This window comes from Hymenobacter edaphi (assembly GCF_003258365.1).
Taxonomy (GTDB): domain Bacteria; phylum Bacteroidota; class Bacteroidia; order Cytophagales; family Hymenobacteraceae; genus Solirubrum; species Solirubrum edaphi.
The window spans coordinates 1-56,357 of sequence record NZ_QHKM01000004.1 but is presented as its reverse complement, the minus strand read 5'-3'; the positions used below and the strand labels follow the sequence as shown (position 1 = coordinate 56,357).

At 66.7% G+C, this 56,357-nt stretch carries 50 protein-coding genes and 1 tRNA gene (1 of these 51 running past the window's edge); 26 read left to right on the top strand and 25 right to left on the bottom strand.

The annotated features are described in order from the left end of the window. Together DLM85_RS13420 and DLM85_RS13415 are read right to left on the bottom strand one after the other, a co-directional pair. A protein-coding gene (locus tag DLM85_RS13420) for an RNA polymerase sigma factor (protein ID WP_078013685.1) crosses the window boundary here: on the bottom strand, positions 1–212 show its 5' portion. It extends 412 nt beyond the left edge of the window; the window shows 212 of its 624 coding nt (coding positions 1–212); it begins with the start codon at positions 210–212; its stop codon lies beyond the left edge, outside the window. Beyond that, positions 203–1,342, bottom strand: coding sequence for a glycosyltransferase (locus DLM85_RS13415; RefSeq protein ID WP_165822136.1), 1,140 nt, complete (start codon positions 1,340–1,342; stop codon positions 203–205). The genes DLM85_RS13420 and DLM85_RS13415 overlap by 10 nt, the downstream gene beginning before the upstream one ends. A 368-nt stretch (positions 1,343–1,710) precedes the next feature. Between DLM85_RS13415 and tgt the strand changes: the two genes are divergently transcribed. The 3 genes from tgt to DLM85_RS13400 all read left to right on the top strand — a co-directional run bounded on the left by tgt (position 1,711) and on the right by DLM85_RS13400 (position 5,080). Then, on the top strand, positions 1,711–2,841 hold the full coding sequence (gene tgt / locus DLM85_RS13410) for a tRNA guanosine(34) transglycosylase Tgt (protein WP_111478628.1): 1,131 nt from the start codon (positions 1,711–1,713) through the stop codon (positions 2,839–2,841). A 109-nt stretch (positions 2,842–2,950) separates the two neighbouring features. Then, entirely contained in the window at positions 2,951–4,030 is a 1,080-nt protein-coding gene (locus DLM85_RS13405) for an LptF/LptG family permease (protein WP_111478627.1), read from the top strand. A 114-nt stretch (positions 4,031–4,144) separates the two neighbouring features. Next, a complete protein-coding gene (locus DLM85_RS13400; protein ID WP_111478626.1) occupies positions 4,145–5,080 on the top strand; it encodes a DMT family transporter in 936 nt (311 codons plus the stop codon). 81 nt (positions 5,081–5,161) lie between these two features. On the opposite strand, the gene pulA is transcribed toward DLM85_RS13400, so the two are convergent. Together pulA and ispE are read right to left on the bottom strand one after the other, a co-directional pair. Further along, positions 5,162–7,126: a type I pullulanase gene (gene pulA / locus DLM85_RS13395; RefSeq protein ID WP_207891027.1), complete on the bottom strand. Its 1,965-nt coding sequence runs from the start codon at positions 7,124–7,126 to the stop codon at positions 5,162–5,164. Positions 7,127–7,277: 151 nt separating this feature from the next. Next, on the bottom strand, positions 7,278–8,096 hold the full coding sequence (gene ispE / locus DLM85_RS13390; protein WP_111478624.1) for a 4-(cytidine 5'-diphospho)-2-C-methyl-D-erythritol kinase: 819 nt from the start codon (positions 8,094–8,096) through the stop codon (positions 7,278–7,280). Positions 8,097–8,477: 381 nt separating this feature from the next. On the opposite strand from ispE, the gene DLM85_RS13385 reads away from it, so the two are divergent. From DLM85_RS13385 to DLM85_RS13375, 3 genes are all read left to right on the top strand, one after another. Then, positions 8,478–9,146: a sugar transferase gene (locus tag DLM85_RS13385; protein WP_111478623.1), complete on the top strand. Its 669-nt coding sequence runs from the start codon at positions 8,478–8,480 to the stop codon at positions 9,144–9,146. Positions 9,147–9,151: 5 nt separating this feature from the next. Continuing rightward, on the top strand, positions 9,152–9,844 hold the full coding sequence (locus DLM85_RS13380) for an acetyltransferase (protein WP_111478622.1): 693 nt from the start codon (positions 9,152–9,154) through the stop codon (positions 9,842–9,844). Positions 9,845–9,935: 91 nt separating this feature from the next. Then, complete coding sequence (locus DLM85_RS13375) at positions 9,936–11,075, top strand: aminotransferase class I/II-fold pyridoxal phosphate-dependent enzyme (protein ID WP_111478621.1); 1,140 nt, start codon at positions 9,936–9,938, stop codon at positions 11,073–11,075. 107 nt (positions 11,076–11,182) lie between these two features. Here the strand turns inward: DLM85_RS13375 and DLM85_RS13370 are convergent, their stop codons facing one another. The 5 genes from DLM85_RS13370 to atpD all read right to left on the bottom strand — a co-directional run bounded on the left by DLM85_RS13370 (position 11,183) and on the right by atpD (position 15,932). Further along, positions 11,183–11,575, bottom strand: a complete 393-nt coding sequence (locus tag DLM85_RS13370) for an SdpI family protein (RefSeq protein ID WP_111478620.1) — start codon at positions 11,573–11,575, stop codon at positions 11,183–11,185. Between the two features lie 39 nt (positions 11,576–11,614). Beyond that, the gene (locus DLM85_RS13365) at positions 11,615–12,742 is read right to left on the bottom strand and encodes a trans-sulfuration enzyme family protein (RefSeq protein ID WP_111478619.1); all 1,128 of its coding nucleotides are present in this window, start codon (positions 12,740–12,742) and stop codon (positions 11,615–11,617) included. A gap of 126 nt (positions 12,743–12,868) precedes the next feature. Next, positions 12,869–13,963 (bottom strand): AI-2E family transporter, encoded by a 1,095-nt coding sequence (locus DLM85_RS13360; RefSeq protein ID WP_243635955.1) that lies wholly within the window; start codon positions 13,961–13,963, stop codon positions 12,869–12,871. 124 nt (positions 13,964–14,087) lie between these two features. Then, positions 14,088–14,333: an ATP synthase F1 subunit epsilon gene (atpC, locus tag DLM85_RS13355; RefSeq protein ID WP_111478618.1), complete on the bottom strand. Its 246-nt coding sequence runs from the start codon at positions 14,331–14,333 to the stop codon at positions 14,088–14,090. A 93-nt stretch (positions 14,334–14,426) separates the two neighbouring features. After that, positions 14,427–15,932: a F0F1 ATP synthase subunit beta gene (atpD, locus tag DLM85_RS13350; RefSeq protein ID WP_111478617.1), complete on the bottom strand. Its 1,506-nt coding sequence runs from the start codon at positions 15,930–15,932 to the stop codon at positions 14,427–14,429. A 255-nt stretch (positions 15,933–16,187) separates the two neighbouring features. On the opposite strand from atpD, the gene DLM85_RS13345 reads away from it, so the two are divergent. The 5 genes from DLM85_RS13345 (at position 16,188) to pth (ending at position 19,145) form a co-directional block, all read left to right on the top strand. Then, positions 16,188–16,263: transfer RNA gene (locus tag DLM85_RS13345), tRNA-Gln, on the top strand. A 188-nt stretch (positions 16,264–16,451) separates the two neighbouring features. Beyond that, a complete protein-coding gene (locus tag DLM85_RS13340; RefSeq protein WP_111478616.1) occupies positions 16,452–17,381 on the top strand; it encodes a ribose-phosphate pyrophosphokinase in 930 nt (309 codons plus the stop codon). Between the two features lie 37 nt (positions 17,382–17,418). Beyond that, entirely contained in the window at positions 17,419–17,787 is a 369-nt protein-coding gene (locus DLM85_RS13335) for a hypothetical protein (protein WP_111478615.1), read from the top strand. Continuing rightward, positions 17,784–18,356, top strand: a complete 573-nt coding sequence (locus tag DLM85_RS13330; protein ID WP_111478614.1) for a 50S ribosomal protein L25/general stress protein Ctc — start codon at positions 17,784–17,786, stop codon at positions 18,354–18,356. The genes DLM85_RS13335 and DLM85_RS13330 overlap by 4 nt, the downstream gene beginning before the upstream one ends. A 222-nt stretch (positions 18,357–18,578) precedes the next feature. Further along, positions 18,579–19,145, top strand: a complete 567-nt coding sequence (pth, locus tag DLM85_RS13325) for an aminoacyl-tRNA hydrolase (protein ID WP_111478613.1) — start codon at positions 18,579–18,581, stop codon at positions 19,143–19,145. A gap of 209 nt (positions 19,146–19,354) precedes the next feature. Here pth and metG read toward each other — a convergent pair whose 3' ends face one another. Further along, a complete protein-coding gene (metG, locus tag DLM85_RS13320; RefSeq protein ID WP_111478612.1) occupies positions 19,355–21,400 on the bottom strand; it encodes a methionine--tRNA ligase in 2,046 nt (681 codons plus the stop codon). A 217-nt stretch (positions 21,401–21,617) separates the two neighbouring features. On the opposite strand from metG, the gene DLM85_RS13315 reads away from it, so the two are divergent. Then, positions 21,618–22,304, top strand: a complete 687-nt coding sequence (locus DLM85_RS13315) for a hypothetical protein (protein ID WP_111478611.1) — start codon at positions 21,618–21,620, stop codon at positions 22,302–22,304. 87 nt (positions 22,305–22,391) lie between these two features. Here DLM85_RS13315 and DLM85_RS13310 read toward each other — a convergent pair whose 3' ends face one another. Further along, on the bottom strand, positions 22,392–22,751 hold the full coding sequence (locus DLM85_RS13310) for a hypothetical protein (protein WP_111478610.1): 360 nt from the start codon (positions 22,749–22,751) through the stop codon (positions 22,392–22,394). Positions 22,752–22,826: 75 nt separating this feature from the next. After that, the gene (locus DLM85_RS13305) at positions 22,827–23,612 is read right to left on the bottom strand and encodes a DUF3050 domain-containing protein (RefSeq protein ID WP_111478609.1); all 786 of its coding nucleotides are present in this window, start codon (positions 23,610–23,612) and stop codon (positions 22,827–22,829) included. An 832-nt stretch (positions 23,613–24,444) separates the two neighbouring features. Here DLM85_RS13305 and DLM85_RS13300 point away from each other — a divergent pair. Beyond that, on the top strand, positions 24,445–25,446 hold the full coding sequence (locus DLM85_RS13300) for a hypothetical protein (RefSeq protein WP_111478608.1): 1,002 nt from the start codon (positions 24,445–24,447) through the stop codon (positions 25,444–25,446). A 209-nt stretch (positions 25,447–25,655) separates the two neighbouring features. On the opposite strand, the gene DLM85_RS13295 is transcribed toward DLM85_RS13300, so the two are convergent. The 4 genes from DLM85_RS13295 to msrB form a co-directional block, all read right to left on the bottom strand. After that, entirely contained in the window at positions 25,656–27,317 is a 1,662-nt protein-coding gene (locus DLM85_RS13295; RefSeq protein ID WP_111478607.1) for a tail fiber domain-containing protein, read from the bottom strand. A 120-nt stretch (positions 27,318–27,437) separates the two neighbouring features. Beyond that, complete coding sequence (locus DLM85_RS13290) at positions 27,438–28,070, bottom strand: response regulator transcription factor (protein ID WP_111478606.1); 633 nt, start codon at positions 28,068–28,070, stop codon at positions 27,438–27,440. Between the two features lie 319 nt (positions 28,071–28,389). After that, positions 28,390–30,216, bottom strand: a complete 1,827-nt coding sequence (locus tag DLM85_RS13285; protein ID WP_111478605.1) for a tetratricopeptide repeat-containing sensor histidine kinase — start codon at positions 30,214–30,216, stop codon at positions 28,390–28,392. Between the two features lie 167 nt (positions 30,217–30,383). Beyond that, positions 30,384–30,956: a peptide-methionine (R)-S-oxide reductase MsrB gene (msrB, locus tag DLM85_RS13280; RefSeq protein ID WP_111478604.1), complete on the bottom strand. Its 573-nt coding sequence runs from the start codon at positions 30,954–30,956 to the stop codon at positions 30,384–30,386. Between the two features lie 184 nt (positions 30,957–31,140). On the opposite strand from msrB, the gene typA reads away from it, so the two are divergent. After that, positions 31,141–32,949 carry a translational GTPase TypA gene (typA, locus tag DLM85_RS13275; protein ID WP_111478603.1) on the top strand — a complete coding sequence of 603 codons (1,809 nt, stop codon included), beginning with the start codon at positions 31,141–31,143 and terminating at the stop codon, positions 32,947–32,949. A 732-nt stretch (positions 32,950–33,681) separates the two neighbouring features. Beyond that, positions 33,682–34,050 (top strand): T9SS type A sorting domain-containing protein, encoded by a 369-nt coding sequence (locus DLM85_RS25485; RefSeq protein WP_165822135.1) that lies wholly within the window; start codon positions 33,682–33,684, stop codon positions 34,048–34,050. A 41-nt stretch (positions 34,051–34,091) separates the two neighbouring features. Here the strand turns inward: DLM85_RS25485 and DLM85_RS13265 are convergent, their stop codons facing one another. Together DLM85_RS13265 and DLM85_RS13260 are read right to left on the bottom strand one after the other, a co-directional pair. Next, positions 34,092–35,060 carry a hypothetical protein gene (locus DLM85_RS13265; protein WP_133257048.1) on the bottom strand — a complete coding sequence of 323 codons (969 nt, stop codon included), beginning with the start codon at positions 35,058–35,060 and terminating at the stop codon, positions 34,092–34,094. A gap of 35 nt (positions 35,061–35,095) precedes the next feature. Next, positions 35,096–35,371, bottom strand: a complete 276-nt coding sequence (locus tag DLM85_RS13260; protein WP_111479102.1) for an acylphosphatase — start codon at positions 35,369–35,371, stop codon at positions 35,096–35,098. 142 nt (positions 35,372–35,513) lie between these two features. On the opposite strand from DLM85_RS13260, the gene nagA reads away from it, so the two are divergent. Both nagA and DLM85_RS13250 read left to right on the top strand, forming a co-directional pair. Continuing rightward, on the top strand, positions 35,514–36,650 hold the full coding sequence (nagA, locus tag DLM85_RS13255) for an N-acetylglucosamine-6-phosphate deacetylase (RefSeq protein ID WP_165822134.1): 1,137 nt from the start codon (positions 35,514–35,516) through the stop codon (positions 36,648–36,650). 133 nt (positions 36,651–36,783) lie between these two features. Then, entirely contained in the window at positions 36,784–37,536 is a 753-nt protein-coding gene (locus DLM85_RS13250) for a DoxX family membrane protein (RefSeq protein ID WP_111478599.1), read from the top strand. 50 nt (positions 37,537–37,586) lie between these two features. Here the strand turns inward: DLM85_RS13250 and DLM85_RS13245 are convergent, their stop codons facing one another. After that, the gene (locus DLM85_RS13245; protein WP_111478598.1) at positions 37,587–38,390 is read right to left on the bottom strand and encodes a TrmH family RNA methyltransferase; all 804 of its coding nucleotides are present in this window, start codon (positions 38,388–38,390) and stop codon (positions 37,587–37,589) included. A 155-nt stretch (positions 38,391–38,545) separates the two neighbouring features. On the opposite strand from DLM85_RS13245, the gene DLM85_RS13240 reads away from it, so the two are divergent. The 8 genes from DLM85_RS13240 (at position 38,546) to DLM85_RS13200 (ending at position 49,125) form a co-directional block, all read left to right on the top strand. Further along, on the top strand, positions 38,546–40,048 hold the full coding sequence (locus tag DLM85_RS13240; RefSeq protein ID WP_111478597.1) for a sensor histidine kinase: 1,503 nt from the start codon (positions 38,546–38,548) through the stop codon (positions 40,046–40,048). Between the two features lie 88 nt (positions 40,049–40,136). Beyond that, complete coding sequence (locus DLM85_RS13235) at positions 40,137–40,556, top strand: response regulator (RefSeq protein ID WP_111478596.1); 420 nt, start codon at positions 40,137–40,139, stop codon at positions 40,554–40,556. A gap of 80 nt (positions 40,557–40,636) precedes the next feature. Beyond that, positions 40,637–45,583 (top strand): hypothetical protein, encoded by a 4,947-nt coding sequence (locus tag DLM85_RS13225; protein WP_133257047.1) that lies wholly within the window; start codon positions 40,637–40,639, stop codon positions 45,581–45,583. 188 nt (positions 45,584–45,771) lie between these two features. Further along, positions 45,772–46,635 (top strand): hypothetical protein, encoded by an 864-nt coding sequence (locus DLM85_RS13220; protein WP_111478593.1) that lies wholly within the window; start codon positions 45,772–45,774, stop codon positions 46,633–46,635. A 102-nt stretch (positions 46,636–46,737) separates the two neighbouring features. Then, a complete protein-coding gene (locus tag DLM85_RS13215) occupies positions 46,738–47,502 on the top strand; it encodes an endonuclease III domain-containing protein (RefSeq protein ID WP_243635954.1) in 765 nt (254 codons plus the stop codon). Positions 47,503–47,532: 30 nt separating this feature from the next. Then, a complete protein-coding gene (locus DLM85_RS13210) occupies positions 47,533–47,733 on the top strand; it encodes a hypothetical protein (protein WP_111478592.1) in 201 nt (66 codons plus the stop codon). 179 nt (positions 47,734–47,912) lie between these two features. Further along, the gene (locus DLM85_RS13205) at positions 47,913–48,182 is read left to right on the top strand and encodes a DUF167 domain-containing protein (RefSeq protein WP_111478591.1); all 270 of its coding nucleotides are present in this window, start codon (positions 47,913–47,915) and stop codon (positions 48,180–48,182) included. Between the two features lie 82 nt (positions 48,183–48,264). Then, positions 48,265–49,125 carry a ZIP family metal transporter gene (locus DLM85_RS13200; RefSeq protein WP_207891026.1) on the top strand — a complete coding sequence of 287 codons (861 nt, stop codon included), beginning with the start codon at positions 48,265–48,267 and terminating at the stop codon, positions 49,123–49,125. Here the strand turns inward: DLM85_RS13200 and DLM85_RS13195 are convergent. The 6 genes from DLM85_RS13195 to DLM85_RS13170 all read right to left on the bottom strand — a co-directional run bounded on the left by DLM85_RS13195 (position 49,082) and on the right by DLM85_RS13170 (position 55,989). Continuing rightward, positions 49,082–49,780, bottom strand: coding sequence for a hypothetical protein (locus DLM85_RS13195; protein WP_111478590.1), 699 nt, complete (start codon positions 49,778–49,780; stop codon positions 49,082–49,084). The two genes, DLM85_RS13200 and DLM85_RS13195, sit on opposite strands and share 44 nt — an antisense overlap. Before the next feature lie 194 nt (positions 49,781–49,974). Further along, positions 49,975–51,357, bottom strand: coding sequence for an ammonium transporter (locus DLM85_RS13190; protein WP_111478589.1), 1,383 nt, complete (start codon positions 51,355–51,357; stop codon positions 49,975–49,977). Positions 51,358–51,801: 444 nt separating this feature from the next. Then, a complete protein-coding gene (locus DLM85_RS13185) occupies positions 51,802–53,001 on the bottom strand; it encodes a threonine synthase (protein WP_111478588.1) in 1,200 nt (399 codons plus the stop codon). Positions 53,002–53,110: 109 nt separating this feature from the next. Then, positions 53,111–54,019, bottom strand: a complete 909-nt coding sequence (locus DLM85_RS13180; RefSeq protein ID WP_111479100.1) for a LysR family transcriptional regulator — start codon at positions 54,017–54,019, stop codon at positions 53,111–53,113. Positions 54,020–54,158: 139 nt separating this feature from the next. Further along, on the bottom strand, positions 54,159–55,028 hold the full coding sequence (locus DLM85_RS13175; RefSeq protein WP_111478587.1) for a M28 family peptidase: 870 nt from the start codon (positions 55,026–55,028) through the stop codon (positions 54,159–54,161). Between the two features lie 199 nt (positions 55,029–55,227). Further along, positions 55,228–55,989: a hypothetical protein gene (locus DLM85_RS13170; RefSeq protein WP_133257046.1), complete on the bottom strand. Its 762-nt coding sequence runs from the start codon at positions 55,987–55,989 to the stop codon at positions 55,228–55,230. A 145-nt stretch (positions 55,990–56,134) separates the two neighbouring features. On the opposite strand from DLM85_RS13170, the gene DLM85_RS13165 reads away from it, so the two are divergent. Further along, positions 56,135–56,357 (top strand): transposase (locus tag DLM85_RS13165; RefSeq protein ID WP_133257045.1); only part of this gene is annotated, 223 nt, incomplete at its 3' end.

The following is a 56,357-nucleotide window of genomic DNA, read 5'->3' as shown; positions in this document are numbered from 1 at the left end:
GCCTTGGCGAAGGCCTCGATGGTGAGGTCTTCGGCGTCGTCGGGGTTGCGCACCATCTTCAAGACCACGTGGTACACGGGCTTCTTGTAGATCTGCATCAGCTCAGCGTAGGCCTTTTCGTCGCCTTTTTCGACGGCGGAGCGAATGAGCTTGAAGTCGTGCTTGGCCTTGGCCGAGAACTGCTTCTGGAGGTCCTGATTATTTACTTCCATCGGGAGGGGTTGCGGTAGAGCACTAACGAGGCTGTCAGGAGAGAGTAGGCAAAAAAATACCCCGCGTCCAGCACCGGAATCAGCCACCAGGGCTGCCGGTCGTGGAGGCGGCGGCTGGCCTGCGCGTACGTAGCAACTACGGTCGAGGTTCGGACGCCCCATACGGCCGCCAGTGCTACCCACTCAGGTTCAGGCACTACAAATGCCGCCAGAGTTCCAATATAAAACAAGCCGTTAGCTAAGATAAAGGTTCCAATCCGAACCCGGTCGGAAAACCGGTAGCGCGGGCCGGCCGACATATGCCGGCGCTTCTGCCGCCACCACTGGCCCCAGGTGCCCGGGGCGTGGCTGATGGTCTGGGCCTCGGCCGCGGTAACGACGCTGGTGCGGCGGCCCAGCTGCACCGCGTCCTGCACCAGCAGGTCGTCGTCGCCGCTCAGGCGGCGGATGTGCGAGGCGAAGCCCTTGGTGGCCATAAACGTGGCCTTGGTGTAGGCCAGGTTGCGGCCCACGCCCATGTAGGGCTGCCCGCGCTCGGCGAAGCTAAGGTATTGCAGGCCGGAGAGCAGCGTCTCGAAGCGCACCAGCTTATTCAGCAGGCCCTCGGCTTCGGCGTAGGGGCCGTAGCCGAGCACGATATCGGCGCCGCCGTCGAAGCCGCGGGCCATGTGACGCAGCCACTGGTTGGAGGCGGGCTGGCAGTCGGCGTCGGTGAAGAGCAGGTAGGGGTAGCGGGCGACTTTGATGCCGAGCGTGAGGGCGTATTTCTTGGGCGCAATGCCCTCGGGCGTGCTGGCTATGGTGACCAGGCGCACGTTGGGGTAGTACTGGGTGAGCTGCTGGGTGTAGAGGCCGGTGTCGTCGTCGGAGCGGTCGTCGATGAGCACGACTTCAAACTGGGCGTAGTCCTGCTGCAGCAGCTCGGGCATGAGGTAGCGCAGCTGCTCCAGGGCGTTGCGGGCGGCCACGACGATGGACACCGGGTGCGCCTGCTCGTGGGCGGGGGCCGGCTCGGCGGTTTCGGCCGGGCGGCGCAGGGCGAAGGGCCAGAAGTAATACGCGGCGTACACTAGCTGCACCAGTACGCTGAGCACGAGCAGCCAGGAAACGGGCGAAAGGTGAAAGGGCAAGGCGGGTACAGCTGAATTCGGCCCGCAAAGGTAGCCCGCGGATGGCAGTGATGCGTCGCTGATGCCGTTGATATTAGGCGGACGGGTGACGGTCCACCGCCCATCGTGGCGAGCGAAGCGCGGCAATCGGTCCGGGCCGGAGGGTAAACGGCCCAACTGGCACCACCCGAAAACCGCTCCGCGTGAAACGACAGACGCGAGGCTTCGGGCGGGGCGGTCTGGGTCGGCGGCACCTTGTCCGGGACCGATTGCTTTGCGTTGCCCGCAAGGACGGCCGGTGAACCGTCGCCCGTCCACGATCCGCGCAATGAGCGACGCATCACTGCCATCCGCGGGCTACCTTTGCGGCTTGTTTGGCCCCGCTTCGCATGAAATTCGACCTTCTCGCCCACGACCCGCAGAGCAAAGCCCGCGCGGGCGTGCTCACTACCGACCACGGCACGATTCAGACGCCCATTTTTATGCCCGTGGGCACGGCGGGCTCGGTGAAGGCCGTGCACCAGCGCGAGGTAAAGGATGACGTGCAGGCCCAGATCATCCTCGGCAACACCTACCACCTGTACCTGCGCCCCGGCCTCGACACCTTGCAGAAAGCCGGCGGCCTGCACAAGTTCAACGGCTGGGACCGGCCCATCCTTACTGACTCGGGCGGCTATCAGGTGTACTCTTTGAGCAACACGCGCAAGATCAAGGAGGAGGGCGTCAAGTTCCGCTCCCACATCGACGGCTCGCAGCACCTCTTCACGCCCGAGGGCGTGATGGACATTCAGCGCGTCATCGGGGCCGACATCGTTATGGCCTTCGACGAGTGCACGCCCTGGCCCTGCGAGTACGAGTACGCCCGCAAGTCCCTGGACATGACGCACCGCTGGCTGAAGCGCTGCATCCAGCGCATCGACGAGACGGAGCCGCTCTACGGCTACGAGCAGCAGCTGTTTCCCATCGTGCAGGGCAGCACCTTCAAGGACCTGCGGGTGAAATCGGCGGAGTTTATTGCCGAGCAGGGCCGGGCCGGCAACGCCATCGGGGGGCTGAGCGTGGGCGAGCCGGCCGAGCTGATGTACGAGATGACCGAAATCTGCTGCGACATCCTGCCCCGCGACAAGCCGCGCTACCTGATGGGCGTGGGCACGCCGGCCAACATCCTGGAAAACATTGCCCTGGGCGTGGACATGTTCGACTGCGTGCTGCCCACCCGCAACGCTCGCAACGGCATGCTCTTCACCACGCAGGGCATCATCAACATCAAGAACAAGAAGTGGGAGCAGGACTTTTCGCCCATCGACGCCGAACTCGGCGGCTACGTGAGCACGTTCTACTCCAAGTCGTACGTGCGGCACCTGTTCCACGCCAGCGAGTATTTGGCGGGCATGGCGGCCTCGGTGCACAACCTCACCTTCTACCTTTGGCTGGTGCGCTCGGCCCGGGAGCAAATCCTGGCCGGTACCTTCCGCGAGTGGAAGGAGCGCATGGTGAAGCAGCTGATGGTACGTTTGTAGGTTCGTTTTTCGTTGTTGGTTCTTCGTTTTTCGTTTCCCCAACAACTGCCAACGAAACTGGCCAGTTATCAACTGAGCCGAAAAACGAGAAACGAATAACGAAAAACGAATGCTCCGCCTCCTCGATAAATACGTCCTCGGCAAGCTGCTCACCACCTTCTTTTTCACGGTGGTGGTGCTGGTGATGGTTATCTGCGTGATTGACTTCACGGAGAAAAACGACGACTTCATCAAGCACGACCTGGGCGCGTGGAAGATTATTTCGGAGTACTACCTGAACCTCTTCCCCTACTACGCCAACCTGCTCAGCCCCATTACCGTGTTCATTGCCACGGTGCTGGTGACGGCCCGGCTGGCGGCGCGCACCGAAATTGTGGCCATTCTGGCCAGCGGGGTGAGCTTTCGGCGGTTTCTGCTGCCCTACGTAATGGGCGGCGTGCTCATCGGCGGGGCCATTTTCGGGCTGATCGGCTGGGTGATTCCGCTGGCCAACAAGCCGCGCGTGGCCTTCGAGCGGAAGTACGTGAAGAACCCCTACCACTTTCAGGGGCGCAACGTGCACATCCGCATCGGCCCGAACAACTACGCCTACCTGGAAAGCTACGACAACTCGGCCAACGTGGGCTACCGCTTCGCCATCGAAACCATCGAGGGCACCCTGCTCAAGCGGCGCATGCAGGCCGAGGCCATCAGCTGGGACACCACCAAGAAGGTGTGGCGCCTGACGCAGCAGACGGTGCGCACCATTCGCAACGGCAAGGAAACGCTGCGCACCTACCCCGCCCGCGACACGACGCTGAACCTCTACCCCAAGGATTTCGCCAGCACTTTCAAGCTGCAGGAGACGATGACCACCCCCGAGCTGAACGCGTTCATCCGGGAGAAAATCAACCGCGGCGCCGACGACACCGAAATCTACCTGGTGGAGAAATACGAGCGGTACGCCTACCCCTTCGCCATCGTCATTCTCACCGTCATCGGCGTGATTATGAGTGCCCGCAAGTCGCGCAACGGCGTGGGCGGGCAGATTGCGCTGGGCTTCGTGCTGGCGTTTATCTACATCGGCTTCGTCATCCTGAGCCGCAACCTGGCCCTGGTGGGCGATATGAACCCCATGCTGGCCGCCTGGGTGCCCAATATTGTCTTCAGCACCATCGGGCTGATTTTGTACCGCTTCGTTCCGCGCTAAGTGGTGAGATAGTGAGGTGGTGAACTGGTGAGTGTCGTTCTGAATGCGCGAAATGCGCTGTTCCGGCCTCCCAACCATCAAACTCACCAGTTCACCACCTCACCATCTCACCACATGCTCAAAGACTACCTCCGCCTCCACTTCATTGTGTTTTTGTGGGGCTTCACGGCCATTCTGGGCAAGCTGATTTCGCTGCCGCCGGTGGAGCTGGTGTTTTACCGCACGCTCATTGCCTCGGTGGGGCTGATCGGGCTGCTGGTGCTGCGCGGGCTGCCCTGGCGCGTGCCCACGGGGCAGGCCCTGCGGCTGCTGGGGGTGGGCGCGCTGGTGGCCGCGCACTGGATTACCTTCTTCCTGGCGGCGCGGCTCTCGTCGGTGAGCGTGTGTTTGGCGGGCATGGCCACGCTGGCGCTGTGGACCTCCTTGCTCGAGCCCCTGCTGCTGCGCAAGCGGTTTCAACCCTACGAAATCCTGCTCGGGCTGCTGGCCATGGTGGGGCTGTACCTGGTGTCGCAGGCCGAGTTCGACCAGCTGCTGGGCCTAGGCGTGGCCATTCTGTCGGCGGGGCTGAGCGCCCTCTTCAGCGTGCTCAATGCCCGGCTCATCAAGGACCACCCGCCGCTGCGCCTCACGCTCTACGAAATGGCCGGGGCCTGCCTGAGCATCATGGTGTTTCTGATTGCCCGCCCGGCCTTCGGCGGCCCGCTGCCCAGCCTCGACCCCACCCCCGCCGACTGGCTGTGGCTGCTGCTGCTGGCCGGCGTGTGCACGGTGTACGCCTTCTCGGCCTCGGTGGAGCTGATGAAGCGCCTTTCGGCCTTTGCCGTGAACCTGACCATCAACCTGGAGCCCGTCTACGGCATCGTGCTGGCCGTGCTGATGTACTGGCTGGCGGTGCCCGGCTTCGGGCAGGAGCGCCTGTCGTTGGGCTTCTACGCAGGTACCTTCATTATCCTGCTCAGCGTACTCATTCACCCGCTGCTGAACCAGTGGCAGCTGCGCCGCCGCAAGCCCACGGCGGATGAGGCCGTGAGCCTGGTGGAACGGTAAGCCTACGTCGAAACCCAAAACCGCCGCGCCGGCTCCCGTTTGGAAGCCCGGCGCGGCGGTTTTTCGTAGCAGTAACTGCCTTTACTGCACCAGAATCAGCGCCGAGCTGGCCGGCACCGTTAGCGGCTGCTGCGCCTGATCCAGCTTCTCCAGGCCCTGCTCGTTGACGTCGAGGCCGCGCAAGACCACGGTGTAGCGGCCGGCGGGGACGGGCACGCGGGCGGGGGCGCGGTTGCCGTTGAACACCACCACGATGTTGTCCCACTTGTCGCCGCCGGCGTGGCCGCGCAGGCGGTAGGCAATGGTGCCGGCGGGCACATCGGGCAGAAACTCCAGGTGGCGGGCCACCAGCGCCTGCGTGGGCAGCCGGAAGGCCGGGTGCGCCCGGCGCAGGGCTATCAGGCCCCGGTAGAAGGCGAAGACCGGCGCGTAACGGGCTTTGCGCGCCCAGTCGATTTGATTGATGGAATCGGGCAGGTTGTAGGAGTTGTGCGCGCCGCCCTTGGTGCGCAAAAACTCGTCGCCAACGGGCAGGAAGGGCACGCCCTGCGAAGTGAAGACAATGGCGTTGCTGAGCGCGTCCATGCGCATTAGCTCCTCCTCGCTGGCGCCGGGGTTGGCGGCGCGCAGCTTGTCCCAGAGCACCATGTCGTCGTGGCAGGCCACGTAGTTGATGCTCTGGCTGGGCGCGGCGGCCCAAGGCGCGTGGCTGTAGTTGACCCGGGCGTAGTCGAGCTGGGGGTGGCGGGTGGCGCCCACGATGCCAAATTTCACGCTTTCCTCCAGCCCCGGCCGGCCGCTGGCAAAGCCCGGCTCGGTCTGGCGGGCGTAGTGGCCCTTCACCCCGTCGCGCAGCTCGTCGCCGAACGCGGCCACGCCGGGCACCTGGGCCACGTTGGCCTTCACGGCGCGCTGGGCTTCGGGCAGCGGACTAGCCCCGGCCGTCCACCCCTCGCCGTAGACGAAGATGCTCGGGTCCTGCTGGTCGAGGGCCGCGCGCACTTGGCGCATGGTTTCCAGGTCGAGGATGCCCATCAGGTCGAAGCGGAAGCCGTCGACGTGGTAGTGCCGCGCCCAGTACGCCACCGATTCCACAATGAGCTTGCGCACCATGGGCCGCTCCGAGGCCACTTCGTTGCCGCAGGCGGCGGCGTCGGAGAGGCGGCCGTCGGCGGTGTGGCGGTAGTAGTAGCCGGGCACCAGCTGCTCGAAGCTGGAGCGGCGGGCGTCGGCGGTGTGGTTGTAGACCACGTCGAGCACCACGCGCAGCCGCTGGCGGTGCAGGGCCTGCACCAGCTGCTTTAGCTCCACGATGCGGGCCGCCGGCGCGGCGGCCTCGGTGGCGTAGCTGCCCTCGGGCACGGTGTAGTGCAGCGGGTCGTAGCCCCAGTTGTAGCGCGGGCCGGGCTGGCTCTCGTCGAGCGAGGCGAAGTCGTTGGTCGGCAGCAGGTGTACGTGGGTCAGGCCCAGCTCCGCGAGGTGGTCGAGGCCGGTTTTGACGCCCTGCGGACCGCGCGTGCCCGTTTCGGTGAAGCCCAGAAACTTCCCTTTGTGCCGCACGCCCGCCGTTGGGCTCATCGACAGGTCGCGCACGTGCACTTCCCCGATAACCACGTCGGTGGGCTGGGCCAGGGCCGGGCGCTGGTCCTGCGCCCACCCGGCGGGCGTGGCGGCCGCGGCATCGAGCAGGGCGCCGCGCTGCCCGTTCAGGCCCACGGCGTGCACGTACGGGTCGGCCACTTCGGCCCGCGCCTGCCCGGCTATGGTGGCCTGCACGGTGTAGAAGCCGGTGGCGCCCGCCGGCAGGGTGTAGGTCCAGGTGCCGCCCTCGGCTTTCTGCATGGCGTGCGTGGCCCGGGGCAGGCCGCCGGTGCCCGCCTCGTAGAGGCGCAGGGTGAGCTGCTCGGCCGTGGGCGCCCACACGCGCAGCTTGGCTTGCTTGCCGGCGTAGGTCAGGCCCAAATCAGAGCCGGTGTAAGTGGGGTAGCGGGCGTAGTCGGCCTCGGTTTGGGCCAGGGCGGCAGACGAGGCAACGAATAGCAGCACAAGCAGCGGAAAACGGAAAGGCATAAGAAAAGAATAAACCCCGGGGGCTGTCACCCGGAGGCGTGAAGGGCTGGGTGGTGTCGGATAATGCCTTTTTTGCGCAGGTCATCCGGCTGCGCCGCCGATTAGCCGCCGGGAAGCCCGGCGGCCTTTACAGCTGCCCGTCCCACACCAGGTACTCCGCCGGCAGCGCCATAGTCGGCGGCTGCGCCAGCCCCGGCCACAGCCCGAACACCGCTGAGCCCGAGCCCGAGAGGCTGGCGTAGGCCGCTCCAGCCGCGTACAGCTGCGCCTTCAGCTCGCCCAGCAGCGGATACTTCGGCGCCAGCGAGGCTTCGAAGTCGTTGACCACCGTCTCGCGCCAGCTTTCCACCGGGCCGGCCAGAGCCGCGCGCAGCTCGTGGGCGGGAGCCTTGGGCGTCACGCCGGCATAAGCCTCGGCGGTGCTGATGTGCAGGTTGGGGTAGATGACCTTGCAGGCCGCCCCGCGCAGCTGCGGCAGGGGCAGCGGCTGCAGCTCGTCGCCGCGGCCCCGGGCCAGGGCGGGCTCGTTGCGGATGAAAAAGGCGCAGTCGGAGCCCAGGCGGCGGGCGTAGGCTTCCAGCTGCTCGTCGGTCAGCTGCAGCTGCAGCACGGTGTTGAGGGCCCGCAGGGCGAAGGCGGCATCGGCCGAGCCCCCGCCCAGGCCCGCGCCGATGGGCACCACCTTGTGCAGGTGCAGGTGCACGGGCGGCACCTCGGGAAAATCGGCTTGCAGCAGCTCGTAGGCCCGGCGGCAGAGGTTGGTGGCCGGGTCGCCGGGGATGGGGCGGCCGGTGAGCGTGAGCGTGGTTTCGGCGGCCGGCAGCACTTCCAGCGCGTCGCACCAGGGCAGCGGCAGCATCACGGTTTCGAGGGTGTGGAAGCCGTCGGGGCGGCGCTCCGTGATGTGCAGTCCGAGGTTGAGCTTGGCGTTGGGGAAGACGAGCATGGGCGCAAAGAACGGCACTGCGCGGCCACCGCGCCAGTCCGCAGCGGCGGACCACCCGCGTGCGGTACGCCGCCGCCGCCGCGCGGTTCCGGGCCGCCGCGTGGCTCCGCACCGCACCCTCGCGGCTTCGAAGCGCAACTTCCCGGTTTCGAGCCGCAACCTCGCAGTCTACCAATGCGGGGTTGCGGCTTCTAACCGCAGCCTTGCGCCCTGGAACGGCAACTTCGCGGCCAACAGCCGCAACCTCGCGGTTCAGAAGCGCAACTTTCCGGCCCGGTACCGCAGGGTTGCGCCTTCCGACCGCAGCCTCGCGCTTGTGAGCCGCAAGCTCGCGGCTGTGGACCGCGCGGCCTAACTTGCGGCGCCCTGTGTCGGCCTGCCATGCCCTTCTCCCCTGCCCCGTCTGCCCCGCCCCGCACCTGGTACCTGCGCCGGGGCAAGCGCGCCTTCGACGTGCTGCTGGCGCTGCCGCTGCTGCTGCTGGCGCTACCCGTGCTGGCCGGGGCGGCGCTGTTGCTGTGGCTGCAGCCGGGGCAGCGCGGGGTGCTGTTTCGGCAGCCGCGGCCGGGCCTGCACGGCCGCATTTTCACGCTCTACAAGCTGCAGACCATGACCGAGGCCCGCGACGCCGCCGGCCAGCTGCTGCCCGATGCCCAGCGCCTCACCCGCCTCGGCCGCGGGCTGCGCGCCACCTCCCTCGACGAGCTGCCCCAGCTCTGGAACGTGCTGCGCGGCGACCTGAGCCTGGTCGGGCCCCGGCCCCTGCTGGTCGAGTACCTGCCGCTGTACTCGCCCGCGCAGGCCCGGCGCCACGCGCTGCGGCCCGGCATTACGGGCTGGGCGCAGGTAAACGGGCGCAACGCCATCAGCTGGGAGCAGAAGTTCGACTACGACCTGTGGTACGTGGCGCACGCGTCGTTTGCGCTGGATTTACGTATTCTCGCCTTGACGGCGGCCCGCGTGCTCGGCGCCCGCGGCATCAGCGCCCCCGGCCAGGCCACCACCGAGGCCTTCCGCGGCAGCCCGCCGCCGTCGTCTTCTTCCGAGTAGTCTCCATGACCCAACTTTTCTTCTCCGAGTACGACGACGCTGAGTTCCCCGGCGTGCGGCCCCTGGTTATCGTGGGGGCCGGCGGGCTGGGCCGCGAGGTGCTGATGCTGGTGCGCCAGCTCAACGAAGTGGAGCTGCGCTGGAACGTGCTCGGCTTCTACGACGACCAGCGCCCGCCCCACGACCGGGTGCACGAGCTGTCTTGGCTGGGCACCATCGACGCGCTGAACGCCCACCCCGAGCCGGTGTTCGTGGCCGTAGCCATCGGCAACAGCCGGCAACGCGCCGCCGTGGTGGCCCGCCTCAGCGGTGCGCAGCTGCATTTCGCCACTTTGGTCCATCCCTCGGTGCTGCTGCGGCCCTACCAGTTCGTGCAGCTCGGCGCGGGCTGCATCGTCACGCAGGGCTGCATCTTCACCTGCGACATCCGCCTGGGCCGCCACGTGCTGCTGAACCTGGGCTGCACCATCGGCCACGACGCGGTGCTGGAGGATTTCTGCTCCCTGATGCCCCACGCCAACGTCGGCGGCGAGGCCTACCTGGAAACCGAAGCCTACCTGGGCACCAACGCCACCGTCATCAACCAGGTGCGCGTGGGCGCCCGCTGCATCGTGGGCGCCGGCGCCGTGGCCGTGCGCGACCTGCCCGCCGACTGCACCGCCGTGGGCGTACCCGCCCAGGTAATCAAATATCATTAGCGCCTGGTAAGTGGTGCTTGGGTCGTTCTGACGCAAGCCCGGCCTGAGCCCCAGGCACTAACAACCAAGCACTACGCACCAAGCACCCATAATGCACAGCGACGACCACGACCGACTCTACCTCTCCCCGCCTCACCTCGGCCGCCACGAGCTGAATTACCTGCACAAGGCCATTGAAGACAACTGGGTGGCGCCGGTGGGTCCCAACCTCGACGGCTTCGAGCGCGACCTGTGCCAGTACACCGGCGCCAAATACGCCGTGGCCCTGTCCTCGGGCACGGCGGCCATTCACCTGGGCCTGCTGCTGCTCGGCGTCGGGCCCGGCGACGAGGTTATCGTACCCTCGTTCACCTTCGTGGCCACCGCCAACCCGGTGCGCTACGTAGGCGCCGAGCCGGTTTTCGTCGACTCGGAAGCCAGCACCTGGAACCTCTGCCCCGAGCGTCTGCGCGAAGCCCTCGACGAGCGGCGCCGCCTGGGCAAGCAGGTCAAGGCCATCATCGTGGTGCATCTCTACGGCATGCCGGCCCGGCTGACGGAAATTCTGGCCGTGGCCGCTGAATACGGCGTGCCGGTGCTCGAAGACGCGGCCGAAGCCCTCGGGGCGCGCTACCACGGCCGGCCCCTGGGCGCGTTCGGGGCGCTGAGCGTGCTGTCGTTCAACGGCAACAAAATCATCACCACCAGCGGCGGCGGCGCCCTGCTCACCGACAACGGCGACTGGGCCCGGCAGGCCCGCTTTCTGGCCACCCAGGCCCGCGACGCAGCCCCGTACTACCAGCACTCGGTGCAGGGCTACAACTACCGCCTGAGCAACCTGCTGGCTGGCATCGGCCGCGGGCAGATGGAGCTCATCGAGGACCGCGTGAAGCGCCGCCGCGAGATTTATGCCCAGTACTGCGAGCTGCTCCAGCCGCTGGAAGCCGTGCAGGTCGGGCCCGCTGAGCCGGCGGACACGCGCGCCAACCGCTGGCTTACCACCCTGCTGCTGCGTCCCACGTACACCGAGCGTACGCCCGAAGACCTGCGCCTGCACCTGGAAACGCGCAACATCGAGTCGCGCCCGCTCTGGAAGCCGCTGCACCTGCAGCCGCTCTTCGCCGCCGTGCCCATGTACGGCGGCCCCCTCAGCGCCGACCTTTTTGCCCGCGGCCTCTGCCTGCCTTCCGGCTCCGCCATGACCGATGCCGACGTGCGGCGGGTGGTGCAGGCGCTGCGCGAAATGCTGTAACCTGGCCTAAAAGCTGGCCTAAGCAGCTTATAAAGTTCAATCACCAGTATAAAAATCCCCGCGGGTAGTACAAAAGCACCGACACGGAGTATAAAACCTACCCTCGCCTAAGGCCCTGATTGCGCGTTTGTTTCTGCGCCGCGCAGCTGCCCAGCATCGTCAAAAAGCTGGTTCAGGCGGCGCTCCGTGCGCACCGCCCCCACCACCAGGCCCAGCACCCAGCAGGCCAGCACGACCTGCAGGGCGCGGACGCCGTCGACCAGAAAATAGACGGCAACGGCCAGCACCGGCAGCCCCAGGCTCAGTCGCCAGAAGTAGCGGGCAAAGTAAGTGTTGGCCTCGTGCCAGGCAGCGGGCGTGCGCATAGAGCGCGCCGTGCGGTAGCCGTACAGCCAGTTGATTTGCCTGGGCGGGCGGTATTTGGTTACCCAGCTTATCAGCAGCGCGAGGCCGCACACGACTATCAGGGCAATACCGGTGGCTACGCTTTCCTTGTCCATCAGCGGCAAAATTGACGTGGCAATTACGCTTCCGGCAAGTTAGCTTTCCAGCGCCTGCCGCAGGTCCGCCAGCAGCTCTTCCACCGGCTCGATGCCCACCGACAGCCGCACCAGCCCGGTGGTAATGCCCAAATCCTGCTGCTGCTCCGCGGTCAGCGCCCGGTGCGAAGTGCCCAGCGGGTACGACAGCGACGAATCGACGCCCGCCAGGGAAGGCGCGAAGGGGAACCGCTCGGTGCGGCGCATGAAGTTGCTGACCACTTCCCGGTCGTCGGCCAGCTTGCAGGAGAGCATGCCGCCAAACAGCCCACCGCCCTGCTCGGCCGCTAGTGCGTGCTGGGCGTGTGTAGGCAGACCGGGGTAATACACCTCCCGCACGGCGGGGTGCGCGGCCAGCATGGTGGCCACGGCCAGGGCGTTGTGGCTGTGTTCCCGCATGCGCAGGCGCAGCGTCTTGAGGCCGCGCACGGCCAGCCAGCTTTCCATCGGGCTCAGCGTGAGGCCGTACAGCACCCCGATTTGCTTGAGCCGGGCCGCCACTTCGGCGTCGGCGGCCACGGTTACGCCGGCCGTTACGTCGCTGTGGCCGGCAATGTACTTGGTCACGCTGTGCAGGCTGATGTCGGCGCCGAGCTGCAGGGGCCGGGTCAGCATGGGCGAGGCGAAGGTGTTGTCGACCACCAGCTTCAGGCCCAGCGCGTGGCAGTGCGCGGCGAGACGGCCGAGGTCGGCCACGCGCAGCAGCGGGTTGCTCATGGTTTCGGCCAGCAGCAGGCGGGTAGTGGGCCGGCATAGCGGCGCCAGCTCGTAGAGCTGCTCGAAGGGCACGTAGGTTACCGCAATGCCCATGCGGCTCAGCTCGGTGTTGAGCAGGGCCGCCGAGCCGCCGTAGATGTCGGCCGCGCACAGCACATGGTCGCCGGCCTGGCAGTAGGCCAGAATAGCGGCGAAGATGGTGGCCATGCCCGAGGAGGTAGCCACGGCGCCCGCGCCGCCTTCCAGCTGATTCACGGCGTCGGCCAGCTCGTCGGAGTTGGGGTTGCCGTTGCGCGAGTAGAGGTAGCGGCTGCTGGTGTCGGCGAAGTACGCATCCAGCTCGTTCAGGTCCTCAAACTTGAAAACCGAGCTTTGGTAGATGGGCGTGATTTTGGGGTTGATAAAGGTCATCGGGGCGGGAAGTTGACGGGCAAAGGCACCGGGCCGGCGCGGCGCGTTGCATCGGCGCCTGTCGTGCCGCAAGCTACGGCCGGCGCCGCGCTTTTCCGGCCTCGCCTTCCGCCGCTGGCCCGGCGCTTACCCACTACTGACCGGGGCGCCGCTGCCGTCCGGCGGCGTCTGGTGCTTCTTTTTCTGCGCCGCCCGGTTTTCGCGCCGAAACACCTCCATCAGCACCAGGAAATACGACACCAGCAGCGGCCCCACCACCAGCCCGATGATGCCGAAGATTTCCACCCCGAGCACCAGCCCCACCAGCGTCACCAGCGGGTGAATGTTGCCCATGCGCTTGGCCAGCAGAATGCGCAGCAGGTTGTCGACGTTGATGATGACGATGACGCCCACCAGCAGAATGCCAATGGCCGCGCCCTTGTGCCCCTGCGAAAACTGGTACAGCGCCGCCGGCCCCCACACCAGCGGGGTGCCCAGCACCGGCAAAAACGCCATAAAAAACGCCACCACGCCCCAAAACAGCGGGTCGGGGACCTGAAAAAGCCACAAGGTCAGGCCCGTCAGGATGCCCTGCACCAGGGCCACCAGCGCCTGGCCCAGCACGTTGGCGTTGACGTTGTTCTTGAGCGAATCACCCAGCTCGTTCATCGTTTCGCTGCGGAACGGCAGGTAGCGCCGCAGCCCGATCAGGAAGTACGTTTCCTGCATAAACAGGTAGTACATCGTGAAAAGCATCAGGCCCACCACCACCAGCACGTTCAGGGCGCTGCTGGCCAGCGTGGTCAGCCAGCGGCTCACCACGCTGGTGCCCTGCTGCAGCAGCTGGCGCACGTTCTGCTGCTCGGTTATCTTGATGCCGGTGGCCTGCTCCAGCTTGTGCAGCACCTGCAGAATCTGGTCGGGGTTGCGCACGAAGGCCACCAGCCGGTTGACGAGCAGGGAGCTGAGCGCGTAAAACGGAATGACGAGCACGACCACCGTCAGCACCAGGATGCCGATGGTCACCAGCCGGCGGTTCCAGCGGCGCCGGTGCACCAGCGCCACCCAGATGGGCCGGAACACCACGAACAGAATGCCCGCCGCCAGAAACGCCGTGAGGTACTGCGCCAGCCCGAACACCATCAGCCCGGCCAGCCCGAGGATGGACGCAACCAGCAGCACGTGCCGCTGCCGGGGCGTGTAGATGTTTTCGATGGCGTTGAGCGGGTCGATGGGCGGCATGACAGGGGCGGTTATCCGCCGCAACAATACGACAACGGCGCTGCTTGCTGCGCTTGGGCACAAAAAAAGCCGCTCCTGCGGTGGCAGGAGCGGCTTTTTTCGCTTTGGGCTACGACGGGCCGACCTAAGCCAGCACCGACTCGGCCAGTACCGTCACGTTGTTGCGCAGCACTTCCACCACGCCGCCGCTCACCTGGAACGACTCGCGGCCGGTGGCGCTGGTCACGCGCAGCTCGCCGGCCTGCAGGGCGGCAATCATCGGCGCGTGGTTGTTGAGCACTTCAAACTGGCCGGCAGCGCCCGGAAACACGGCCGAGGAAACTTCCCCCTCGAACACCTTCCGGTCCGGCGTGATGATTTCTAAACGCATGTCAGTTGTCAGTTTTTAGTTGTCAGTTGTCAGTGCCAATCCGATTTTGCATTCGAACTGACAACCGACAACTGTCAACTGTCAACTAAAAAATTAGCGGGCCTCCGCCATCAGACGCTCACCCTTGGCTACGGCATCCTCGATGGTGCCCACCAGGTTGAACGCGGCTTCCGGCAGGTGGTCGTACAGACCGTCAATGATGCCGTTGAAGCCTTTGATGGTGTCCTTGATGTCCACCAGTACGCCTTTCAGGCCGGTGAACTGCTCGGCCACGTGGAAGGGCTGCGACAGGAAGCGCTGCACGCGACGGGCGCGCGACACCACCAGCTTGTCCTCTTCCGAGAGTTCGTCCATCCCCAGGATGGCGATGATGTCCTGCAGTTCCTTGTAGCGCTGCAGAATCTCCTTCACGCGCTGGGCCGTGTTGTAGTGCTCGTCGCCGATGATGCTGGCGTCGAGGATACGCGAGGTCGAGTCGAGCGGGTCAACGGCCGGGTAGATGCCCAGCTCGGCGATTTTACGCGACAGTACCGTGGTGGCGTCCAAGTGAGCGAAGGTCGTCGCCGGAGCCGGGTCAGTCAAGTCATCGGCCGGCACGTACACGGCCTGCACCGAGGTGATGGAGCCGCGCTTGGTGGAGGTGATACGCTCCTGCATGGCGCCCATTTCGGTGGCCAGCGTGGGCTGGTAACCTACGGCCGACGGCATGCGGCCCAGCAGAGCCGATACTTCCGAACCGGCCTGGGTGAAGCGGAAGATGTTGTCGACGAAGAACAGGATGTCGCGGCCGGCACCGGTGCCGTCGCCGTCGCGGAAGTTCTCGGCTACCGTCAGACCCGACAGGGCCACGCGGGCGCGGGCTCCGGGAGGCTCGTTCATCTGGCCGAACACGAAGGTGGCTTTCGACTCCTTCATGCCTTCCAGGTTCACCGCGTCGAGGTTCCACTCGCCTTTTTCCATGCCGTGCATGAACTCTTCGCCGTACTGTACGATGCCGGCTTCGATCATTTCACGCAGCAGGTCATTGCCTTCGCGGGTACGCTCGCCCACGCCGGCAAACACCGACAGACCCGAGTAGGCCTTGGCGATGTTGTTGATCAGCTCCTGAATCAGTACGGTCTTGCCTACGCCGGCACCACCGAACAGACCGATTTTACCGCCTTTCGCGTAGGGCTCGATCAGGTCGATAACCTTGATACCGGTGAACAGTACCTCGGTGCTGGTGGAGAGGTCCTCGAAGCGCGGAGCGGCGCGGTGAATCGGCAGCGAGCCAACGCCCGAAGGCTGGGGCAGGCCGTCGATGGCCTGGCCGACCACGTTGAACAGACGGCCGAGCACGCCGTCGCCGGTCGGCATCTGGATCGGGGTGCCCAGGTCGGTAACCACGGCGCCGCGGGTCAGGCCGTCGGTCGAGTCCATGGCAATGGTGCGGACGCGGTCTTCGCCCAGGTGTTGCTGGCATTCGAGGACTACGCGCGTGCCGTTGTCCTTGATGACTTCGAGGGCGTCGAGAATGTTGGGAAGCTTGGTGCCTTCACCCGCGAAGCTCACGTCCACGACGGGGCCGATAACCTGGGTGATTTTGCCGGTATTCGCCATTGCAGTTCTTTATATGGGAGAATGAGAGCAGTTTCAGGCCGCAAAAGTACGGACCAATCAGCGCCCGAACAAACGGCCCCGCCGCCGAAAAAGTGCAGAAACTTTTCTCGCTGACACTCACCGGAAAAAGGCCCGTTTGGAGCGTCCTGAGGGGGTTTCGTGGAAATTTTTTTTCGGCGGAAATTTGGAGGCAGCAAAAACCTACCTACATTTGCAAACCCAAACGGCACAACCACTGGTAACCGAGCGGGAAATTGTCCGATGGTGTAACTGGCAACACGCTTGATTTTGATTCAAGAAAGTCCAGGTTCGAGCCCTGGTCGGACAACCAAAAAGGCGCTGGCCCCCTCTTCGGAGCGGAGTCGGCGCCTTTTGCTTTTTCCGGTTTCGGCGGGTCGGCCCACGCGCTAGCGGTGGTCCGGGGCCCGAGTGGCCTGCGAACCAAGCCTCTAGCGCGTGCATCCCCTACCTTGCGGCTGCCGGCTTCTTGCTTCGCTCACTCAGTCCCCCTTTCTCATCATGTCCTCGCAGGTCAAAATCTTCTCCGGTACCACGTCGCGCGACGTGGCCGAAAAAATTGCCGCCGCCTACGGCCAGCCCCTCGGCGACCTTACCATCCAGCGCTTCGCCGACTCCGAAATCGGCCCGAGCTTCAACGAGAGCGTGCGTGGCTGCGAGGTGTTTCTGATCCAGAGCACCTTCCCGCCGGCCGACAACCTGATGGAGCTGATGCTGATGGTGGACGCGGCCAAGCGCGCCTCGGCCAAGCACGTGACGGTGGTGATGCCCTACTTCGGCTACGCCCGGCAGGACCGCAAGGACAAGCCCCGCGTGAGCATCGGGGCCAAGGTGGTGGCCGAGTTCATCCAGAGCGTGGGCACCGACCGCCTGATGACCTGCGACCTGCACGCCGGCCAGATTCAGGGCTTCTTCGACATTCCGGTGGACCACCTCGACGGCTCGACCATCACGGCGCCCTACATCCGCTCGCTCAACCTCGACAACCTCATCTTCGCCTCGCCCGACGTGGGCGGCGTGGTGCGCACCCGGGCCTTCGCCAAGAAGTTCGGGGCCGAAATCGTGGTCTGCGACAAAATGCGCCTGCGGGCCAACGAAATTGCCTCCATGCAGGTCATCGGCGACGTGACGGGCATGAACGTGGTCCTGGTCGACGACATCGTGGACACGGCCGGCACCATCTGCAAGGCCGCCGACCTGCTGCTGGAGCGCGGCGCGGCCTCGGTGCGCGCCGTCATCACCCACCCCGTGCTCAGCGGCCCCGCCCACGAGCGAATCCGCAACTCGGCGCTGGAAGAATTGATTACGACCGACACCATTCCGCTGCGCGAGGAAAACGCGAAGATCAAGGTGATTTCCGTGGCCGACCTCTTCGCCCGCGCCATCCATAACGTGGTGTCGCACGAGTCGATCAGCTCGCTCTTTATATAGAGTTAGCGTAGCTATTGTCCCTCCATCGGGCCCCGGCATGACTGAACCGTACATCGTGTTAGCCATTGCCGGGGTCCTGTTTTTGGCGTTATGCGTCGGGCTGAACTGGGTGTTTGCCGCTCGTTCGTTCGGGCAGGGCTTCTTGCGGCTGCTCCTGTCTTTGATTGGCCTTGGCGTTGCCCTTTTCCTACTTCTGGCGCTGCTGATGATACTCTCGTTGGGCGGGCCCGATACGCCTGCCGACGAGGAGCGCCGCCGGGGTGGTGGAGGTGCTTTGTTTGGGCTGCTTTTTAATCCCGATTTCTCCGCGTACCTTTGCGGCCCCTTCGGCCTTACCAGCCGGGTGGAACGATTTCATTTCAAGGTCTTTACCAGAGGCCACACTTTTTCAAACACCAGTTTATGAAAAGCCTGGAGATTGTAGGGTTTAAAAGAGCGAATCTCGGCAAGAAGGAAGCCAAGCGCCTGCGCCTGGAGTCGTATGTACCGTGCGTGATGTACGGTGGCAGCGAGCAAATTCACTTCTACGTGCCCGCCATCCTGTTCCGCGAGCTGCTGTACACCCCGGAGGTGCACATCGTGGACCTGAACGTGGAGGGCGACACCTACCGCGCCATCGTGCAAGACGCGCAGTTCCACCCCGTGAACGAGATGCTGCTGCACGTGGACTTCCTGCAGCTGCAGGAGGGCAAAGAGGTGAAAATGGACATTCCGATTCAGTTCGTGGGCGTTTCGCCGGGCGTACTGGCCGGTGGCAAACTGGTGTCGAAACTGCGCAAGCTGAAGGTGCAGGCGCTGCCCGAGAACCTGCCTGACTACGTGAAGGTGGACATCTCGGACCTGGGCCTGGGCAAGTCGATCAAAGTAAGCAAGGTGGAAACCACCGACTACAAGATCCTGACCAACCAGCTGGCTCCCATTGCTACGGTTGCCATCCCGCGTGCCCTCAAAGGCCAGATGCAAGCCGAGAAATAAGGACTACGGATTCGACGGATTTTTCGGATTCCACGGATTCTGTGAACGATTCGATTTTCCGAACGATTCCCACGTCAGAAAAAGCCGCTCTGTCCGCAGAGCGGCTTTTTTCGTGCTTGTTTGAATAATTTTACCATCCTAAACCAGACGGATGGGCGACGTTGCCTGAGGAATCGGCCACGAAATCCGTGGAATCCGAAAAATCCGTCGAATCCGTGGTCTATGAAGTTTCTGATCCTCTGCCTGGGCAACATCGGGCCGGAGTACGCTGATACGCGGCACAACGTGGGCTTTATGGTGGGCGACTACCTGGCCCGCAAGTTTGAGGCGGCGCCCTGGGCGCTGGGCCGGCATGCTTTCACCACCGAAATCAAGCACAAGGGCAAAACCTTCGTGCTGGTGAAGCCCACCACCTACATGAACCTGAGCGGCAAGGCCGCCGCGCACTGGCTCAGCACCCTGAAGCTGGAAAAGGAGCAGCTGCTGGTGGTAACCGACGATTTGGCCCTGCCCTTCGGCAAGCTGCGGCTGAAAGGGAAAGGCTCGGCCGGCGGGCAAAACGGCCTGAAGCACATCCAGGAAACGCTGGGCAGCGACGAGTACGCCCGCCTGCGCTTCGGCATCGACTCCAGCTTCTCGAAGGGCCGGCAGGTGGATTACGTGCTCAGCCCCTTCTCGGCCGACGAGCTGATTGACCTGCCGCTGCGCCTGGAAAAAGCCGCCGACGCCGTGCTGGCCTTCGGCACGCTGGGCATCGAGCGGGCCATGAACGTGGTGAACGTGAAGTAAGCCGGCTCACCCCGCATTGCGAGCGAAGCGCAGCCGTCGTTCCTCTGGCGGCACGACGGCCCCATTTGCAGTAACCGAAAACGACACCGCCCGAAACCCTGCATCTGAGGTTTCGGGCGGTGTCGTTTTTAGTTGGGAAGTATTCGGTCGGCGTCACATTGTCTAGGACCTATTGCTTCGCTTGCAACAACGGCGGGCCGAATCTTCCTCTACGCGACGAACGAACCGGGGCGTACGGGCTGGCCGGGCTGCATCAGGCTGAGCTTGCCGTCGGCGTTTTCGGCCAGCAGCAGCATGCCCTGGCTTTCGATGCCCTTGATTTCGCGCGGGGCAAGGTTCAGCAGCACCAGCGCCTGCTGGCCTACAAGCTGCTCGGGCGTGAAGTGCTCGGCAATGCCCGACACGATGGTACGCTTGTCGAGGCCGGTATCCACGGTGAGTTTCAGGAGCTTTTTGGTCTTGGCTACTTTCTCGGCCGCGAGGATGGTGCCGATGCGCAGGTCCATGCGGCCGAAGTCCTCGAACGACACGTTGTCCTTGGCGGCCAGCACGGGCGCGTTGGCCAGCTGGTTGGCCAGCTTGGTGTCGAGCAGCTTCTGCACCTGAGCTTCCACCGTCTGGTCCTCGATTTTGTCGAAGAGCAGGAAGGCCTCGCCGAGCTGGTGGCCGGCGGGCAGGGCGCCCGCGTGGCCGGCGGCCGTCCAGGCGGTTTTCTCCACGCTCAGCATCCGGCCCAGGTTGGCGGAGGCGGCGGGCAGGAAGGGCTCCATCAAGGTGACGAGGCTGGCGGCCAGCTGCAGGGCCACGTGCAAGACCGTGCCGGTGCGGGCCTCGTCGGTTTTGATGAGCTTCCAGGGCTCCATGTCGGCCAGGTACTTGTTGCCCAGGCGCGTGAGGTTCATCAGCTCGTTGAGCGCGTCGCGGAAGCGGTAATTCTCGATCAGGTCCCCGACGCGCTGCGGAAACTCAGCCAGCTGGGCGTAAACGTCCTGGTCGGCGGCGGTCAGCTCGGCGGCGGCAGGTACCTGGCCCCCGAAGAACTTGTGGGTCAGCACCACGGCGCGGTTGACGAAGTTGCCGAGGTTGGCGACCAGCTCGTTGTTATTCCGCGCCTGGAAGTCCTTCCAGGTGAAGTCGTTGTCCTTGGTTTCGGGGGCGTTGGCGCAGAGCACGTAGCGCAGCACGTCGGCCTTGCCGGGGAAGTCCTGCAGGTACTCGTGCAGCCACACGGCCCAGTTGCGGGAGGTCGAAATCTTGTCGCCTTCCAGGTTCAGGAATTCGTTGGCGGGCACGTTGTCGGGCAGGATAAAGTCGCCGTGGGCCTTGAGCATCGCGGGGAAGATGATGCAGTGGAACACGATGTTGTCCTTGCCGATGAAGTGCAGCAGCTTGGTGCCCGGGTCCTGCCAGTACTTCTGCCACTCGCCGTCGGGCAAGAGGTCCTTGGTGGCCGAGATGTAGCCGATGGGCGCATCGAACCATACGTAGAGCACCTTGCCGTCGGCGCCCTCGACGGGCACCGGCACGCCCCAGTCCAGGTCGCGGGTCACGGCGCGGGGGTGCAGCCCCTGGTCGATCCAGGATTTGCACTGGCCGTAGACGTTGGTTTTCCAGTCCTGCTTGTGGCCTTCCACAATCCACTCGCGCAGCCAGGGCTCGTACTGGTCGAGCGGAAGGTACCAGTGCTTGGTTTCGCGCAGCACCGGCTGGTTGCCCGAAAGCATGGAGCGCGGCGAAATCAGGTCGGTGGGGCTCAGGGAAGAGCCGCACCGCTCACACTGGTCGCCGTAGGCGTTTTCGTTGCCGCAGGTGGGGCAGGTGCCCACGATGTAGCGGTCGGCCAGGAATTGCTGGGCTTCCTCGTCGTAGTACTGCTGCGACACCTGCTCGGTGAACTGCCCGGCCTCGTACAGCTTGCGAAAGAAGTCGGAGGCCGTCTGGCGGTGCGTTTCGTTGGAAGTGCGCGAGTAGATGTCGAACGACACGCCGAAGTCCCGGAACGAGTCGCGGATGATGGCGTGGTACTTATCAACCACCTGCTGCGGGGTGACGCCTTCCTTCTGGGCGCGGATGGTGATGGGCACGCCGTGCTCGTCGGAGCCGCAGATAAACTTCACGTCGCGGCCCTGGGCGCGCTGGTAGCGCACGTAGATATCGGCGGGCAGGTACACGCCGGCCAAGTGGCCGATGTGGACCGGGCCGTTGGCGTAGGGCAGCGCCGCCGTGACGGTATAACGTTGGGGAACAGTTTGCATCGGGAGAGGAAAACAGCGCGGGCCGCCGCGGGGTTGGGTTGGCAGCCGGGCAAATTCAAATTTGAAAGCGCAAAGAAAGGACGATTGGGCTACAGTTGCGGCGTTCAGCGCGTTAGGAGCGGCGGCCGAAGTGCAAAAAACTTAACATAACGAATTGATAACAATTACCTTGATTTGCGCGTCCAAGTACCCACACCGAGCTAACCCCCGTCCTCCCATGGCCGCCCCTACCCTCTCCGACTCATCCCTTGCTCAATCCGGCGCCGACGCCGCGCCGCTGCAGAAAGACAAGAAAGCCCTCCGCAAAGTGGAGCGCAAGGCCGCCAAAGCCGAAGAAAAAGCCCTGGAAAAGGCTGCCAAGGCCGAGCGCAAAGCCACCAAAGCCCAGGAAAAAGCCGCTTCGCTCTCCGCCCATTCCAGCATCGACCTGCCGGCCTTCGTGGCCCCTGCGGCATCGAAAAAGGAACAGAAAAAGCAGGCCAAAGCCGCCGCCAAGCAGGCGCAGAAGGAACTCAACAAGCGGGTGAAGGAGCTCAGCAAGCGCATCCGCCAGGAAACCAAGGCGCAGATCCAGGAAGTGGTGGCGGCGGCCTCGCTGCGGCTGGAGCAGGAAACCCAGCAGCTGTTTGAGCAGGTGCTGAACGGCGCGGCCCCGGCTGCGCCGGGTGCCCAGCCCGCCCCCACCTCCGCGGCTGCCCCGGCCGCCGAGACGCCCGCCCCGCGCCCGGTACGCCGCCCGGCCCCGCGCCGCACGCCGGCCGCCGCGCCGGTAGCCGCCAAACCCGCCGCGCCAGCCCGCACCAACCGCTCGCGCGCCACCACTGCCCGCCCGGCCGCCAAGCGCCCCGCCGCGCCCGGCCCCAACGGCACCAGCGACACCGCCCCGGCCGTCAACGACATCTAAGCCGCCCCGGCTGGCACCACGAAGCCGCCCCGGCCGCCCCGCACTGCGGGGCCGGCCGGGGCGGCTTCGGCGTTTGGGGGGCCGGGCCTAGGGCCGGCGGTTCAGCAGCGTATCGGTGGTGGTGATGTTAGGGTTGCCCTGGATGCGGCGCATGCGCGTTTCCTGGGAGGTGTTGTTCGGGTCGTTGGTGTTGATGGTTTCGATGCGCTGCCGCCCCCCGGAAGCGGCGGCTTGCTCGCGCACCTGCGGCACGCGGTAGGGCGTAGCGTCGGGCACGGAGCCCCCTGCCCCCACGCCCCGGTTGTAGGCGGCCTGCCGGTCGGCATCGGTGCGGATTTCGGTGGGCGCGCGGTCGGTTTCGACGGCGCTGTCGGAGGCGGTGCAGGCGCCCAGGGCCAGGGCCAGCAGGCCGGCCGCGGCCAGGGGCAGATATCGGGGGGTAGTCATCAGCGGCTAAGCGGCCCGGCCTTAGTGCCCGGCGGCTCTTCTGCTCAACGCAAGCGCGGCGCCGAAGTTGGGGCGCTACGCCCCGGCCGGCACGGGCAGGGCCCCGCGGATGCCGTCCCAGAGCGCCACGCGGGCCTGCATGCAGCGGGCGGCCACGTCGGCGGCCTGCTGCCACTTGTGGGCGTCGTCCTGGCACAGCTTGCGCACCATCTGCTGGGCCAGCGGGGCGTGGGCTTCCTCGTCCAGCTCGATGTGGCGGTCGAGGTAGTAGGTAAAGGTGTCGAGCTGGCCGGGGAAACGCTGGCGCAGGTCGCCGACGAGGTGGCGGAACATGTCGGGAATCACGTCTTCGCGGCCAAAGGTGAAAGCGGCGGCCACGGCGTGGGGCTGGCCGCCGCCCACCACGTCGAAGGTCTGGCGCACGAAGGTGCGCACGCTGGCCGGGGCGTCGGCGGCCTCCAGGGCAGCCTCCAGGTCCTGGCCCTGGGCCAGCGCGTCGAGCAGGCGCTGCACGGGGGCTACGTCGGCGCCGCACTCCTGCATGGCGCGCAGGTACAGCTCGAAGTGGCTGGTGGGACGGCCTTCGGGGTCGACGTCGGTTTCTTCTTCCAGCACGATTTCGTTGATGAGGCGGCGGGTGCGGGGCGAGCCTTTGGGCACCCAGGGCAGGGTCACGCAGGTCAGCTCGCGCTGCAGGGCTTTGAGCAGGGACATAAAATCCCACACGGCAAACACGTGGTGCTGCATGAACACGCGCAGGTCGTCGAGCGTGTGCAAGGACTGGTACACGCTGTGGTCGACGAGCTGTTGGCGGGCCGGGGCCAGGCGGGCCTGCAGGGCGGCAATGGGGTCTTGGGGCATGCGAAAAAGGCGGCGGGTGATGCTGAAGTAACAGCCGAAGCCACAAAGATGCTTTGGCCTGGCCGCATAAACGACACCGGGCCGGGCCGTGGATTGCGCGCCGAACGGGCGGCAGCCGGCGCGGCCGGGCCGCGGCCGGCCGCAAGCCCGGCCCGGATGCGGGAGCCGGCGCGGCCGGCGGTCCGGCGAACGGGTGGCCGCTGTTGCCGGGCAACCGCCTCGGGCGGCGCCCCTGTCACCGCTGCCACCGGGGCCACGGCGGCGAACCACTAAAATCATTACTATAAACAGCCGGCATTATTAACAATTGGTATTGCATTACTCGATTTCATTATAAATATTGCCATCGTCTACTGCACTATATAGTCCGGCCGGGCTGCAGACCGGCACCAGCTGTAGGGTTTACGTCGGACGTTGTTACCTGCCCCTATCCGCTTACCCTCGCCCCGCACACCGGGCGGGCACTTACCTCTCTTTTCTGATGCTCTTGCCACTCCGTCGCGGCGGTTGCGGGTAGCTTCTGTGTCTTGCCGCCATTGACGGCAGCAGGGTCGGACGCTCCGGTAATCTTGCCGCGAACGGCGGCAGCTTCTCCTACAGCTTATTCTATGCTTCCGCCATTGGCGGCAAGGCCTACTACAGGGTAGGACACGCTGCCGCTATTCGCGGCGACAGGGAATACGCGCTAGTAGGCGCTGCCGCGAACGGTGGCCAGGTCTACTAGCGTGTAGGATAAGCCGCCGCCATTTGCGGCACGGCTTCCGCCGTCGGGCACAGTAAAAAGTGAGGCCATTTATCTCACCTTTTTTCAACCCTTCACTTCTACTGCGCCATGCGCGAACTGTTTGCCACTTTCGACGAAGACTACTTCGACGACCGTAACATTACCTCCGAACGGCTGCTCAAATTCGGCCGGACCGTAGAGCAGAACCTCAACGGCGACAACCCAGACGAGCAATTCACGCCTCTCATCAGCCTGCTGCGGCCGCTGCGCAAAAACCTGGAGGCTGACCACCAGCGCACCGACCAGGGTCTCACGCAGCGCGGCGGTTCGGTGGAGCTGCGCGACGCCAAGCTGGCCTTGCTCGGCGACTACATGAAGCAGGACCAGAAGCTCATCGAGTACCGCGCCACCAAGCACCCTGAGCTAACCAGTGTGATGCTGCCCAACGGCCTGAAGGAATACCGCGACGCCAACCTGAAAAACGCTGACACTTTGTTCAACCGCGTTATTAAGGGCGGTACCGACTTTCAGAAGGAGCTGACCGAGGAGTTCGAGGTGCAGCGCTACCGCACCCTGTACGAAGAATTCGACGCGGCCCGGACCAACGCGAGCAGCAAGCAGCAGGCCGTGGACCAGGGCCGCACCGGCGTGCAGAACGTGCGCAAGCAATACACCCTGGCCCTCACGCTCTGCGTGAAAACGGTGGCCCTGGCCTTTCCCACCGACCCCAAACGCTGCCAGAGCTACTTTCCCCAGGAGATGCTGCGCCGCCCCGTGCGCAGTACCAACGGGCAGGAAGGCCGGCTGCCCGCATCCGGCACCGTTTCGGCCCTGCCCGACGGCCTCGACCCGGCTTACGACCCGGCCGGCACCGTGCTGGTGCTCGAAAACCCCGGCCCCGAGCCCTTCCGGGCCTGCCTGAGCGTGCTGCCCGGCGAAGTGTGCCCGCCCGCGGCCGCCCTGCTCGGCCCCGGCGAGCGGCACGAATTGCCCTACGACCCCGCCCTGGGCATCCGCTACCTGAACCTGACCAACCAAAGCCCCCGCGAAGGCCGCTACCGCCTCACCGTGCGCGTGGGCGCGGCGGCCGCGGCCCGGCGCCGCCGGTAGGCCGCAGGTTAGCATGGCTGAAGACCACCCCGGACGGTGCAGAGACGCATAATTGCGGCTCCTCCTGGACCGATGGCGCCCGGCCGGCCCGCTGCGGGGGCGCAACGTTGCGTGTGTGCAGCGGGCCGGCCGGGCCGGCCCGTAACCACCAGCGCCAGCCGGATTCGGCTGGCGCTGGTGCGGTGGCGCTCCGGGACGAAGGAGGGCGGCTATTTCCGGGCCTGGGCACCCTCGCTCAGCAGGCGAGCCACCTGGGCCTGCAAGGTGAGCAGGGCGGCGTGGTCGGCATCGGCCTGGGCGGCGCGGCTTTGCAGCGCGGCGTTCTGACGGCGCAGCTCGGCCAGCTCGGCGGTCGTAGCGCGGGGTGCGGGCGCGCCGGCCTGCAGCAGTTGCTGCTGGCGGGCGTTGGCGGCTTCCAGCAGTAGCACGCGGCGGTACAGGGCCTGGATGGCAATAAGGTTCACCCCGTCGAAGTCGGCCTGGTTGATGCTGGTCGGGTTGCCGCTGCGCCCGACGCCGTCGTGGCCGAAGGCGGCGTAGAAGTCCTGGGCCATGGGGCCGTAGTGGCGCATGGTGTCGGGGCTCTGGCCGCGGTAGTTCCAGGAGCCCAGGCGCAGGCCGTTGATGCGCGCCAGGAACAGGTTGCCATCGGCCAGCACCACGCGCTCCTTCTTGGTGGAGTCGGAAATAATGGACCAGGCGTTGCTGCCCGCGTCGAGCTTCACCCCCACGGCCGTGCCCTGGCTGGCGGTGGTGGCGGCGGTGGTAAACAGGCGGTAGCCCCCGGCAAAGCGGGCCGAGAACTGGTTGTAGCTAGTACTGACCAGGGAGTCCTGCTGCCGGTTCGGGTCGTTGTTTTGTACCGGCGAGTAATCGGCCAGCACGAAGCAGCCGTAGTAGCCGCCGGTGCGGGCGTAATAGCCCAGGGCGTAGCAGCTGCCCTGGGACGAGCGGGCCTGGCTGCTGTAGCCAAAGGCCAGCGACGGGACGTAGAGAAAGGTGGAGGTTTGCACCTTGCTCTGGTAGCCGCCCACCAGGCCGTGGTAGCCCCGGTAGGCGTTTTCGCGGCCCATCATCACCCCCCAGTAGCCCTGCACGACTTCGTTGTCGTAGCCCATAGCGAAGGTGCCTTCGCCGGCCCGGATGCGGTTGTTGTAGCCGAAGGCGACGCTGTAGTCGCTGCCAGCCTGGTTGTCGAGGCCGAAGGCCACGGAGTAGCTACCCACGTTGGGGTAGTCCCAGCGGGTGCCCGTGACGCCGCCGGCCCGGAAGGCGCTGTAGTACGAAAGCCACATCAGCCGCTCGCCGGCCCCGGATACGTTCAGCGGGTTGGTCTTGCCCCGGAACCGGCGGGAGGTCAGCATAAAGTCCTGATCGAGGTCGGGCAGGCGTACGCCCTGGCCGGTGGTGGAGTCGGGGCTGGTGCGAGCCGCGCCCAGGGTGAGCAGGCCGGCGGGGCTGAGGTCGAGGCCGCTGCGGATAGCGCGGGCGGTGGTACCGTCCACCAGCTTGTTGCCGTTCAGGTTGAGGTTGGTTGTGGCCACATGGTCGCCCAGATTGTCGCCGGTACTGCCCCCGCCGCTGAGGGCGGTCCAGCCAGCAGCGGCTTCGTAGTACCAGAAGCCGGGCTGGGTGCCGTCGGTCTGGTACACCAGCAGGCCCACGGGCACGGGGGCGGCAATGCCGGTGCGCTGGGCCTGGGTCAGGCGCGGCACCAATACCCCCTTGTCGGTGCTGACGATATCGAGGGCGGCCTTGGCATTAGGCGTAGCGGTGCCCACGCCTACGCTCTGGGCGCGGGTGGCCGCGGCAAACGCCAGCAGCCCCAGCAGCAGAAACAGGTGACGCAGTGGAGAAGAACGGTGGTGCATGGCAGGTGTGTTGGCAGATCAGTGGGCCCCGGCGGCCAGTCAGCCGCGTGGCGTAGCCCCAAAGGTCCGTCCTTCCGTCCACCCGTGTTGTCGCATGTTGATGCGACAACACCAGCCCGGCTAGCTTCCCGCCGGCCCCCGGTGGCGGGCCAGCAGCTCGGCCTTGGAATTGACCTGCAGCTTGTCGTAGATGCGGCGAATGAAGGTGCGCACCGTGTTGATGCTGATGCCGAGCCGCTCGGCCACCAGCCGGTAGCTCAGCCCCTCCTCAATGGCCTGCACCAGCTGCAGCTCGCGGGCCGTGAGCACCTCGGCCGGGGCCGGCAGGGGCTGAAAGTGGCGCACGATGTGCCGCGCAATGGCCGGCGACATGGGCGAGCCGCCGTCCAGCACTTCCAGCAGGCCCGCTTTCACGTCGCGCAGCATGGTGCTCTTGAGCAGGTAGCCCACGGCCCCGGCGCACAGGGCCTGCAACAGTCGCTCCGGCTCGGCAAACACGGTAATGAGTACCACCTCCGCCTTGGGCAGCACCCGCCGGATGCGCGTCACGCCCTCGATGCCCGTCAGGCCCGGCAGGCCGATATCGGACAGCACCAGCCGGGGTGGCCGGGCGGCCGTGGGCAGCAGGTCCAGAAACTCCTCCACCGAGCCGGCCACCAGCACGCACTCGAACTCGGGCTGGGCGCACAGGTACGTCACGTAGGACTGACGAATCGACGGATCATCCTCGATGATGGCAAGAGCAGTAGACATGGCACGAAGGTACCGGGCGGCAGGGCGCCGCCATAGCGCATGATGATGCGACAAGAATGCGGAGCGGGTAGCGCCTGGCAAAGTCCCGCCGCCCGGAGCAACTCGCGCATCCAGCGCGGACCAAAGCCTTTTTGCTCACCCGGCACTGCCGCCCCCAATAACCGGCCGACGTCTGCTACCGCGGCTGCCTGGCCCTGCCCATTGGGCGTTGGTGGCGCTTTTCCGTTGGTGCCAAAACCATCTATCCGCTCTTCGCTTGGAGCGGCGGTGCAGGGCACGAGCCAGGTCCTTCTTTCGTCAGGCTAACGGGCTTATTGCCCTAGCCCGGCACCTGCACCCGCACGCCGAAGCCGCCGCCGGGCTCGGGGCCGGTGGCGGCGGTGCCGCCCAGGGCAGCGGCCCGCTCGCGCATGTTGCGCAGGCCGTGGCCCGAGCCGCGCGTCACCGTCGCCGGCGGCCCGCTGTTGACCACGGCCAGCTGTACCCCGTCGGGGGTGCGGTGCAGGGCCACGGTCACGGTGGCGTCGAGCGGGGCGTACTTCAGGATGTTGTGCAGGGCTTCCTTGTAGATCAGGTAGAGCCCGCGCCGCGCCGGGGCCGACAGCTCGGGGCTGGCGCCGGGAGCCTCGTCGGCCAGGAAGCGCACGTCGCGGCCGGTGGGCACCAGCACCTCGTGGGCGTAGTCGCGCAGGCGGTCGAGCAGGTTGGGCACCGAGTCGTTCTGCGCGTCGAGGCTCCACACCACGTCGTTGAGCTGGCGCACGGCCAGGCGGCTGTTGTCGGCCACCTCGGCCAGCTGGGTTTGCCGCAGCTCGGGGGCGCCCAGGCCTTCCTGCATCAGGTCGGTTTGCAGGGCAATACGCGAAAGCAGCCCGCCCACGTCGTCGTGCAAGTCGGCGGCCAGCTGGCGGCGCAGGGCGGCCTCACGGCGCTGCTGGCGGCGGCGGTAGGCCCAGAAGGCCCCGCCGGCCAGCAGCAGCAGCCCCGCCCCCAGCCCGCCCAGCAGCAGGCGGCTGCGCACGGTGCGCTGCTGCTGCTCCAGCTCCGCGATGCGGCGCTGCTGCTCCAGCTGCCGGACGCGGGTGCGCTGCTCGGCCACGGCAAAGCGGGCCTGGGCCGAGGCCACGGCCGCCAAGCTGGCCTGTCGCAGCAGCGTATCGCGCAATACCGTGTAGGTGCGCAGAGTGTCGTAGGCCCCGGGCAGGCGCAGCGCAGCCATCAGCTGAGCCTTGATATTCAACGCCTTGCTCAGCACCTCCAGCTCCCCTACCTGGCGCATCAGGTCCGTGGCCTGCTCGGTGCGGGCCAGCGCCAGCGGCAGGCGGCCCTGCGCCCGGGCCAGCTCGGCCAAGTGCAGCCAGGCCTCGCTCTGGACCTGCAAATCGGGGTGGGTGCGGCTCACCCGCAGCACGTGCTGCCAGTTGGCCGCAGCCGAATCGGGCCGGCCCAGCAGCTGCTGCACAGTGCCGAGCAACAGTCGCAAGTGCGTGCCCAGCGGCGAATCGGGCCGATTCAGCAGCCGCAGGCCCTGGATGGCCAGCCGCCGGGCCCGCAGCAGGTCCTCTGGTTTGGGCGGCCCAGCCTCTTCGCTGTCGGGCAGGTAGGAGTTGGCCAGGTTATGAAGCACCAGCAGCTCGCCGCGCACGTTGCGGGGCCGGCAGGCCGCGTAGGCTTTCCGGGCTTGCTCGTAGTAGCGCCGCGACTGCGCGATATCCTCCAGATCCGAGGCCACGTTGCCCAGCCCCAGGTAGGCGTGCCCCACGTACAGCTGGTCGGCGGGGCGCCGCGCCGCCCGCAATTCTGCTTCGAAGGTGCGCTGCGCGCCCGGCAAATCCGACTGATAATAGTACGCGGCGCCCAGGTTGTTCAGCGCCCGCACCAAGCCCCAGCGGAAGCCCGTGCGCCGGGCCAGGGCGGCGGCCCGGGCGGCGTAGGTGCGCGCACTGTCCAGATCGGTCTGCAGGTAGGTCTTGCTGATGGTGAACAGCAGCTTGACGCGGGTGGTATCGGGCAGGGCCGGGCGGCGCAGCCAGGCCTGCTGCGAGTCGAGGCGCAACGGTGCAGCCGGCATACGGCCGGCGTCGTCGGACTGCGCCAGCAAAGTCGCCGGCCACAGCCCAAACCCGGTAAGCAGCAGGTAGCGCATCGGCAGCTGGGTGAAATACAGACCGACAAGGTCGCTACAAAAGCCGAATTCCTAGCTCGGGAAACATGGCGCCGTTGGGTACAGCCGCGCTCCTGCAAGCAGCCGCCCCGCCCGGAAAACGCGGGATTTTCCGGGCGGGGCGGCTGCTTGCAGGAGCGCTCAGGCGGTTACTTGCTTTTCTCGAACACCAGTGCGTTGCCGTCCATGCAGTAGCGCAGGCCGGTGGGCTTGGGGCCGTCGTTGAACACGTGGCCAAGGTGGCCGCCGCACTTGGCGCACAGGATTTCGTCGCGGCTCATGCCCAGCGAGTTGTCGCCGGTCACTTTCACGCTCTGGTTGGTGGCCGGCGCCCAGAAGCTCGGCCAGCCCGTGCCCGACTCAAACTTCTCGGTGCTGTAGAACAGCAGGTTGTGGTCGGCGGCGCAGTAGTAGCGGCCCGACTCGTGGTTGTCGTGGTACTTGCCGGTGAAGGGCCGCTCGGTGCCCTGCTGGCGCAGGATGTAGTACTGATCGGGCGTGAGCTGGGCTTTCCACTGCGCATCGGTTTTGCGAATGGGAAACTCGTCGGGCTTGCCGGTCACGGGCTGGGCCTTGGGATAATCTTTGGTGGCGGCCGTCTGGCCGGTGACTTTGGCGTTGGGCGGGTTGGGGCCGGTGGGTTCGGCCGTTTTCCGGTTCTGCGAGCAGGCCGGCAAGGTGGTCAGGCACAGCAGGCTAAGGAGCAGGGAGGCGGTTTTCATAAGCGGAGGTCGGCGGGGATAAAGCCCGGGGAAAAACAGCGGGCCAGCAGCAGAACGCAAGGGCTTTTCGATTTGTTCGGCTAACCTACGAGGCTAAGCCCCAGTACGGTTTGCCCTGAAACATTAAGGGTAACAAGCATTTGCGCAAAACATTCCGTACCTTTGCACCCGCAAAACCGCTCTCATGCAGAACATCCGCAACATCGCCATTATCGCTCACGTTGACCACGGCAAGACTACGCTCGTGGACAAGATCATCCACGCCTCGAAGCTCTTCTCGGAGCACCAGCACTTCGACGACCTGATCCTGGACAACAACGACCTGGAGCGGGAACGTGGCATTACCATCGTCTCGAAGAACGTATCGGTTCGCTACAAAGACGTTAAAATCAACATCATCGACACCCCGGGTCACGCCGACTTCGGCGGCGAGGTGGAGCGCGTGCTGAAGATGGCCGACGGCGTGCTGCTGCTCGTCGACGCCTTCGAAGGCGCCATGCCCCAGACCCGTTTCGTGCTCGGCAAAGCCATCGACCTGGGTTTGAAGCCCATCGTGGTGGTGAATAAAGTCGACAAGGAAAACTGCCGCCCCGACGAGGTGCACGAGCAGGTATTCGACCTGATGTTCAACCTCGGCGCCACCGAAGACCAGCTGGACTTCGTGACCCTGTACGGCTCCTCGAAGCAGGGCTGGATGAGCACCGACTGGAAACAGAAGACCGAGGACATCACCCCGCTGCTCGACGCCGTTATTGCCTCCATCCCGCCGGCGCCGTTCTACGAAGGCACCCCGCAGATGCAGGTAACCTCGCTGGACTACTCGGCCTTCGTGGGCCGGATTGCCATCGGGCGCGTACAGCGCGGCACCCTCACCGAAGGCACCAACATGAGCCTGATGAAGGCCGATGGCACCATCAAGAAGGTGAAGATCAAGGAGCTGCAGGTATTCGAAGGCCTCGGCAAAGCCAAGGTTTCGTCGGTATCGGCCGGTGAAATCTGCGCCGTGACCGGTATCGAAGGCTTCGACATCGGCGACACCCTCGCCGACGCCGACAACCCGGAGGCGCTGACCCGCATCAGCATCGACGAGCCGACGATGAACATGCTGTTCACCATCAATAACTCGCCGTTCTTCGGCAAGGAAGGCAAGTTTGTGACCTCGCGCCACCTGCGCGACCGTCTGTACAAGGAAACCGAGAAAAACCTGGCCCTGCGCGTGCAGGAAACCGACCGCGAAGACACCTTCCTGGTGTATGGCCGCGGTATCCTTCACTTGTCGGTACTCATCGAGACGATGCGCCGCGAAGGCTACGAGCTGCAGGTAGGCCAGCCGCAGGTGCTCTACAAGGAGGACGAAAACGGCGACCGTCTGGAGCCCATCGAGCACCTCGTGGTGGACGTGCCGGAGGAAACCGCCGGTAAGGTTATCGAGCTGGTGACCATGCGCAAGGGCGAGTTGACCATCATGGAGCCCAAGGGCGACCTGCAGCACCTGGAGTTCAACATCCCGTCGCGCGGCCTGATCGGCCTGCGCAACAACGTGCTGACCGCCACCGCCGGTGAGGCCATCATGAACCACCGCTTCCAGGATTATGAGCCCTACAAAGGCACCATCCCCGGCCGCATCAGCGGTTCGCTCATCTCGATGGAAAGCGGCCCCGGCACGGCTTACACCATCGACAAGATGCAGGACCGCGGCGAGTTCTTCGTGGACCCGGGCGAGGAAGTGTACGGCGGCCAGGTTATCGGCGAGCATACCCGCCCGAACGATTTGACCATCAACATCCAGAAGGGCAAGAAGCTCACGAACATGCGCGCCTCGGGCTCGGATGAAAACGTGAAGATTCAGCCCAAGCGCCAGTTCTCGCTGGAAGACGCCATGGAATACATCCAGAAGGACGAGTACCTGGAAGTGACGCCCAAGTCGATCCGGATGCGCAAAATCCTGCTGGACGAAAACGAGCGTCTGCGCTCGGCCAAGAAGGCCGACTAATTCTTCGTTGGTTGTTTGTTATTCGCAGGAAACGGCGCGGCTTCGGTCGCGCCGTTTTCATTTCCGGCCGGTTCCAGCTTGTACGGTTGGCAGTTGCGGATGCATTACCATTGCCTCGGGCGGTTGCTTTTGCTGTTGGAAAACAGCGTATTTGCTTACGCGCGGCTTTTAGCCAGCGGTTGAGGGCCCGGCCCGCGCGCAGTTCTATTATTCACGTCCAAGTCAGTTTGTATGCGTCGTTTTTACCCTTCTGCGAGCTTGTTGCTCCCCCTGTGCCTGCTGGCGGTTTCGGCCACTGCTCAGACCTCTACGCCGGTCCTGGCGGGCCAGACGGCCGGGCTGCAGCACGTGGTTCTTTCGCCGGCCCTTGACATTCATCGCCCATCCGGCTCACCAAACGACCGGGACTCACTGGATGTGGATCAGGATGGCCGGACGGACCTGGTATTTGAGGCTTCGTATTCAGTTGGAACGCGGTATAGCACTAGCACTACTAGAGTTTATTTAAGCCACATGGACGTTGAAATAATTAGTGAAATCTATCCATCCGCTTTCGGAGCAGGCCAGCCACTGGTAGAGGCTACTTTTCAGCCTGGGTATGGTGTAAATAGATTCTGGAGTAATCGGACTCAGGCCAGCACCACCTTAACTGCACATACGGGAGGATTTGGGCCTCATGCTACTCCTTTTGCCACCTACACACCTCCAAACACGAAATACCTTGCCCTACGGATGCGGGCCGGCAACGCGTGGCGCTACGGCTGGGTGCGCCTCACGATGCTCGATCTATTTTCGTCTCATTTCCAGGTAGACGCCTACGCCTTGCAGGCTGTACCCTTGGCCGCCCTGCCGGCCCAGCAGGCGGCGGCCTGGCAGGTGTACCCGGTGCCGGCCGGCGAGCAGCTCACCATTCAGCCCCCCGCGGGCGGCGCAGCCCGCGCCACCCTGCTCGACAACCTTGGCCGGGCGGTGGCGGCGCCCGTGGAGCTGGCCGGCGGCCGGCCTGCCCAGCTGCCGCTCAGCGGCCTGCCGGCGGGCCTCTACCTGCTGCGCGTCGAGACGCCGCAGGGCAGCTTCACCCGCCGCGTGCAGAAGCAATGAGCCGCCCAGCGTCGGGTGTGGGCAGCTTAGCACAGCCGGGCTTACCTACCGAAGCCCGTTACGCCCAGTTGGTGGCGCAGGGTGCTGTCGGCGGGCTGGTGGCGCTGCCAGTAGTCGGAGCGCAGGGTGTGGGTGCGCACGGCGCGGGTGGTTAGCACTTTTTTGCTACCCAGCGTCTGGCCGCTGAGCTGCATCTGGCCGTCGTAGCTGTCTTCCCAACCGGCAATGAGGTAGGGAAACGCGGCCTCAAACACGATGCGCAGCGTGCGGCCGCCGGCGGCGTAGCGCAGGGTATAAGCCCGCAGCGCGCCGCCGGGCTGGCTGGACTGAAAATCGGGGCCGGAATAGGCGGCTAACGTGGCCGTGGCCGTTTCGGGGCGCAGCGGGCGGTGGCGCAGGCGGCTGGCCACGGTGCCCGGAATCAGCTGGATTTCGCCCTGGGGCAATTGGTCGGGGCCGATGCGCAGGCGCGTCCACAGCTCGTCTTCGAGCAGAGCCGCGGGCAGCTTCACGTCCTGGTCGGCTTCCGGCTGAAAGTAAGAGCGCGCTTCGAGTTGGTAGCCCGTGCCGCGGCGGTTGAGCTGGGTGAAGGTCTGCCCGCACCAGTCCTGCACGGTCGTCACCACCTTGAGCGTGCCCGGGCCGGCCACGGGCGTAAACACCGAGGTGTTGACGGAGTAGTCGTAGAGGCCGGTGGTGAAGCGGCGCAGCTGGTTCATTTTCAGCACCGAAACCGGCTTTTCGCGGGTTGGGGCGCCCTCGTACTTCACTTGCTGGCGGGGCAGAAAGTCTTCCGTCACGAACACCAATACTGCCTCGCCTGGGTGCAGAGCATCGTAGCGGCTCTGGCTGAGGCGGTAGCGGCTCAACTCGGCCTGGCCGGCGTACCAGTAGCGCTGAAACTCGGACGAAGGTGGGGCCACCGCGGGAGCCTGGCCGGCCGGCTCCGTGGGCGCGGTGCAGGCCAGCAGCAGCAGGGAAAACACGGCAGCAGGGGCGCGTAGCAACATGGCACAGCGGGATAATAACGGGCGGAGCGTCCCGCTCAGCGGCGAATTTCGAAACTCGTGAATCCCTGCACTGCGCCCGCCTGGGCCTCTACCCTATCCACCCGGGCCTGCGGCGGGCCGTGCCGGCACCAGCTTTCCAGCGCCGCCAGGGCCTCGGCCGGCCCTTCGGCTTCGATGGTGACGGTGGCGTCGGCATTGTTTTGGGCGTAGCCGTGCAGGCCGAGGCGCTCGGCCTCCTGCTTGGCCGACTGCCGGAAAAACACGCCCTGCACGCGGCCGTGAATGTGGAAAGTGCGGTGTTCGGGGGACATAGCCAGGCGGGATGGGCGCGGCGCGGGGGCAAACGGCCGAATCTGTTCAATTTTAGGCGCAGTTTCCGCTGCTGCCCGTCGGGCCCTGTACGAGGCGCTGGCCCCAATCGTCGGTGCCGGTTGCTGTTTTTCCCCTGTTGTCATGCGCTACGCCCTCACCAACGCTTCCTTTTACACCGGCTCGACCACGCTCACCGACCACGCCGTGCTCATCAGCCAGGGCCGCATCGAGGCGGTGCTGCCCGCCGCCGAGCTGCCCGCCGAGGTGCCCCGCCAGGATGCCCGCGGCCTGCGGGTGGCGCCGGGGCTGCTGGATTTGCAGGTGTACGGCGGCGGCGGGGTGCTCTTCTCCACCCACCCCACCCCGGCCACGCTGGCCCGCCTGGAGGAAGTATTCCGGCAGCAGGGCACCACGCATTTCGTGGCCACCATGCCCACCAACGCCCCGGACCTGATGCTGCAGGCCCTGCGCGCCGCCCACGCCTACCGCAGCGCCACGCCCGGCACCGGCCTGCTGGGCGTGCACCTGGAAGGTCCGTTCATCAACCCCGCGAAGAAGGGCGCGCACCAGGCGGAGTTCATCCGGGAGCCCGACCTGGCCGAAATCGAGCGGTGGCTGGCCGTGGGGCCGGGGCTGCTGCGGCTGGTGACGATGGCGCCCGAAGTGGCCTCCACGGCCGCCGTGGCGCGGCTGCGGGCGGCGGGCGTGGTGCTGTCGGCGGGGCATTCGGCGGCCACGTTCGGCGAGGCGCAACGGGGGTTCCGGCAGGGCTTCGGGGCGGCCACGCATTTGTTTAACGCCATGTCGGCCTTGACCAGCCGGGAGCCGGGCCTGGTGGGCGCCGTGTACGACGACGCGGCCGCCGCGGCCAGCATCATTGCCGACGGCCTGCACTGCGACTTCGCGGCCCTGCGCATCAGCCACAAGCTGCTGCGCGAGCGGCTGTTTCTCATCACCGACGCGGTGGAGGAAAGCCCCGAGGGCGCCTACCGCTTCCGCCGCGCCGGCAATCGGTTCGTGGACGAGCAGGGCACCCTGGCCGGCTCGGCGCTGACCATGCTGCAGGCCGTGCAGAACTGCGTGCTGCACGCGGGTATCGAGCTGAGCGAGGCCCTGCGCATGGCCACCCTCTATCCTGCCCGCGTGCTGGGCCTCGACCACGAGCTGGGCCGCATCGCGCCGGGCTACCAGGCCAGCCTGAGCCTGTTCGATGCCGACTTCCGCCCCCACGGCGTGGTGCTGAACGGGGAGCTGCGCTGGACCGAGCCGGGCGCCTGAGCCGGCCGTGCCGCAGTCGGCGGCTGCCCGCTGCGGCCCGGTTGGCACGCCGGCGCAGCGCCCACCACATGCACATGCGGTTGACCAACGAGCCGCAGCGGCGTTCCTTTGCGCTGCACCCTGCGCCCCTGCCATGCCCACCCCTGTGTTCTACGTCCTGATGATTCTGCTGCCCATCGTGGCTACGGCCGTGGCCCTGCCGGCCGGCGGCTGGCTGCGCCGCCTCTACGTCATGGGGGCGCGGCTGCTGCTGGGCGCGCTGATGCTGAGCGGCGGCTTGTACAAGCTGACCGAAAACCACATTCCGGGCCTGATGGGGCCGCCCGTGAACCACGCATTTCTGGCCAGGTACGGGCTGGTCATCTTTGGGCAATTTATCGGGGTGGCCCAACTGGTCATCGGCCTGCTGCTGCTCACGGGGCGCTTTGCCCTGCTCGGGGCGGTGCTGCTGGTGCCCATGTGGCTGAACATCATCTTCCTCACCTGGTCGCAGCACTGGGTGGGCACGCCCTTCCTCGTCACGGGCTTCCTGGTGCTCACGCTGGGCCTGCTGCTGCACGATTACCCGCGCCTGAAGTGGCTGCTCTACCCGCCCGCCGACCCGGCCGCCCTGCAGCAGGCGCCGCTGCGTACCGGCTCCGCGGGCTCCGAAATCCTCTGGTGGCTGGGCGCGGGCGTGGTAGTGGGCGGCAGCCTGCTCTACCCGGTTTCGTTCGGGCTGATGCTGGGCACCATGGCGGCGGGCCTGCTGGTGCTGCTGGCAGCCGGCTGGCGCGTGTGGCGCACGGCCCGGCCGCGGCTGCCCGGTGAGGCACGGCCGGCGCACGTACCACCATCGGAAGCGCAGCCGGAAACGGTAGGCTCGCAGCCGGTAGCCAACCGCTGAGGCGCGCTCCGGCCGCGCCGCCTTGTTGTCAACCGCCCCGAAGCCGCCCGCTAACCCTGCCGCTGCCGCACGGCTTCGAAGGCCAGCACCGCGGTGGCCGTGCTCACGTTCAGCGAGTCGATGTAGCCGCGCATGGGAATGATGATGGTTTCGTCGCAGGCCTGCATCAGCTCGGGGGTGAGGCCATCGGCTTCGGTGCCCATCACCAGGGCGGTGGGGCCGCGGAAGTCGTAGTCGGTGTAGGGCCGGGCCTGGGGCGTGAGGGCGGCGGCGTAAGTGCGGATGCCGTGCTGGCGGCACCAGCCCAGCAGCTCCTCGCGGGTGGTGGCCACCACCGGCACCGTGAACACGCAGCCGATGCTGCTGCGGATGGCGTTGGGGTTGTAGAGGTCGGTGCGCGGGTCGCACACGATGACGGCGTCGGCCTGGGCCGCGTCGGCGGTGCGGAGCACGGCGCCGAGGTTGCCGGGCTTTTCCACGGCCTCCAGCACCAGCACCAGCGGATTCGGGGGCAGCGGCAGATCCTGCAGGCGGCGCTGCGGGGCGCGCACCAGGGCCAGCACGCCGTCGGAGCCCTCGCGGTAGGCCACCTTCTCGAACACCGCCCGCGACACCTCAAACCACTCGGTGTCGGCGGCCAGGGCCTGGCGCAGCTCCTGCTGGCCGGCGGCGGGCAGCAGCTCGGGGCACACGTACACGGCGGGCACCGCAATGCCGGCGGCGCGGGCAATGGTCAGCTCGCGCAGGCCTTCGACGATGGTCAGGCCCTGCTGGCGGCGCTCGGCGGATTTCTGCTGCAGGCGCACCAGGGCCTTGATGCGCGGATTCTGGGGGCTGCTGATCGGGTCGGGCATGGCGGGAAAGGGGCAGTGCCGGCGGGGCCACCCGGCCCCGCAGCGGCCGCGAAGATACGCCGCCGCACCGGGCCCGGCGCCGGCCCAACGCGGGCGCGGCCCCTGCGTATCTTGCGCACGGCCGGCACCCGGCGGGCCGTATTGCCTTCCCGTTGATGGCCCTGCAAACCAAAACCAAGCTTTACATCGGCTTTGCCATTGCCGCCAGCGTGCTGCTGCTCACAGCCGTGGCCGCTTTTATCAGCATTCAGCAGCTGAGCCGGCGCACCGGCCGCGTGGAGCACAGCTACCGCGTGATGCAGCAGCTCAAGGACGTGGAGCTGCGCCTGAAAGACGCCCGTTCCGGCGTGCGCGGCTTCCTGCTCACCCGCGACTCCAGCTACCTGCGCAGCTACGAAGCCGCCCGCACCGGCGAGGACACCGAGTTTGAGCAGGCCCGGCAGCTGGTGCTCGACAACCCCGTGCAGGCCCAGCGCCTGGACACGCTCGGCACGATGATCAGCGCCGAAATGCGCCTGTTCGGCGAGCTGACCAAAACCACCGTGGGCAGCTCCAACGCCATCATCCAGACGGCCCTCGATACCGACCGGCAGTCGATGCGGGCCATTGAGCGGCTGCTGGCGCGGGCGCGGGCGGCCGAGTTCAGCCTGCTGGCCGAGCGCAGCGCCGACCAGGAAATGTACGAGTCGCTCACCCCGGCCGTCATCCTGCTTTCGGCGGCGGTGGCCATCGTCGTTACGCTGTGGCTGTTCTGGCGCGTGGGCATCGAAATCAGCGCCAACGAGCAGCTGCGCACCGAGCTGGCCGCCACCAACGCCAGCGTGGCCCGGCGCATCGGCATCATCGAGCACCTGGCCGAGCAGGTGGTGCAGGGCGACTACAAGGTGAAAATCAGCGACCGGGAGCAGGACAGCCTTGGCAACCTGGCCTCCTCGCTCAACCGCATGACCCAGACCCTGGACGAGGCCTTCAGCGCGCTGGAAAAGCGCAACCGCGAACTGGACCAGTTTGCCTACGTGGCCTCGCACGACCTGAAGGCCCCGCTGCGCGGCGTGAGCACCGTGGTAAAGTGGATTGAGGACGAGCAGGGCCACGAACTCTCGCCCAAGATGCAGGAGTACTTCGGCATGATGAAGGGCCGCCTGGCCCGCCTCGAAGACCTCATCAACGGCCTGCTGGCCTACGCCCGCGTGGGCCGCACCCAGCAGAAGCTGGAGGAAGTGAACGTGGAGCGCCTCGTGCACGACGTGGCCGACCTGGTAGTGCCGCCCACCTTCGAGCTGCGCCTGCCCGATGCGCTGCCCACCCTCGTCACCGACCGCCTGAGCCTGCAGCAGGTGTTTACCAACCTGCTCTCGAACGCGGTGAAGTACCACCACACCGGCTTGGGCATCATCACGGTGGGCTGCCGCGTGCTGGAGCGCGAGTTTGAGTTTCGGGTGCAGGACGACGGGCCGGGCATCGCGCCGGAATACCACGAGAAAATCTTCCTGATGTTTCAGACCCTGCGCGACCGGCACACGGCCGAAAGCACCGGCATCGGGCTCAGCATCGTGAAGAAAATCATCGACGAGCAGCGCGGCAGCATCCGGGTGGAATCGGCCGCCGGGCAGGGCGCGGCGTTTGTGTTTACCTGGCCGAAGAGCACGGCGGCGTAACCAGGCCATACGCATAGCGCGGCGGGCGGGCCACATCCCGACCGGCGCTTTTCTACGTACCTTTGGGCACCGCTTTGCCCCCTTTCCTATGCGTTCAGTTCTCCTGGTTGAAGACGACTTTTTCGACACGATGACCGTGCAGAAGTCGTTTGAAAAATTCAACGTTCCGCACAAGCTTTACACGGCCTTCAACGGCATCGAGGCGCTGGATCTGCTGCTGGGCCGCAACGGGGCGGAGGCCATTCGCCCGCTGCCGGAGGTGATTCTGCTCGACCTGAACATGCCCAAGATGAACGGCTTCGAGTTTCTGGGTGAGCTGCGCACCCAGCCCGAGCTGCGCCAGGTGCCGGTGTACATCACCACCACCTCGGAAATGGACATCGACCGGCTGCAGGCCGAAAACCTCGACGTGCAGGGCTACATCGTGAAGCCCATCGACTTCGAAAACACCCGCGACATGGTCGACAGCATGAATTTGTTGGAAGTGCTGCTCAAGTCCGAAGACTAAAGCGCATTACCTCCACGTTATGAAGCCCCGACGGCCCGGCTCTGCCCGCGCCGCCGGGTTTTTTTTTGCACGTTGAGGTTATGGGAGCATTTGTACTGATTCTGCTGAGCGTGGCGCTGGTAGTGGTACTGCTGCGGCTGCAGCAGCGCGTTCAGGACGCCGAAGCCGACCTGGCCAGCCAGCGCGCCGACCAGCAGCGCCTGCACCAGCAGCTGGAGCTGCTCACGCGCGAAGTGCAGCAGCTTCGGCAGCGCCCCGCCGCACCGCCGACGGCCCCCGTAACGGCGCCCGTTGTAGCGCCACCCGCCCCGGTAGCCACCCCGGCGCCCGTGCCGCGCCCTACGCCGGCGCCGGTGGCTCCTCCCCCACCCGTTTTGGTGGCTCCATCGGCCCCCACTGCGCCGCCCGCCCCCGGTACGCCACCCGCGGCTCCGGCGCCACCAGTTCCTGTAGCCGCTCCGGCCCCGCCGCCCGTGGCGCCCGTGCCACCGGCCGCGCCAACCCCACCGGCCGCGCCGACCACGCCCCCACCCGCCGTACCGGCGCCGCCCGTAGCCGCGCCGCCCGCACCGAAACCTGCGCCGGCGCCCGAGCCGGCACCGGCTGCGCAGCCCCAACCCGCTCCTGCCCCGCTGCCGCCAACGCCCCAGCCGGTGCCGCAGCCAGTGCTGCGCCCCAAACCGGAGGCGCCGCAGCCCGCCGAGCCCTCGTGGTGGGACCGGATGTCGGCCGTGGTGCTGGAAAACTGGACCGGCATCCTCGGCGCGGTGGTGCTGGTGACGGGCGTGGGCTTTCTGGGCGTGTACACGGCCCTGCAGCTGGCGCCGGTGTACCGGTTTCTGCTCATCAATTTGTTTGCCGCCAGCCTGCTGGGCCTGCATTATTATCTGCGTACCAAGCCCTTCGCGGCCCAGCTGGCGGTGTGGCTGCAAAGCAGCGCGGCGGCCATTTTCTTGTTTACCTGCGTGGGGGCCGTCAGCATGCCGGGCCTGCGCTGGGTGGAAGGGCCGCTGAGCTACCTGCTGCTGTTTGCCGGGGCCGCCGCCAACCTGTGGCTGGCCTGGAACAGCAGCCGCGAGGCCGTATCATCCCTGCACGGCATCCTGAGCCTGGTGGCCCTGGCCGTGCTGCCGCCCACGCTGCTCACGCTCGGGGCGGCGGCGGCAGTTACGGCCTTTGCCATTGGCATTACCTACCGGCAGCGCTGGCGCTACCAGTTGCTGCTGAGCATCGTCAGCTTTTTCGCGTTTCACCTGTACTGGCACGGGCAGCTGGCCGTGCCCGTTGCCGCGGGCCTGCGCCTGGGCGCCATGGCGCTGGTGCTGCTGGTGGGGTTGGCCGCGGCCGTGGTGCAGTACCGCAAGGTGTACGCCAACGGGCGGTTCGACGCGCTGCTCTTCGCCGCGCACGTGCTGAACTGGACCTGCCTGGGCATCAACCTGTACCTCTACAGCACCGGCTCGGTCTGGAAAACCATTCCGCTGGGCCTCGGGGCCATTGCCACTTTCCTGGTGGCGCGGCAGGCGCGGCGGCTGGGCATTCAGTGGCTGTTTCAGACCGACACCGTCATTTCGCTGATTCTGGCCCTGGCCACGGCGTTGTCGCTGCAGGGCTGGCACGCCACCGTGAGCGTCATCCTGGTGTTCATGCTGCTCGAAACGCTGCTGGTGGCCTTTATTATGGCCCGCGAGAAGGAAAGCCTGGTGTTCCAGATTGCCTCGGTGGGCGCCCTGCTGGCCGGCGGCGGGCTGCTGCTCGTAAATCTGCTGCAGCTGCCTACGTACGCCGCTACCGGCCTGCACCGCAATGCGCTGCTGCTCTTCCTGGCCGCCGCGGCCGGCGCGGCCTATTTCCACCTAGCCCGCACGCTGCCGCTGCTCACCGCCGAAACGACCGCGCCGCTGCGCCGCGAGCTGTACCGCAGCTTCGGCGGGCTGGTGGGCGCGCTGTACGTGGGGGCGGCGGCGCTGGTGCTGCGGGCTCTGTTTGGCACGGCGCAGCCGCCGGTGCTCGGGCTGATCGGGGCCAGCGCGGCCGCAGCCGCCGCGGTGCTGGCCCTGAGCCAGTGGCTGCGCAATGGTACGGCCTGGTTCCGGCAGCTGCACCTGCTGGCTGCCCAGCTGCTGCTGACGGTGGCCGTGCTCGGCCTGCACGAACTGGGCCTGGGCTGGCCCGCCACCCTGCTGATCCTCTACGCCGAAACCCTACTGGCCGCGCTGCTGCTCATCCGCCGCGCCGAGGCCCGCGTGCCGCAACTTCTGACCGCCGCGGCGCTGCTGACCGGCCTGCTGCTGCTGCTCGTCAGCCTGTTCGGCCTGCCCCTGCCGGTGCTGACGGCCGCCCAGCTCTACCGCCGGGCCGGCAGCCTGCTGCTGGCGGCGTTGCTGGGCGCCGCTTTCTTCCGCCTGAGCAGTTATTCCCGCCCCGACGGCGCCGACTCCGCCACCGACCCGCTCGGCGGCTTGGCCCCCTGGGCCGGCGCGCTGATTGGGCTGCACTACACCGGCCTGCTGCTGATGTTGGTCCAAGCCTTCTTCGGGCCGGCTTCGACGTCCATTCCGGCGCTGCTGGCCGGCACCGTGGCGGCCGCCGGCTGCGCGGCGGGCGTGAGCTCATGGTTGCGCGGCGGCGCCGAGTGGCTGCGGCAGCTGCACCTGCTGACGGCCCAGGCGCTGCTGACGGTGGCCGTGCTCGGCCTGCACGAGCTGGGGTTGGGCTGGCCCACCGTCCTGCTGATCCTCTACGCCGAAACCCTGGCGGCCACGCTGCTGCTGACGCGCCGCGCCGAGGCCCGCGTGCCGCAGGTGCTGGCCGTAGCAGCCCAGCTGACGGGCCTGATCCTGCTGCTGCTGAGCGTGTTCGAACTGCTGCAGCCGAACCTATCAGCCGCGCTACTTTACCGCCGGGCGGCCGGCCTACTGCTGGCCGCGCTGCTGGGCGCCGCCTTTTTCCGCCTAAGTCACACCACCCGCCACACCGAAACGGAGCCGCCAGCCGAGGGTGGCCTCGCCTTCTGGGCGGGCCCCTCGGTGGGCGCGCTCATCGGGCTGCACTACACCGGGCTGTTGCTGGTGCTGGCCCATTCCTTTTTCGGGCCGACGCCTACTTTTATTCCCGGGCTGCTACTGGGCACCGTGGCCGCCGCGGGCTGCGCTTTCGGCCTGAGCCAGTGGCTGCGCGGCACCACCGAGTGGCTACGGCACTTGCACCTGCTGTTCGGGCAGGCCCTGCTGATGCTGGCCGTGCTCGGCCTGCACGAGCTGGGGCTGAGCTGGCCCGCCACCGCCCTGCTGCTCTACCTCGAAACGCTGCTGATGACGCTGCTGCTGGCCCTGCGCCGCGAGTGGCCCTTGTACCGCGTGCTGCTCTACGCCACCCTGCTGCTGGCCCTCGGGCTGGTGCCGGTGGTCAGCCGTGCCGACGGCTTGCTCGTCATTGGCCTGAACCTGCGCGCCCTGCTGCTGCTGACGGCTGCCCTGGCCACGGCGGCGGGCCAGGCCCTGCTGGCCCGCCGCGCCGCCCCCGCTTACGACGTCCTGCCGCTGTCGTATGATCAGGCTTACCGCCTGCGGCTGCTGGGCCTGGTGGCCGGCCTGCTGCCGCTGGCCGCGGCCGCGCTGGTGTACCAGCAGGGCTGGGCGGCGTGGGCCGCTGTGCTGGCCGGCGCGGGGTTGCTGGCGCTGCGGCGCGCGGTGCCGGTGCCCGGACTGTGGCTGGGCGTGCTGCTGAGCAGCGGCGGCTTCGTACTGCTGCAATGGCACCACGCCGCGGCGCACCTCCCCCCGCAAGTCGGGCCGCGGCTGCTGTACCTGCTGCCCACGGCCCTGCTGCCCTTGGCGGGGCTGGCCGCCTCGTGGTGGGCCGCCCAGGCCCGGCACGTGCGCTGGCCCTGGCTGTACCTGCTGGGCCTGCACCTGGGGGCCATGGCTTGGCTGGCCTTCCACTTCCGCTCCGATGCCGCGCCCGCGCTGCTCTGGACGCTGCTGGCCGCTGCCACTTTCATGGCGGCCCGGTGGCTGCAGACGGGTACGGCGGCCGAGGCGCAGCAACGTGCGGGCCAGCCCGCCCGCTACCTGCTGCACCTTGGCTACGCCCTGCTGGGTGCGGCCCTGCTCTACCATTTCGGCCCGGTGCTCAGCAGCCGCGAGCTGCTGCTGGGCTGGCCGGCGCGGCGCTTCACGGCCGCCGCGCTGCTGGCGCTGCTGGCTACGCTGGCCCTGCTGCCCGCGCCGGCCGCGGCCACTCAGCGCAGCTGGCGCTGGCTGCATCCCTGGCTGCCCGAACTGAGCCTGTTGCTGGCCGGCTTCACTCTGCACTGGGAAACGCGCATCATCTGGCATGCGCCGCTGAGCCTGCTGCTGGCCCTGGGGCTGGCCGCCGCGGCCCCGCGCCTGCCCCTGCGTCTGCGGCGCCTCGGCCTGTACGCGCTGCCGCTCTACTGGCTGGCCGCCGCCACGGCTGCCTACGTCGCGCTGCGCTACCTGCACCCGGGCCAGTGGCTGGCCACGCCCTGGCTGACCACGGCCGGTGCGGTGGCGCTGCTCTTTGCGCTGGCGGCGCTGCTGCTGCGCCGCGTGCCGGCCAGCAGGGGCCTGCAGTGGCCGCCGGGGCTTCAAGGCCTGGCCAGGCTGGGTCGCCTGCGCTTCCGCTGGCTGGTGCCACTGCTGCTCTACCCGGCCTTCGGGGTACTCACCGTGCTGCTGGTGCAGTCCTTCGACCGCTCGGTGCTCACCGTGCTGCTGATGCTGGAGGTGGTGGGCGTATTTGTGAGCAGCCTGCTGCTGCGCCGCCGCGACCTGCGCTACGTGGCGCTGGCCGGCATTGGGGTGTGCATGGTGCGGCTGGTGTTCTTCGATCTGAGCCAGCGCGGCACCATCACGCAGGCCGTCGTCTTCATCTTCATGGGCCTGCTGCTGCTGGGCATGAACGCGCTGTACGCCCGTTTCAAGGGCCGTTTTGCCGACGCGGGCGAGGCCGCGCCGGAAGATTTCGTGCCCGATGACCCCGACGCAGCCCTGACGCCGTAAAAAGCCCAACCCGCGGGGGAACATCTTGCCGGGCCGCCGTCGTTTCTGGCTCGGAATGTCGCCCCGCGCTGGCCACTATTCAGCTCGGATTGTTTTCTTGCCGTTCGATCAGGCTCGTTCACGCTCCCGACTCCGTGCGGCGCGTTTCTTCCGGTACCTTTCTGTCCGTTCACGCCTTCCTCCCCACCATGAATATCCGCTCGTTGTTGCTTGCCGCCGTGTTGGGCGGGGCCGCCGTTGCCCCCGCCGCCGCGCAGGACACTCCTCCCCAGCTCAATACCCTTCCCGCGGCGCCCGATACGGCCACGCGCACGGCCGCCGCGCCCGCGCCGCCGCAACAGCAGCAGCCGCGCTACCGCATCGGCCTGGTCAACGGGGCCGTGTACGCCGCCGACGACGTGGAGCTGCGCCAGCCCGCCGTGGGCCGCTCTTACCTGCTGCTGAACGGGCAGCAGCGCTTCGAGCTGGACCAGATCAAGTTCTTCGACGACGAAACCGGCCACTACATCCGCACCAACCTGCCCGGCTCGCGCCGACAGGCCACGCTGCGGCGCGAGAAGACGGGCCGCATCAGCACCTACTCCATCACCTCGCAGCAGTACATGCCGGGCGCCTACGGCAGCGGGTTCGGCTACGGCGGCTTTGGCCGCTTCGGCTACCCCTACGGCTACGGCGGCTACCCGTACGGAGGCTACCCCTACGGCAGCGGTTACCGCACCGTCAAGACCGAGTACTTCAGCAAGGACGGCGGGCCGATTCAGGACATGAACTTCCGCAGCCTGAGCGTGGCCGTGTCGGACAACCCCGGCAGCGCGGCCCTGCTGCGCGACGTGGCCCGGCTGCGGCGCTTCAGCACGGCCGGCTACGTGGTGGGCGGCGGCCTGCTGGCGGCGGGCATGCTGAACACCTTCAGCGGCAACAGCCGCGGCCTGCCGCTGGTGCTCGTGTCAGTGCCGGTGCTGCTGGTGCCCACTTTCCTGAGCGGCTCGCAGGCCCGCAAGCTCAAGCAGGCCGTGCAGCTCTACAACTACGGCGACGCGGCGGCCCGCTAGGCCCAGGCCTCGCCCGGCCGCAAAAAAGCCGGAATCCGCACGGGTTTCGGCTTTTTTGCGGCCGGGCCAACCGCCGGGCCCGGGGCTGCGTTTGCCATTACTGTGCCTCCCGTCCCCCTCCCCGATTCCGCGGCCGCCGCGGCCGATTTTGCCCACCGCCAGGCGCTGGCCCTGCTGGCCCACGAGCGGCTGTGCGCCCTTTACGGCGCCCCGTTCCGGTTTTTCAGCGTCAAGGACCCGCTGAGCGAGCTGGTCAGCGCCATCCTTTCGCACCGCACCCGCAACGCCGACTCGCACCGCGCCTACCAGCAGCTGGTGGCCGCCCTGCCCACCTGGGCGGCGGTGCGCGACGCGCCCACGCCGGAGGTGGAGGGGCTGATCAATCCCTGCACCTGGCCCGAGCAGAAGGCGCCGCGCATTCAGGCCATTCTGCGGGAGCTGACCGAGCGGCTCGGCGGTGCGCTGGACCTGCCCCGGCTCACCGCGCAGCTGACTGCGCTGCCCGTGCCCGAGGCCCGCGCCTGGCTGGAAACGCTGCCCGGCGTGGGGCCCAAAACCAGCGCCGCCACCCTGCTCTTCAGCACCCTGCGCCGCCCCGCCATGCCCGTCGACAGTCACCACCACCGCGTGGCCCAGCGGCTGGGCCTGATCGGCCCGAAGGTGGGCACCGAGGCCTCGCACGCGCTGCTCGAGGCCCTGCTGCCCCCGGGCTGGGACGCGCAGCAGGTATACGACCACCACGAGGCGCTGATGTTTCACGGGCAGAAGTGCTGCTACTTCCGCAGCCCCGCCTGCCGCCGCTGCGTACTGCTCGATGTGTGCCCGTACGGGCAACAGCTGCTCGGCCCGGCGGCCGGCGCCGCGTAGTTCCACCGCATTTTTCCATCTTGCCCCGCTATGAAACCAACCTACGGCGTGCCGGCCCTGCTGTCGGCCTTTATTCCCGGCCTCGGCCAGCTCATCAAAGGCCAGCTGCTCAAAGCCGTGTTCATCTGGGTGATGAGCGGCATCGTGGGCTTCCTGCTGTGGTGGACCATCGTCGTGCCCCTGGCCCTGTGGGCCTGGAACGTGTACGACGCCTACAACTCGCCGGCGTAGTGGTGAGGTGGTGAGTTGGTGAGTTGGTGAGTTGGTGAGTTAGGCGTATGCTGGATCAGGCCGATGGTTGCGCTTTTGCGCAGTTTTGCGCGCCGTTTGCGCAAGCGTAACGTCAACTCACCACCTCACCACCTCACCATTTCACAAACTCACCACCTCACCATTTCACCACCTCACCAATGGCCACCCTGCACCTGAAAGCCAAGCCCAACGCCCGACAGAATGCGCTGGAGCTGGCAGCCGACGGCGCGCTGACCGTACGCCTGCACGCCCCGGCCCAAGACGGCAAGGCCAACGACTGCCTGCTGCGCTTTCTGGCCACGGTGCTCGGCGTGCCGCGCAGCCGCCTCACGCTCGTCAGCGGCCACGCGGCCCCGTTCAAGAAGGTCGACGTGCCCGATCTGACCGACGCGGAGCTGCGCGCGGCCCTGCTGGCACATCCGAAATAGGGCTTGGTGCGTAGTGCCTGGTGCTTGGCTCGACCATTCGTGCGGCCTACGCACCAGGCACTACGCACCAAGCACCACGTACATGACATTTCCCCTCTGGCTGCAGGCCGGTTTCTGGGGCCTGGCGTCGGGCTCTGCCCTGTTGCTGGGCGCCGCCATCGGCTACTTCGCGCACGTGCCGCAGCGGCTCATTGCCGCCGTCATGGCCTTCGGCAGCGGCGTCCTGATTTCGACCCTCTCGCTGGAGCTGATGGAGGAGGCCTACGCCCGCGGCGGCTTCAACGCCACCGGCCTGGGCTTCGTGGGCGGGGCGGCGGCCTACACCGCGGCCAACTGGCTGCTGGCCCGCTACGGCGCCAAGCACCGCAAACGCTCGGGCCACGAGCAGGCTACCGAGCGCAAGGAGGTGCAGAAAGGCGAAACTGAGGGCAACGACGCCGGCGACGACAACGGCCTGGCCCTGGCCGTGGGCGCCCTGCTCGACGGGATTCCCGAAAGCATTGTTATCGGGCTGAGCATGCTGGCGGGCGGGGTGGTGAGCACCGTGGCGGTGGCGGCCATCTTCCTTTCCAACCTGCCCGAGGGCCTGAGCAGCGCCGCCGGCATGAAGAAAGCCGGGCGCCCGGCCCGCTACGTGCTGCTGCTCTGGAGCGGCATCGCGCTGATTTCGGGCGTGGCGTCCTGGGCCGGGTTTGCCGTTTTCAGCCACTTTTCGGCCGGCGTGGTGGCCGCCACCACGGCCGTGGCCGCCGGCGCCGTGCTGGCCATGATTGCCGACACGATGATTCCCGAAGCCTTCGAGGTGGCCCACAACTTCACCGGCCTGATTACGGTGCTGGGCTTTCTGGCGGCGTTCTACCTCAGCAAGCTCGACAAGGACAACCCCAATGCGCCGCAGGTCATCGAGCGGCACGCACCGGCTGCCCGGCGCGCCGGGCCATAAGCCAGAGCGCGGCGGCAATGCCCCCGTTGAGCACGAGGATGCGCAGGGTGTACTCCACGATAAACATCATTCGTATCTGGTCGGTATCCTGGCGCATCACGCGCTCCAGCACGTACACGAACACGGTGCCGGCGTAATAAAACATCACCCCCACGCTGGCCACAAACATGGGGTTTCGGCTCAGGGGCACCGGCGTCGGGTTATTGAGCAGCTGCTCGAAATACGCCAGGACCACCCCAATCAGCAGCATGGCCTGCAGCACGTGCAGGTACGGCCCGTTGCCGACGCGCCAGTCCATAAACCAGCCCGTCTCGACCACGGCGCCCAGCGTGAATACGCCCAGCAGCCACGGAATGGCCCGGCGCCGCCGGGGGTTGGTGAAAGCGTGGTAGTAGGCCACCGTGAGCATCACGGTTTCCAGCCATACCTGGCTGCGCAGCGGCAGGATATTGTTGTGCCATACCAGCCGCCCGTACTCGCACAGCCCGCCCAGCAGCAGGCTGGCCAGCAACGAACACACCCACAGGCAGCGTCCCGAGGTGGTCAGGTGCCGCCAGTGCAGCAGCCCCACCCCCACCGGCAGCAGCGCGGCGGCCACGCTCAGCACGTTCAGCTGCTTGGAAAGCGCCACCAGCCACACGGAGGATACGGTCATCGGGATTGAAAACTAAAACGCCGGCGTGCCTGGCCCGGGCCTCGTGCCCAAACCGCGCCTGCAATAAAAACGAAAAGCCGCCAGTTTCCCCTCTGGCGGCTTTTCTCCCTACTTCACTGAACCTCCCCCCTGGTCCGCGCCGTGGGTGATCAGTCAACCCCGGACGGCGACTGACGGCGCGAAATCAGCTTGTGTTAGTGCACTTCCGCGGGCAGCAGCTCCTTGCGGTACGTGCGCTCAAATTCCTCGTCGACGTGGTAGGTCGATTCCTCGTGCTGGCTCAGATCGAGGCCCAGCTCTTCGTCGGCCGACTTCACGCGCAGGGCGAAGAAGCGGCCGGTGAGCTTGAGCAGCAACCAGGTGCCCGCGAAGGAGTAGCCGACCACAATCAGCAGGGCCAGCACGTGGTTGCCAAACACCGTGGCCGTGCCGTGAATCAGCCCCACCTTATCGGCAAATATACCGGTGAGCAGCATCCCGACAATACCGCCCAGCCCGTGGCAGGGGAATACGTCGAGGGTGTCGTCGATGCCGGTGCGCGAGTTTTGCCAGTGCACGGCCAGCTGGCTGATAACCGAAGCCAGCACCCCGAACAGGATGCTCTGGCCGTAGGTGACGTAGCCGGCGGCCGGCGTAATGGCCACCAGGCCCACCACCGCGCCCACGCAGGCGCCCACGGCCGTGGGCTTACCGCCGCGGGCCACTTCCATCAGCAGCCAGGCAAACAAGGCCGCGGCCGAAGCCAGGTTGGTGTTGACGAAGGCCGTAGCGGCCAGCTCGTTGGCGGCCAGCGCCGAGCCGGCGTTGAAGCCGAACCAGCCAAACCACAACAGGCCGGTGCCCAGCATCACGTAGGGCACGTTGGGGGTCGAAAACACGGCTTTGCGTCGGTGCGTGGTGCGCGGGCCCAGCACCATGGCGCCGGCCAGGGCCGCAATGCCGGCCGAAATGTGCACCACCGTGCCGCCCGCAAAGTCGAGCACGCCCCACTGGCGCAGGAAGCCCTCGGGGTGCCAGGTCCAGTGAGCCAGCGGGCAGTAGATGAACAGGCAGAACAGCACCATAAACGCCAGGTAGCCCTTGAAGCGCACGCGCTCGGCAAAGGAGCCCGTAATGAGGGCCGGCGTGATGATGGCAAACTTCAGCTGAAAGGCGAAGTAGAGAATAAACGGAATGGTGGGCGAGAGCAGCGGGTGCGGCGCCGTGCCCACGTGGTTGAGCAGCGCAAACGTGAGCGGGTTACCGATCAGGCCGTGCCAGGAGTCGCCGTAGGCCAGCGAGAAGCCCACGAAGTAGAACACCAGCGAAATCACGCCCAGGGCCACGAAGCTCTGCAGCATGGTGCTGATGACGTTCTTGGGGCGCACCATGCCGCCGTAGAAAAACGAGAGGCCGGGCGTCATAATCAGCACCATGGCTGTGGCGGTGAGCATCCAGGCAATGTCGGCGCCGTTGAGCGAGCCGGGCGCGGCGGCGGGGTGTTCGGTGGGCACGCCGGCGGCTACCAGCGCGGCCAGCAACAGCCCCCCGAGGGCTATGCGAGCAACAGACAAGGGGGAAGAGGCGGGGAAAACCATATCAACCTTTATTTTTCAGGGGTCAAGTTACAAACAACATCTCTTTTATCACAACACCCCCTATAATCACAGGGCTTATTTCGAAAAACAGTGGATAACAATCCACAATACCCCCAAAACAAACACCCGTTAGCTCGAAGCATAATACGGCTCTCCATGCGAGCAGTATTTCTTCGCTCGGGCGGCAAGCATCAGCCGCCGGGCGCAGCGGGGCAACCGAGCTGCCCGCCGCCGTGCTTCCTTATCCTGCCGCCCGGGCACGCTGGGCTGACCAGGCGTTCCGGAAAGTCTGCGGTGCCCCGGCCGCTGCCCGGTTGTCACAACGACGCCCGCCGGGGCCCGTCCGAAAAGGCTTCGGCTGGGCCCCGGCGGGCGTCGGTACGAAAAGGCCTGCTGCCGAACGTCGTGCGACGCCTGGCGGCAGGCCACGTGCTTTGCTGCTTGCTACGCCGTGTGCCGGCCCAGCACGTTGTCGAGGTACTTCTGCCCCGAGCCGGTGTTGAGCAGCAGCAGTTCCTCGTCGGGGCGCAGCCAGCCGGTGGCCAGCAGCTGCCGGGCGGCCATCCACACGGCCGCGCCCTCGGGGGCCACAAACAGGCCTTCCAGCCGCGCCAGCTCCCGCATCCCGGTCAGCATGTCCTCGTCGCCGATGGCCAGGGCCGTGCCCTTCGATTCGGCCAGCACCTGCAGCATCAGCGCCTCGCCCAGGGGGCGCGGCACGGCCAGGCCGTTGGCAATGGTGGGGCGGCCCTGGTACTGCTGGCAGTTGGGCTGCCGGCCGGCCAGGGTTTCGACCAGCGGGCAGCAGTTTTCGGCCTGCACGGCCACCATGCGCGGCAACTTGGCGTCGGCCGGCAGCCAGCCGATGGCCTGCATTTCGCGCAGGGCCTTCCAGATGCCAATGAGCCCGGTGCCGCCGCCGGCCGGGTACAGGATGACGTCGGGCAGGCGCCAGCCGCCTTGCTCGGCCAGCTCGTAGCCCATGGTTTTCTTGCCTTCGAGGCGGTACGGCTCCTTCAGCGTCGACACGTCGAGCAGCTGGCCGGCGGCGTTCAGCTCGCGCACCCGGGCCGCGCAGTCGTTGATGAGCCCGTCGACGAGCTGCACGTCGGCACCGTACCAGCGGCATTCCTCCTGAAAGGCGACGGGCGTGTGGCGCGGCATGACCACCGTGGCGGGCAGGCCGGCCTTGGCGCAGTAGGCCGCCATAGCCACGCCCGCGTTGCCGGCCGTGGGAATGATGCAGCCGGCCGCGCCCAGCTCCCGGGCCAGCGACACGGCCATGCTCAGGCCGCGGGCTTTGAACGAGCCGGTGGGGTTCTGGCCTTCATCCTTGAGCAGCAAGGAGCGCAACCCGTAGCGGGCCGCCAGGTTGTCGAGCGTCAGGATGGGCGTCAGGCCCTCGCCCAGGCTCACGCGGTGGGCGTCGTCGTGCAGGGGCAGCAGCTCACGGTAGCGCCACATGCTGGCTTCGCGGCCGGCCAGCACGCTGCGGGGCGGGGCGGCGTCGAGGGCGTAGCGGGCCAGCAGCGGCGCGGCGCAGCAGCGGGAAACGGTTTGGGCCACGCCCGCCGCGTGGGGGGCGTGGCAGCGGCTGCACTCCAGGGCGGTGAGCAGGCTGGTGGTATCGGCGGCAACAAGCATGGCGGCGGAAAAGCAGGTGAGCAGAACCCGGTAGCGTCGGAATCTGCCCCTGAAACGGCCGCAAGTAGTCTTGCAGTTATGCCCGCCGCAAATGGTATTTCGGCATACCCTATTCCCGTTCGGAATAGTAGCGCAGCGCGAATTGCATGAACTCGCGGAACGGCGCCAGGTTCTCGGTGCCCCGGCGCTGGATAAACTCGAAGTGGCGCTTCAGCGGCAGGTCGCGCACCGTCACCTCGGCCAGCTCGCCGGCGGCCAGCGCCCGGGCCACGGCCTGCCGGGGCAGAAAGGCCAGCACCTGATCATCCACGCGCACGAAGTTTTTCAGCGCCTCGGTACCGCCCAGGCGCACCTGCACTCGCAAATCGGCCAGGCGGATGCGCTGGGCCTGCAAGGCCTGCTCCAGCACGGCCAGGGTGCCCGAGCCGGCTTCACGCAAAGCCAGCGGCACGCGGTAGAGGTCGGTGAGGGCCAGCTGCTGGTGGCGCAGCGGGTTGCGGGCCGAGCACACGGCCACCACGTCGTCGGTGAGCAGGGGGGTGTAGGTCACGTTGCTCACGCGGTGAATGCCCTCGATAACGCCCAGGTCGATTTCGTGGTCGAGCAGGGCTTTGAGGATGTTTTCGCTGTTGCGGTTTTTGAGCGTGAGCTGGGTGTGCGGGTGCTCGGCCAGGTAGCCCGACAGCACGGCCGGCAGCACGTACAGCGACACGGTGGTGCTGGCCCCGATGACCATGTGAATGTCGGGCGTGAAGCGCGGGCTGAGGGCGGCCATTTCCGCGCGCAACTCGGCCTGCAGCTGCTGGGCCTGCAGCAGCTTGCGGTAGAGCAGCTGCCCGGCCGGCGTGAGGGCCACGGTGTTGCCGAGCCGCTCGAACAGGCCCACCTGGTAGTACTCCTCCAGGGCCTTTACCTGCTTGCTCACCGCCGACTGGCTCAGAAACAGGCTCTGCCCGGCCTTGGTGAAGCTCAGCCGCCGCGCAACTTCCAGAAATACTTCGTGCTGGGTGGAAAGCATTTGCTCGTTGTTCGTGGTTTGTTTTTCGTTGCTCGTCACAACGGCACTGGCAATGCCCTGCTACACGTAGCGTGAAGTCAGGACCTTACGATACTCGCCAAACGAATAACAAAAAACGAACAACGAATAACGAACAGCCCTATTCCGTGGCCAGCGCCAGCACGGCCGCCACCGCGCCGTTGACGACCTCGGCCATGCGCCGGAAGTCGAGCGTGTCGATGGTGTCGCTGGGCTGGTGGTAGTGGGGGTTGCGCAGAAAGGCCGTGTCGTTGATCATCACCGCCGGGAAGCCGAAGTGCCAGTAGTTGCGGTGGTCGGAGAGGCCGGCTAGGGACAACGAATCGGGCAGGTTGATGCGCTGCACGTCGAGCCGGGCGGCGCCCTGCATGAGCTGCTGCACGCGGCGGGCAAAGGCCTCTTCCCCGTCGCGGCCGACGACGATGATAAAGTTACCGGTGCTCGGAAACAGCGCGGCCAGGGCGTCGTTGGGGAAGCGCTGGGAGCCTGGCTGGTCGCTGAAGTAGCCGATCATTTCGTAGCAGAGCATGGCCCGCACCGGTACGTCGGCCTCGTGCAGAGCCTGGGCGTGCACGAAGCTGCCCATGTCCTCGGTGGCGAAAAAGGGCGGCTCCTCGTTGGGATAGGCCACCAGCTCCACCGGACGGGTGAGCTGCGGGGCGCGGGCGTGCAGCAGGCGGGCGGTTTCGAGCAGGCCAGCCACGGCGGAGGCGTTGTCGTCGGCGCCGGGCGTGTCGTCGCACACGTCGTAGTGCGCGCCGACTACCACCCGCTCGCCGTCCGTGGGCCCGAAGCAGGCAATGACGTTGCGGTAGCGGCGGCCGGCCACGGTGAAGGCCTGCTCCGTCACCCGACAGCCAAGCTTGCCAAATTCCGCCTTGATGTAGTCGGCGGCCCGGTTCAGGGAGGTCAGATTCCGGTAGTTGCGGGCGGGGTGCAGCTCGGTCAGAAACTTGACGTCGGCGTAAAGGCGGGCCTGGTCGGCGGGCATAGAGGGGGCAGCTAGTGGCAAAAGCGGGGCGGACGGGCGCCAGCCGCCACGAATAACAAACAGCCCGCACGCCAGCAGCAGCAGTACCAGAAGCAGGCGGCGGAGGGACACGGAGAAATAGGCTAAATGAAGATGGCCCGGCAGGCGAGGCCGGCGCAATGCCCGGTCGGCAGCCGAAACAAACGCCCGAACAAGGCCGCTATTGCGCCGAGGCCGTGAGTTGGCGCAGGCTGTTGGCGTAATCGACCAGGCGGGCCAGCTCGGCGCTGTTGGCGAAGTCCAGGCCGTGCGCATGGGCGTACTGCTCGAGCTGCGCGGCTTCGGCCGGGAAGTAGGCCAGCAGGTCGCGCTTGGGCCGCCGCAGCGCCACGATGGTGCCCTCGGGCGTGCCCAGATACAGCAGCTCACGCACGTCGGTGTAGAAGTAGGGCGTGCCGGCGGGCCGCATCATGTAGCCCGAGGCCATGGTCGCATCCGACCACGGCACGGCGCGCTGCACCAGCTGCTGGCGGCGCAGCAGGATAACCGGGCCGCCGTTGAGGCGCTCAAAGAAAGCCGGCGCGCTGGACGTGGCATAGTCCCGGTCGTGGTTCCAGGCATACACCAGAAACGGCCGGGCGCGCTGCACCTGGTGCCAGCGCCGACGCACGCGGGCCGGCGTAAACGCCGCGCTGTTCAGGTACTGCGGCGGCAGCCGGTCGAAGCGCATGATTTCGCCCGATACGGCAAACGTGCGCACGGCCAGGGCCGGCACCGTGCGCACAGTGCCATCGGCCATGGTCACCAGCAGCAAATCCAGCTCGTTGTGCAGCATCAGGGAGCCGCGAATGGTGTCGCCGTTGGTCAGCACCACGGTACTGGCCGAAAACTCCTGCGGCATACTCTTCAACTGAGCCGCCGCGGCCAGCGGCAGCAGGCAGCTGACTATGATTCCGCCCAGGCAGGGTACTAGTCGATTCATAGCGCGGGGGAGGTGTTAGGTAGGATAACGGCCGAAACCTGGTTAGGTTGGTGCCAGAGGCCTTACTTAAGTTACTACGCTTAACGGCCATTTCCAAGCAGTAAGATGCTAGAGCCTGTTATGGACTGGTAGCGTAATTTGGGGGATGGCTCAACGCAAAGGCTACCCCAGCGATGTATCAGATGCGGAATGGATGTTTGTCGCGCCGTATTTGGCCCTGGTACGCGAAGACGCACCGCACCGCGAACATGCGTTGCGCGACGTGTTCAACGCCCTGCGCTACCTGGTCAAAACGGGTTGTGGCTGGCGCTACCTGCCCCACGATTTGCCGCCCTGGGAAGCGGTGTATCAACAATGGGGGCGCTGGC

Excerpts from the sequence above, each read along its gene's own strand:
- tgt (WP_111478628.1), top strand. The coding sequence starts at position 1,711 with ATGAAATTCGACCTTCTCGCCCACGACCCGCAGAGCAAAGCCCGCGCG.
- DLM85_RS13405 (WP_111478627.1), top strand. The coding sequence starts at position 2,951 with ATGCTCCGCCTCCTCGATAAATACGTCCTCGGCAAGCTGCTCACCACC.
- DLM85_RS13400 (WP_111478626.1), top strand. The coding sequence starts at position 4,145 with ATGCTCAAAGACTACCTCCGCCTCCACTTCATTGTGTTTTTGTGGGGC.
- ispE (WP_111478624.1), bottom strand. The coding sequence starts at position 8,096 with ATGCTCGTCTTCCCCAACGCCAAGCTCAACCTCGGACTGCACATCACG.
- DLM85_RS13385 (WP_111478623.1), top strand. The coding sequence starts at position 8,478 with ATGCCCTTCTCCCCTGCCCCGTCTGCCCCGCCCCGCACCTGGTACCTG.
- DLM85_RS13380 (WP_111478622.1), top strand. The coding sequence starts at position 9,152 with ATGACCCAACTTTTCTTCTCCGAGTACGACGACGCTGAGTTCCCCGGC.
- DLM85_RS13375 (WP_111478621.1), top strand. The coding sequence starts at position 9,936 with ATGCACAGCGACGACCACGACCGACTCTACCTCTCCCCGCCTCACCTC.
- DLM85_RS13370 (WP_111478620.1), bottom strand. The coding sequence starts at position 11,575 with ATGGACAAGGAAAGCGTAGCCACCGGTATTGCCCTGATAGTCGTGTGC.
- DLM85_RS13365 (WP_111478619.1), bottom strand. The coding sequence starts at position 12,742 with ATGACCTTTATCAACCCCAAAATCACGCCCATCTACCAAAGCTCGGTT.
- DLM85_RS13360 (WP_243635955.1), bottom strand. The coding sequence starts at position 13,963 with ATGCCGCCCATCGACCCGCTCAACGCCATCGAAAACATCTACACGCCC.
- atpC (WP_111478618.1), bottom strand. The coding sequence starts at position 14,333 with ATGCGTTTAGAAATCATCACGCCGGACCGGAAGGTGTTCGAGGGGGAA.
- atpD (WP_111478617.1), bottom strand. The coding sequence starts at position 15,932 with ATGGCGAATACCGGCAAAATCACCCAGGTTATCGGCCCCGTCGTGGAC.
- DLM85_RS13340 (WP_111478616.1), top strand. The coding sequence starts at position 16,452 with ATGTCCTCGCAGGTCAAAATCTTCTCCGGTACCACGTCGCGCGACGTG.
- DLM85_RS13335 (WP_111478615.1), top strand. The coding sequence starts at position 17,419 with ATGACTGAACCGTACATCGTGTTAGCCATTGCCGGGGTCCTGTTTTTG.
- DLM85_RS13330 (WP_111478614.1), top strand. The coding sequence starts at position 17,784 with ATGAAAAGCCTGGAGATTGTAGGGTTTAAAAGAGCGAATCTCGGCAAG.
- pth (WP_111478613.1), top strand. The coding sequence starts at position 18,579 with ATGAAGTTTCTGATCCTCTGCCTGGGCAACATCGGGCCGGAGTACGCT.
- metG (WP_111478612.1), bottom strand. The coding sequence starts at position 21,400 with ATGCAAACTGTTCCCCAACGTTATACCGTCACGGCGGCGCTGCCCTAC.
- DLM85_RS13315 (WP_111478611.1), top strand. The coding sequence starts at position 21,618 with ATGGCCGCCCCTACCCTCTCCGACTCATCCCTTGCTCAATCCGGCGCC.
- DLM85_RS13310 (WP_111478610.1), bottom strand. The coding sequence starts at position 22,751 with ATGACTACCCCCCGATATCTGCCCCTGGCCGCGGCCGGCCTGCTGGCC.
- DLM85_RS13305 (WP_111478609.1), bottom strand. The coding sequence starts at position 23,612 with ATGCCCCAAGACCCCATTGCCGCCCTGCAGGCCCGCCTGGCCCCGGCC.
- DLM85_RS13300 (WP_111478608.1), top strand. The coding sequence starts at position 24,445 with ATGCGCGAACTGTTTGCCACTTTCGACGAAGACTACTTCGACGACCGT.
- DLM85_RS13295 (WP_111478607.1), bottom strand. The coding sequence starts at position 27,317 with ATGCACCACCGTTCTTCTCCACTGCGTCACCTGTTTCTGCTGCTGGGG.
- DLM85_RS13290 (WP_111478606.1), bottom strand. The coding sequence starts at position 28,070 with ATGTCTACTGCTCTTGCCATCATCGAGGATGATCCGTCGATTCGTCAG.
- DLM85_RS13285 (WP_111478605.1), bottom strand. The coding sequence starts at position 30,216 with ATGCGCTACCTGCTGCTTACCGGGTTTGGGCTGTGGCCGGCGACTTTG.
- msrB (WP_111478604.1), bottom strand. The coding sequence starts at position 30,956 with ATGAAAACCGCCTCCCTGCTCCTTAGCCTGCTGTGCCTGACCACCTTG.
- typA (WP_111478603.1), top strand. The coding sequence starts at position 31,141 with ATGCAGAACATCCGCAACATCGCCATTATCGCTCACGTTGACCACGGC.
- DLM85_RS25485 (WP_165822135.1), top strand. The coding sequence starts at position 33,682 with ATGCGGGCCGGCAACGCGTGGCGCTACGGCTGGGTGCGCCTCACGATG.
- DLM85_RS13265 (WP_133257048.1), bottom strand. The coding sequence starts at position 35,060 with ATGTTGCTACGCGCCCCTGCTGCCGTGTTTTCCCTGCTGCTGCTGGCC.
- DLM85_RS13260 (WP_111479102.1), bottom strand. The coding sequence starts at position 35,371 with ATGTCCCCCGAACACCGCACTTTCCACATTCACGGCCGCGTGCAGGGC.
- nagA (WP_165822134.1), top strand. The coding sequence starts at position 35,514 with ATGCGCTACGCCCTCACCAACGCTTCCTTTTACACCGGCTCGACCACG.
- DLM85_RS13250 (WP_111478599.1), top strand. The coding sequence starts at position 36,784 with ATGCCCACCCCTGTGTTCTACGTCCTGATGATTCTGCTGCCCATCGTG.
- DLM85_RS13245 (WP_111478598.1), bottom strand. The coding sequence starts at position 38,390 with ATGCCCGACCCGATCAGCAGCCCCCAGAATCCGCGCATCAAGGCCCTG.
- DLM85_RS13240 (WP_111478597.1), top strand. The coding sequence starts at position 38,546 with ATGGCCCTGCAAACCAAAACCAAGCTTTACATCGGCTTTGCCATTGCC.
- DLM85_RS13235 (WP_111478596.1), top strand. The coding sequence starts at position 40,137 with ATGCGTTCAGTTCTCCTGGTTGAAGACGACTTTTTCGACACGATGACC.
- DLM85_RS13225 (WP_133257047.1), top strand. The coding sequence starts at position 40,637 with ATGGGAGCATTTGTACTGATTCTGCTGAGCGTGGCGCTGGTAGTGGTA.
- DLM85_RS13220 (WP_111478593.1), top strand. The coding sequence starts at position 45,772 with ATGAATATCCGCTCGTTGTTGCTTGCCGCCGTGTTGGGCGGGGCCGCC.
- DLM85_RS13210 (WP_111478592.1), top strand. The coding sequence starts at position 47,533 with ATGAAACCAACCTACGGCGTGCCGGCCCTGCTGTCGGCCTTTATTCCC.
- DLM85_RS13205 (WP_111478591.1), top strand. The coding sequence starts at position 47,913 with ATGGCCACCCTGCACCTGAAAGCCAAGCCCAACGCCCGACAGAATGCG.
- DLM85_RS13200 (WP_207891026.1), top strand. The coding sequence starts at position 48,265 with ATGACATTTCCCCTCTGGCTGCAGGCCGGTTTCTGGGGCCTGGCGTCG.
- DLM85_RS13195 (WP_111478590.1), bottom strand. The coding sequence starts at position 49,780 with ATGACCGTATCCTCCGTGTGGCTGGTGGCGCTTTCCAAGCAGCTGAAC.
- DLM85_RS13190 (WP_111478589.1), bottom strand. The coding sequence starts at position 51,357 with ATGGTTTTCCCCGCCTCTTCCCCCTTGTCTGTTGCTCGCATAGCCCTC.
- DLM85_RS13185 (WP_111478588.1), bottom strand. The coding sequence starts at position 53,001 with ATGCTTGTTGCCGCCGATACCACCAGCCTGCTCACCGCCCTGGAGTGC.
- DLM85_RS13180 (WP_111479100.1), bottom strand. The coding sequence starts at position 54,019 with ATGCTTTCCACCCAGCACGAAGTATTTCTGGAAGTTGCGCGGCGGCTG.
- DLM85_RS13175 (WP_111478587.1), bottom strand. The coding sequence starts at position 55,028 with ATGCCCGCCGACCAGGCCCGCCTTTACGCCGACGTCAAGTTTCTGACC.
- DLM85_RS13170 (WP_133257046.1), bottom strand. The coding sequence starts at position 55,989 with ATGAATCGACTAGTACCCTGCCTGGGCGGAATCATAGTCAGCTGCCTG.